48 protein-coding genes (1 of these 48 running past the window's edge) are annotated in these 57,671 nt (G+C 51.2%); 26 read left to right on the top strand and 22 right to left on the bottom strand.

Annotated elements, in window-relative coordinates:
• Window positions 1-609: the end of a group II intron reverse transcriptase/maturase gene (gene ltrA / locus ACJJIM_RS18240; RefSeq protein WP_413663583.1), read on the top strand. 663 nt of this gene lie to the left of the window's left edge; 609 of the gene's 1,272 nt are visible here — the last part of the coding sequence; its start codon lies beyond the left edge, outside the window; the stop codon is at window positions 607-609.
• A 56-nt stretch (window positions 610-665) separates the two neighbouring features.
• Here ltrA and ACJJIM_RS18235 read toward each other — a convergent pair whose 3' ends face one another.
• From ACJJIM_RS18235 to ACJJIM_RS18220, 4 genes are all read right to left on the bottom strand, one after another.
• Complete coding sequence (locus tag ACJJIM_RS18235) at window positions 666-1,136, bottom strand: thioredoxin family protein (RefSeq protein ID WP_413663582.1); 471 nt, start codon at window positions 1,134-1,136, stop codon at window positions 666-668.
• A 1,357-nt stretch (window positions 1,137-2,493) separates the two neighbouring features.
• A complete protein-coding gene (locus ACJJIM_RS18230; protein WP_413663581.1) occupies window positions 2,494-3,318 on the bottom strand; it encodes a hypothetical protein in 825 nt (274 codons plus the stop codon).
• A 665-nt stretch (window positions 3,319-3,983) separates the two neighbouring features.
• Window positions 3,984-6,236, bottom strand: a complete 2,253-nt coding sequence (gene ptsP, locus ACJJIM_RS18225; RefSeq protein WP_282930971.1) for a phosphoenolpyruvate--protein phosphotransferase — start codon at window positions 6,234-6,236, stop codon at window positions 3,984-3,986.
• Window positions 6,237-6,344: 108 nt separating this feature from the next.
• The gene (locus ACJJIM_RS18220; protein WP_413665896.1) at window positions 6,345-6,851 is read right to left on the bottom strand and encodes an RNA pyrophosphohydrolase; all 507 of its coding nucleotides are present in this window, start codon (window positions 6,849-6,851) and stop codon (window positions 6,345-6,347) included.
• Between the two features lie 338 nt (window positions 6,852-7,189).
• Between ACJJIM_RS18220 and ACJJIM_RS18215 the strand changes: the two genes are divergently transcribed.
• Both ACJJIM_RS18215 and ACJJIM_RS18210 read left to right on the top strand, forming a co-directional pair.
• Window positions 7,190-7,858, top strand: coding sequence for an HAD family hydrolase (locus ACJJIM_RS18215; RefSeq protein WP_413665895.1), 669 nt, complete (start codon window positions 7,190-7,192; stop codon window positions 7,856-7,858).
• Window positions 7,859-7,900: 42 nt separating this feature from the next.
• Window positions 7,901-9,085: an imelysin family protein gene (locus ACJJIM_RS18210; RefSeq protein ID WP_413663580.1), complete on the top strand. Its 1,185-nt coding sequence runs from the start codon at window positions 7,901-7,903 to the stop codon at window positions 9,083-9,085.
• 68 nt (window positions 9,086-9,153) lie between these two features.
• Here the strand turns inward: ACJJIM_RS18210 and ACJJIM_RS18205 are convergent, their stop codons facing one another.
• The 5 genes from ACJJIM_RS18205 to ACJJIM_RS18185 form a co-directional block, all read right to left on the bottom strand.
• A complete protein-coding gene (locus ACJJIM_RS18205) occupies window positions 9,154-9,687 on the bottom strand; it encodes a DUF882 domain-containing protein (protein WP_282930973.1) in 534 nt (177 codons plus the stop codon).
• An 861-nt stretch (window positions 9,688-10,548) separates the two neighbouring features.
• Window positions 10,549-11,727, bottom strand: a complete 1,179-nt coding sequence (locus tag ACJJIM_RS18200; protein WP_444911660.1) for a L,D-transpeptidase family protein — start codon at window positions 11,725-11,727, stop codon at window positions 10,549-10,551.
• A gap of 56 nt (window positions 11,728-11,783) precedes the next feature.
• Entirely contained in the window at window positions 11,784-13,007 is a 1,224-nt protein-coding gene (locus ACJJIM_RS18195; RefSeq protein ID WP_413663578.1) for a L,D-transpeptidase family protein, read from the bottom strand.
• A gap of 187 nt (window positions 13,008-13,194) precedes the next feature.
• Window positions 13,195-15,147: a L,D-transpeptidase family protein gene (locus ACJJIM_RS18190; RefSeq protein ID WP_413663577.1), complete on the bottom strand. Its 1,953-nt coding sequence runs from the start codon at window positions 15,145-15,147 to the stop codon at window positions 13,195-13,197.
• 414 nt (window positions 15,148-15,561) lie between these two features.
• Window positions 15,562-16,383 carry an NRDE family protein gene (locus ACJJIM_RS18185; RefSeq protein ID WP_444911659.1) on the bottom strand — a complete coding sequence of 274 codons (822 nt, stop codon included), beginning with the start codon at window positions 16,381-16,383 and terminating at the stop codon, window positions 15,562-15,564.
• A gap of 88 nt (window positions 16,384-16,471) precedes the next feature.
• Here ACJJIM_RS18185 and lgt point away from each other — a divergent pair, with 88 nt between their 5' ends.
• The 10 genes from lgt to ACJJIM_RS18135 all read left to right on the top strand — a co-directional run bounded on the left by lgt (window position 16,472) and on the right by ACJJIM_RS18135 (window position 25,032).
• Window positions 16,472-17,323 carry a prolipoprotein diacylglyceryl transferase gene (gene lgt, locus ACJJIM_RS18180; RefSeq protein ID WP_413665894.1) on the top strand — a complete coding sequence of 284 codons (852 nt, stop codon included), beginning with the start codon at window positions 16,472-16,474 and terminating at the stop codon, window positions 17,321-17,323.
• 6 nt (window positions 17,324-17,329) lie between these two features.
• The gene (locus ACJJIM_RS18175) at window positions 17,330-18,163 is read left to right on the top strand and encodes a thymidylate synthase (protein ID WP_413663575.1); all 834 of its coding nucleotides are present in this window, start codon (window positions 17,330-17,332) and stop codon (window positions 18,161-18,163) included.
• A gap of 9 nt (window positions 18,164-18,172) precedes the next feature.
• Entirely contained in the window at window positions 18,173-18,682 is a 510-nt protein-coding gene (locus ACJJIM_RS18170) for a dihydrofolate reductase (RefSeq protein ID WP_413663574.1), read from the top strand.
• A gap of 287 nt (window positions 18,683-18,969) precedes the next feature.
• On the top strand, window positions 18,970-19,752 hold the full coding sequence (locus ACJJIM_RS18165; protein WP_413663573.1) for a DUF3450 domain-containing protein: 783 nt from the start codon (window positions 18,970-18,972) through the stop codon (window positions 19,750-19,752).
• Window positions 19,749-21,119: a MotA/TolQ/ExbB proton channel family protein gene (locus ACJJIM_RS18160; protein ID WP_444911658.1), complete on the top strand. Its 1,371-nt coding sequence runs from the start codon at window positions 19,749-19,751 to the stop codon at window positions 21,117-21,119. Before ACJJIM_RS18165 ends, ACJJIM_RS18160 begins: the two co-directional genes overlap by 4 nt.
• A gap of 14 nt (window positions 21,120-21,133) precedes the next feature.
• Window positions 21,134-21,661, top strand: coding sequence for a MotA/TolQ/ExbB proton channel family protein (locus ACJJIM_RS18155; protein ID WP_108734755.1), 528 nt, complete (start codon window positions 21,134-21,136; stop codon window positions 21,659-21,661).
• 112 nt (window positions 21,662-21,773) lie between these two features.
• Window positions 21,774-22,175 carry an ExbD/TolR family protein gene (locus tag ACJJIM_RS18150; RefSeq protein ID WP_413663571.1) on the top strand — a complete coding sequence of 134 codons (402 nt, stop codon included), beginning with the start codon at window positions 21,774-21,776 and terminating at the stop codon, window positions 22,173-22,175.
• A gap of 5 nt (window positions 22,176-22,180) precedes the next feature.
• A complete protein-coding gene (locus ACJJIM_RS18145) occupies window positions 22,181-22,798 on the top strand; it encodes an energy transducer TonB (RefSeq protein ID WP_444911657.1) in 618 nt (205 codons plus the stop codon).
• Window positions 22,799-22,810: 12 nt separating this feature from the next.
• Window positions 22,811-24,163 carry a tetratricopeptide repeat protein gene (locus ACJJIM_RS18140; RefSeq protein WP_444911656.1) on the top strand — a complete coding sequence of 451 codons (1,353 nt, stop codon included), beginning with the start codon at window positions 22,811-22,813 and terminating at the stop codon, window positions 24,161-24,163.
• A 224-nt stretch (window positions 24,164-24,387) separates the two neighbouring features.
• Window positions 24,388-25,032, top strand: a complete 645-nt coding sequence (locus ACJJIM_RS18135; protein ID WP_444911655.1) for an energy transducer TonB — start codon at window positions 24,388-24,390, stop codon at window positions 25,030-25,032.
• Window positions 25,033-25,074: 42 nt separating this feature from the next.
• Here ACJJIM_RS18135 and ilvD read toward each other — a convergent pair whose 3' ends face one another.
• From ilvD to ACJJIM_RS18105, 6 genes are all read right to left on the bottom strand, one after another.
• Entirely contained in the window at window positions 25,075-26,907 is a 1,833-nt protein-coding gene (gene ilvD / locus ACJJIM_RS18130; RefSeq protein ID WP_444911654.1) for a dihydroxy-acid dehydratase, read from the bottom strand.
• A 127-nt stretch (window positions 26,908-27,034) separates the two neighbouring features.
• Window positions 27,035-28,357 (bottom strand): amino-acid N-acetyltransferase, encoded by a 1,323-nt coding sequence (argA, locus tag ACJJIM_RS18125; RefSeq protein WP_413663566.1) that lies wholly within the window; start codon window positions 28,355-28,357, stop codon window positions 27,035-27,037.
• A gap of 59 nt (window positions 28,358-28,416) precedes the next feature.
• The gene (argE, locus tag ACJJIM_RS18120) at window positions 28,417-29,580 is read right to left on the bottom strand and encodes an acetylornithine deacetylase (RefSeq protein WP_444911653.1); all 1,164 of its coding nucleotides are present in this window, start codon (window positions 29,578-29,580) and stop codon (window positions 28,417-28,419) included.
• Window positions 29,558-30,436, bottom strand: coding sequence for a carboxylate/amino acid/amine transporter (locus tag ACJJIM_RS18115; RefSeq protein WP_444911652.1), 879 nt, complete (start codon window positions 30,434-30,436; stop codon window positions 29,558-29,560). Before ACJJIM_RS18115 ends, argE begins: the two co-directional genes overlap by 23 nt.
• A gap of 182 nt (window positions 30,437-30,618) precedes the next feature.
• Window positions 30,619-31,893, bottom strand: coding sequence for an inorganic phosphate transporter (locus tag ACJJIM_RS18110; protein WP_444911651.1), 1,275 nt, complete (start codon window positions 31,891-31,893; stop codon window positions 30,619-30,621).
• A gap of 10 nt (window positions 31,894-31,903) precedes the next feature.
• The gene (locus ACJJIM_RS18105) at window positions 31,904-32,581 is read right to left on the bottom strand and encodes a TIGR00153 family protein (protein WP_413663563.1); all 678 of its coding nucleotides are present in this window, start codon (window positions 32,579-32,581) and stop codon (window positions 31,904-31,906) included.
• Between the two features lie 146 nt (window positions 32,582-32,727).
• On the opposite strand from ACJJIM_RS18105, the gene ACJJIM_RS18100 reads away from it, so the two are divergent.
• The 3 genes from ACJJIM_RS18100 to ACJJIM_RS18090 all read left to right on the top strand — a co-directional run bounded on the left by ACJJIM_RS18100 (window position 32,728) and on the right by ACJJIM_RS18090 (window position 38,528).
• A complete protein-coding gene (locus ACJJIM_RS18100) occupies window positions 32,728-34,503 on the top strand; it encodes a GspE/PulE family protein (RefSeq protein ID WP_444911650.1) in 1,776 nt (591 codons plus the stop codon).
• Between the two features lie 168 nt (window positions 34,504-34,671).
• Window positions 34,672-37,515, top strand: coding sequence for a bifunctional [glutamate--ammonia ligase]-adenylyl-L-tyrosine phosphorylase/[glutamate--ammonia-ligase] adenylyltransferase (gene glnE, locus ACJJIM_RS18095; protein WP_444911649.1), 2,844 nt, complete (start codon window positions 34,672-34,674; stop codon window positions 37,513-37,515).
• 59 nt (window positions 37,516-37,574) lie between these two features.
• Entirely contained in the window at window positions 37,575-38,528 is a 954-nt protein-coding gene (locus tag ACJJIM_RS18090) for a branched-chain amino acid transaminase (protein WP_444895899.1), read from the top strand.
• A 52-nt stretch (window positions 38,529-38,580) separates the two neighbouring features.
• Here ACJJIM_RS18090 and ACJJIM_RS18085 read toward each other — a convergent pair whose 3' ends face one another.
• On the bottom strand, window positions 38,581-39,924 hold the full coding sequence (locus ACJJIM_RS18085; RefSeq protein ID WP_413663559.1) for a UDP-glucose dehydrogenase family protein: 1,344 nt from the start codon (window positions 39,922-39,924) through the stop codon (window positions 38,581-38,583).
• A gap of 24 nt (window positions 39,925-39,948) precedes the next feature.
• A complete protein-coding gene (locus tag ACJJIM_RS18080) occupies window positions 39,949-41,226 on the bottom strand; it encodes an O-antigen ligase family protein (protein ID WP_413663558.1) in 1,278 nt (425 codons plus the stop codon).
• A gap of 343 nt (window positions 41,227-41,569) precedes the next feature.
• Here ACJJIM_RS18080 and ACJJIM_RS18075 point away from each other — a divergent pair, with 343 nt between their 5' ends.
• Window positions 41,570-42,457 carry an ELM1/GtrOC1 family putative glycosyltransferase gene (locus ACJJIM_RS18075; protein ID WP_413663557.1) on the top strand — a complete coding sequence of 296 codons (888 nt, stop codon included), beginning with the start codon at window positions 41,570-41,572 and terminating at the stop codon, window positions 42,455-42,457.
• Here ACJJIM_RS18075 and ACJJIM_RS18070 read toward each other — a convergent pair.
• Together ACJJIM_RS18070 and ACJJIM_RS18065 are read right to left on the bottom strand one after the other, a co-directional pair.
• Window positions 42,454-43,119 (bottom strand): YrbL family protein, encoded by a 666-nt coding sequence (locus ACJJIM_RS18070; protein ID WP_413663556.1) that lies wholly within the window; start codon window positions 43,117-43,119, stop codon window positions 42,454-42,456. The genes ACJJIM_RS18075 and ACJJIM_RS18070 overlap by 4 nt on opposite strands.
• On the bottom strand, window positions 43,112-44,242 hold the full coding sequence (locus ACJJIM_RS18065; RefSeq protein WP_413663555.1) for a glycosyltransferase family 4 protein: 1,131 nt from the start codon (window positions 44,240-44,242) through the stop codon (window positions 43,112-43,114). The genes ACJJIM_RS18070 and ACJJIM_RS18065 overlap by 8 nt, the downstream gene beginning before the upstream one ends.
• A 238-nt stretch (window positions 44,243-44,480) precedes the next feature.
• Between ACJJIM_RS18065 and ACJJIM_RS18060 the strand changes: the two genes are divergently transcribed.
• Together ACJJIM_RS18060 and waaA are read left to right on the top strand one after the other, a co-directional pair.
• Window positions 44,481-45,401 carry a glycosyltransferase family 2 protein gene (locus ACJJIM_RS18060; protein WP_413663554.1) on the top strand — a complete coding sequence of 307 codons (921 nt, stop codon included), beginning with the start codon at window positions 44,481-44,483 and terminating at the stop codon, window positions 45,399-45,401.
• Window positions 45,402-45,504: 103 nt separating this feature from the next.
• Window positions 45,505-46,830: a lipid IV(A) 3-deoxy-D-manno-octulosonic acid transferase gene (gene waaA / locus ACJJIM_RS18055; protein WP_413663553.1), complete on the top strand. Its 1,326-nt coding sequence runs from the start codon at window positions 45,505-45,507 to the stop codon at window positions 46,828-46,830.
• A 14-nt stretch (window positions 46,831-46,844) separates the two neighbouring features.
• Here waaA and ACJJIM_RS18050 read toward each other — a convergent pair whose 3' ends face one another.
• Complete coding sequence (locus tag ACJJIM_RS18050; protein ID WP_413663552.1) at window positions 46,845-48,368, bottom strand: TolC family outer membrane protein; 1,524 nt, start codon at window positions 48,366-48,368, stop codon at window positions 46,845-46,847.
• A 350-nt stretch (window positions 48,369-48,718) separates the two neighbouring features.
• On the opposite strand from ACJJIM_RS18050, the gene ACJJIM_RS18045 reads away from it, so the two are divergent.
• The 4 genes from ACJJIM_RS18045 (at window position 48,719) to ACJJIM_RS18030 (ending at window position 52,996) form a co-directional block, all read left to right on the top strand.
• Window positions 48,719-49,372: a paraquat-inducible protein A gene (locus tag ACJJIM_RS18045; protein WP_413663551.1), complete on the top strand. Its 654-nt coding sequence runs from the start codon at window positions 48,719-48,721 to the stop codon at window positions 49,370-49,372.
• A 136-nt stretch (window positions 49,373-49,508) separates the two neighbouring features.
• Window positions 49,509-50,045, top strand: coding sequence for a paraquat-inducible protein A (locus tag ACJJIM_RS18040; RefSeq protein ID WP_413663550.1), 537 nt, complete (start codon window positions 49,509-49,511; stop codon window positions 50,043-50,045).
• Window positions 50,038-52,422 carry an MlaD family protein gene (locus tag ACJJIM_RS18035; protein WP_444911648.1) on the top strand — a complete coding sequence of 795 codons (2,385 nt, stop codon included), beginning with the start codon at window positions 50,038-50,040 and terminating at the stop codon, window positions 52,420-52,422. The genes ACJJIM_RS18040 and ACJJIM_RS18035 overlap by 8 nt, the downstream gene beginning before the upstream one ends.
• Window positions 52,423-52,444: 22 nt before the next feature.
• Complete coding sequence (locus ACJJIM_RS18030; protein ID WP_444911647.1) at window positions 52,445-52,996, top strand: DUF4136 domain-containing protein; 552 nt, start codon at window positions 52,445-52,447, stop codon at window positions 52,994-52,996.
• Between the two features lie 69 nt (window positions 52,997-53,065).
• Here ACJJIM_RS18030 and ACJJIM_RS18025 read toward each other — a convergent pair whose 3' ends face one another.
• Window positions 53,066-54,118, bottom strand: coding sequence for a glycosyltransferase (locus ACJJIM_RS18025; protein WP_444911646.1), 1,053 nt, complete (start codon window positions 54,116-54,118; stop codon window positions 53,066-53,068).
• A 37-nt stretch (window positions 54,119-54,155) separates the two neighbouring features.
• The gene (locus ACJJIM_RS18020) at window positions 54,156-55,196 is read right to left on the bottom strand and encodes a glycosyltransferase family protein (protein WP_444911645.1); all 1,041 of its coding nucleotides are present in this window, start codon (window positions 55,194-55,196) and stop codon (window positions 54,156-54,158) included.
• A 146-nt stretch (window positions 55,197-55,342) separates the two neighbouring features.
• Here ACJJIM_RS18020 and ACJJIM_RS18015 point away from each other — a divergent pair, with 146 nt between their 5' ends.
• The 3 genes from ACJJIM_RS18015 to cpdA all read left to right on the top strand — a co-directional run bounded on the left by ACJJIM_RS18015 (window position 55,343) and on the right by cpdA (window position 57,480).
• A complete protein-coding gene (locus ACJJIM_RS18015; RefSeq protein ID WP_444911644.1) occupies window positions 55,343-56,005 on the top strand; it encodes an NUDIX domain-containing protein in 663 nt (220 codons plus the stop codon).
• 87 nt (window positions 56,006-56,092) lie between these two features.
• Complete coding sequence (locus tag ACJJIM_RS18010; RefSeq protein ID WP_444907085.1) at window positions 56,093-56,614, top strand: DUF1249 domain-containing protein; 522 nt, start codon at window positions 56,093-56,095, stop codon at window positions 56,612-56,614.
• Between the two features lie 41 nt (window positions 56,615-56,655).
• Complete coding sequence (gene cpdA, locus ACJJIM_RS18005; RefSeq protein ID WP_444892187.1) at window positions 56,656-57,480, top strand: 3',5'-cyclic-AMP phosphodiesterase; 825 nt, start codon at window positions 56,656-56,658, stop codon at window positions 57,478-57,480.
• The last annotated feature ends 191 nt before the right edge of the window (window positions 57,481-57,671 follow it).

The raw sequence follows: 57,671 nt of genomic DNA, 5'->3' as shown, positions 1-57,671 counted from the left end.
CACCTTTTTGTCCGCTATGCGGATGATTTTGTGATTGTTGTTTCCTCTAAGCGTTCCGGCGAACGGGTTATGGCTAGCATCAAACGCTTTGTTGAGCGCAAGCTTAAACTCAAAGTTAACGATGCAAAAAGCCAAGTAGTCCCGGTTAGTCGTTGTAAGTTTCTGGGTTTTTCTTTCCGTGGAGCAAAGCTTGTCTGGCATGATAAGTCACTGCGCCAATTTAAATACTGCGTCCGCCAGATTACAGGGCGATCTCGTGGTATTTCGATGGAAAAGAAACTGAAAGAACTTACCGTATACCTCCGTGGTTGGATCAACTATTTTAGGATAGCGCAAGGCTATCAAAAATGTATCGATCTTGACTGCTGGATACGACGGCGATTAAGAATGAGCTATTGGAAGAATTGGCGCAGAGTGAGAACGAAAGTTCGAAATTTACTGCGTATGGGTGTGAGTGAGTCGCTGGCAGTTACCTGCGGCTCGTCCGGTAAAAGTTACTGGCGAAGCGCAAAAACTGAGGGTATTCATATTGCGCTCAATAATGAGTTCTTCGAAGAGATGGGTTTGATTTCATTACGAGATCGTTGGGTAGAGATTCATTACGGATAGGGAACCGCCCATTGCGGACCCGCACGATGGGTGGTGTGGGGGCCGGTAGCTAGAAACTACCGGCTACCCGATTTAGATTTGTGCTCTTCAATAAGATTAATAAACTTAGTAAATACTTCATCGTCGTAGCTATTTCGACCTTTTTCAAAAACACTAGTATTTTGTGATAGCAATACTTCCTTATTGGCATTTAATACCCAAAAGTGAGGTGCTCCTTTAGACTCTGGTAACTGAGAAAAAAATTCATCATTGTAATTTTTATCTCCCAGATATACCTTCATTAGAACAAAGCTATTTTTCAAGTCATTGTATATTTTTTTATTTGAGCTTAAGTAATCGTCAAGCACATGGCACCAACGACACCAATCTCCACCTGAAATAACCAAAATATATTTATTTTCCTTTTTTGCTTGTATTGCAGACTCATCTATCTGTTGGAAGGGATCTGCTAGTGGATCATACCCAATATCTTTCGCTATGCATGAGCATGAAAATAATAAAAAACAAAAAAACGCTAACTTCTTCATAAATCACTCTAATTAATCTAACGTTTAAAGCACCTGCGACAAAACCAAAGCGAAGCGGCGGTTTTGACGTCGGGTGCCTTTACTTGGTACGCCCAGCATGGGCGTGAACTAATGGGGTGAAAGTCCCCTGTAGGAAGATCACCGTTTAATGGACTTCATTAAATGCTAACTACTAGCGAATGGCAACTGCAATACCGTGAGGTCTTGTGGGGAGGAAGCCGCTAGCAAAGCTACGAGCTGACGAACAGAAACATAATATAAGGCTTAGCCTGGAGGCGAGGTAGCCAAGGATACCAAAGCCATGTGATCTAACGGGTAGAGTAAATGATGCAGTTGTGTAGTGAAAGTTCACGTTCTTATCTGGGGAGATCAGTTTAACTTGCTACTGTGAAGCTGTCAGCGTGGCCGCTGACTCATAAGTAGGCCCAGCCCGCTAGCCACCATCGCGGGGATAGAAAAAAAATGGTGGAACACAGCAGCGCTCCGCTCAGTAATGAGTAGGGTGATTAAACAGAAGTCAGCAGACGGCATAGTAGCCAAATGCCAAGATTAATACCTTGGACAGGGTGTGGGCGTGAACTAATGGGGTGAAAGTCCCCTGTAGGGAGATCACCATTTAATGGGTTCCATTAAATGCTAACTACTAGCGAATGGCAACTGCAATACCGTGAGGTCTGGTGGGGAGGAAGCCGCTAGCAAAATTACGAGCTGACGGACAGAAACATCATATAAGGCTTAGCCTGGAGGCGAGGCGGCCAAGGACACCGAAGCCATGTGATCTAACGGGTAGAGTAAATGATGCAGTTGTGTAGTGAAAGTTCACGTTCTTATCTGGGGAGATCTGTTTAACTTGCTACTGTGAAGCTCTCAGCATGGCCGCTGACTCATAAATAGGCCCAGCCCGCTAGCCACCATCGCAGGGATCGACAAAACGGTGGGAAATAGCAGCGCCTCGGTCAGTAATGGCCAAGGTGATTAAACAGAAGTCAGCAGACGGCATAGTAGCCAAATGCCAAGATTATTACCTTGGACAGGGTGAAGGCCTGAACCTAAATCCACGAGTTGAAGGACAGGTCTAGCCTACTGATATGTTTCCAGTCGGTTAAAGTTGATGTAGCGCACTGCCATGACACTCCACTCAAATGAAGATCTGCTCGACACTATCGTTGGGTAGAGATTCATTACGGATAGGAACCGCCCATTGCGGACCCGCATGATGGGTGGTGTGGGGGCCGGTAGCTAAAAACTACCGGCTACCCAGTTTATGCATTTATGGTAACTTTTTCAATGCGAAGTGACTATTGCTTGGATATTTAGAAAATAGAGTTTCAAGCCTGGTGGTTCGTTAAACACATTTTTATGAGAAATGTACACCGATTCTATTTTTTCCTTTATTAGAAATATCTACTCCATTTATGCGAATTTCACAATTACATTTATAAAAAGATTCCAAACACATTTTTATAGCTGAATTATGAACTTCATGAATATATTCTTGTAGTAATTTTCTACCATCCCTGTCAAGGAATTCCAGCTTTTCTATTAACTTATCACGTATTCTATTTGCTAAATATTGATCAGTTTCTAGCTCATGAATCGGGGTGCTATCAAATAGTATAGGTGGGCCTTGTTTTTTTATAATTTCAACTAGCTTTTCGTAATAGTGTTCTTCGGGATTTTTTGGAATAGATTCGAGGTTAATATTATGCTTACGAATATTTTCAAATGTTTCTTCTAGACTGTTGGCCCCCTCATCTAGAATTTTATTGTCAGTATTTTGATCTTCTCCAAAGCTATAGACCAAACTAAACTCCCCTCCAAAATAATTATAAAATTCTGGAGTAAAATCAGCACCTGAGTAATAGTAAGCCAGGATTCCTTTCTCTGCACCAAAGGATGATAAGAACCTTCCTAAATTATTGAGTTCTTCCTCTTCCGTCAGCTCAAAAGTTGCATTAATCGCTATTTTTACAAGATTTCCTTCGTTAACACACATCTCGAATTGACAATATTCAGGGTGGCCTTCTTCAAAAATTGATGGAATTGAAGAGTGTCGTCGTTTTTCAGGAGGTACATTTTTGTATAATTTTGATATGTTTTCGTAATCTACAATGTCACAGAGTTTTTGAGCTCTTTCTTGGCTTTCAAGATGTATTTCCCCATAGAAATAATGACTAGACATAACTCCGTCCTTTCTTTGTTGTGTGTATCTGCATAACATTTATATAGTATTCATTCTGACCACTTTTATCATGATTACTATTTCGGAATCAATTTTCCCGCTGTAATGGAAATTTTAAATTAAAATCATAGGGTTAGATGTAATTGCTACTAAAGTGCAAACTACAAAAATGATCACTTTGACTACTATCCCGGTTTTTAACTCAACTTATAACTTGCTGATTTGTAAAGTATTTTTATACATTCTATGTAAAGCTCAAAAATAACGGTCAAAATGACCATAATTACCAGAGCTGGCACTCACTAACTTGTCAGAATTATCGGAAATTTGGAAGTGTGATGAGGCCAAGGCTTCAGGGGTGAGTGTACTAATTGAGTATCACGCGTATTTAGTAGTTATTTGTTTTTTCTTTGGGTGGGGGACATTCTGCTATTCCATTGACACGCTTAAAAATATAATGAGCTTGCCATTTCTGAAAAAGCAGCTTAAGGATTAGGAAACATTGAGAAGCTATTTGGTGGGTCAGAATAATGTTGAGCGATGTAGCTCTTAATTAGTCGCTTGGGCAAATATCTTGCTGTTGCGAGGGGCTAACGGTTTGGTTGTTAGATATTGAACTCAGGCTTTATAAAATTGGGTAAATTTAGATTTAAATACCTCATCATTTACGGCTGCAAAGAGACCTTCAACCCTGCCTCATTAAGAAACCCCTTCACGGTACTTTCAATTTGCTCGGGGCTATTCATCTGCAAAACCTGTTGCAAGAGCTGCTCAATATCGGCTCGGCTAACGGCGCGCAGCGTAGCTTTTATTCGCGGTAAGTTAGTGGCGTTCATCGATAGCATATCGTAGCCCATGGCTACTAATAACAATGCACCACTAGGTTCTCCTGCTAGTTCTCCACAGATCCCTACTTTGGTACCAACGGCATGGGCTGCCGTTACGATTTCCTGCAAAGCGCGCAGTACCGCTGGGTGCAGGGCGTGGTAAATATTGGCTACGCGGCTGTTATTGCGATCCACCGCCAGGAGATATTGAGTGAGGTCATTACTACCCACCGATATAAAATCTGCATGTACGGCGAGTTCCCGCACTTGGTAGACGGCGGAGGGTACCTCTACCATTACCCCGAGTGGGGGCATAACAATTTCGTAACCTTCTTCAAGCAGCTCCCGGTAGGCTCTTTCCACCAGTTTGCGCGCGGCTTCGAGCTCGTTTAGGCCGCTGATCATGGGGAGCATAATCCGCAGGTTATTTAGCCCCAGGCTGGCTTTCATCATGGCGCGCACTTGCGCCAGGAATATTTCCGGGTGATCGAGAGTTACGCGAATGCCGCGCCACCCCAGGAAGGGATTGGTTTCCTCGATCGGGAAATAGGCCAATGCTTTATCGCCGCCAATATCCAAGGTGCGCATCGTGACGGGCAGGGGGGCAAAGGCTTCCAGTTGCTCCCGGTAAATTTCCCGCTGCTCTTCCTCGGAGGGGAAGCGGTCTCGCAATAAGAAAGGTACTTCGGTGCGGAAAAGTCCTACTCCTTCTGCGCCGCGCTCCAGGGAGCGAACGACATCGGCCATCAGCCCGGTATTTACCATCAGGCGAATGCGATGGCCATCGGAAGTGATTGCCGGGAGTTGAGCCAGGTGGTCCAGATTGCGGGCCAGTTGCTGCTCTTCTGCAACAATATCGTCGTAGCGGCGCTTGAGTTCTGCGCCGGGGTGAATATGCAAATCGCCTCGGTAGCCATCCACCACCATATCGACACCGTCGATGGTTTCGTAGGGCAGGTCCTGGACTCCCATTACAGCGGGCAGTCCCATGGCTCGGGCAATAATAGCCACATGGCTGTTGGAGGAGCCTTTAACTGATACGGCTCCGATCAACTTTTCCCTGGGCACTTCTGCCAATACTGCTGCGGTTAGCTCTTCGCCGATCAGGATGGTGTTATCGGGAAAGTCCCGGTCGCTCTGCTGCTGTTGCCGCAGGTGCATCAGCACTCGGGCGCCCAGGTCGCGAACATCGGCGGCCCTATCGCGAAAGTAGGAGTCGGACATGGCTTCAAAGCGCCGCACATGTTCCAACATAACTTCGGCCCAGGCCCGCTGGGCACTGAGTTGTTGTTGGATGCGATCGCACACTTCGACGGCGAGGGAGCTGTCATCCAACATGCTGATGTAGGCATCGAATAGCGCCCGTTCCTCGGGGCTGAGGTCGCTCTTCAGGCGCTCACCGACTTCGCGAATTTCTTCTTGGGCGGCTGTCAGGGCCTGTTGAAACAGGGCCAGTTCAGTGTCCACATCCTCGCATTCGGAGTAGGGCACTGTGCCGAGATTCGCATGCGGGGTGACAATATGTACCCGCCCGATAGCCACACCGGGGGACGCGGCAATGCCAGAGAAGTGAGTTTCCCGTTGTTGCTTACCAATACAGGCCAGAAGACCGGTGGCCTCGGCGTGGGCGATAACGCCGGCGAGCTGCGCCGAAAGTGTGACCAGGAAAGCTTCCTCCCACTCGTCGAAGCGGCGCTTCTCTTCTTGCTGCACAACCAGGACACCCAGTACGGCGCGGTGGTGAATGATCGGTGTGCCGAGAAAGGCGCTGAAGCGCTCTTCTCCTGTAGAGGGGAAATATTGGAAGGCGGGGTGGGCTTCGGCCCTTTCCAGGTTAATCGGCTCTTCGCGGGTAACTACATTGCCCACCAGCCCCTCGCCGGGGGCCAGGTGGACCTGGCCAACCGCTTTGGGGTTGAGGCCATCGGTGGCCATCAGGACATAGTTACCGTGTTGCTTGTCGCGCAGATATACGGAGCAGACGCGGGTGTGCATGATTTCCCGCACGCGATGCACAATGATTTCGAGCACCGCGGTGAGGTTCCGGGCGGCATTTACTTCCTGAACGATACTGCGCAGAGATCCGAGCAATGGCCTGTCCTCGCCAATCAACGGAGAAATTCGATGGCCCCGGAAAGTAGAATTTCGATGCTGATCGGGGCCATTTTGTGAAGATTCGCTGCTAACTACCCTATGCGGTCAGCTTTCCTGTCCGCGCAGCCAGCGTCTCTCCAGCTGTATTTGTTGTGGGGCCAGCTCGGTTAGTGCGCGCCGGTATACTTCACGCTTAAAGGTCACCACCTTACTCAGTGGATGCCAGTAGCTTACCCAGCGCCAGTGGTCGAATTCAGGTTTGTAACCATTGTCGAAGCTGATAGAGGCCTCTTCTGCCTCGAGCCTCAGCAGGTACCACTTTTGCTTTTGCCCGATGCACAGTGGTTCGGAGCGACGTCGAATCAGCCTTTGAGGCAGGCGATAACGCAGCCAGCCTCGAGTACAGGCAATCATACTGACTTGATCGCGAGTAAGGCCTACTTCCTCGTATAGTTCCCTATATAGCGCCTGTTCAGGGGTTTCGCCCGGATTAATACCACCCTGGGGAAATTGCCAGGCGTCCTTGCCACCTACCCGCCGCGCCCACAGTGCCTGACCGCGGGCGTTGAGCACGATAATACCGACATTGGGGCGGAACCCCTCGGCATCGATATTGCTGCTGCTCTCGCCACTCGTGCCCCGGTTCTTGTTACCGGCCGGGGCTTTATCATTGCGATTCGAATGCTTGGCGGGCTTACGGCGGTTCTTTCGTCCGGCCTGTGCCGGCTTGCCGTCGCCCAAAATACCATCCTCAATACTGTTGTGTGCGGCCGTGCGCTGCACTTACTTGTTCTGCATTGTTCCACAGCGGGGGGTTTACAGCAATTCAGTGACGCAGTCCGTGTGCTGTCGTGCGGCGCAAGGTAAAATTAGCGGCCGCGCAGGGGACGTTTCCGGCTTCCTGGCGGTCAAATGCTTATGGGGAACCTATAGTTATGGGAGAGTCGACGGTGCACTTGGCAATCTTTGATCTGGATAACACGCTGATAGGTGGTGATAGCGATCATGCCTGGGGCGAATTTCTGGTGGAGCGTGAACATGTCGACGGGACCCGTTACCGCTCGGCTAACGATCGCTTTTATCAAGATTACCAGCGCGGTGAATTGGATATTTTTGCCTACCTGGAATTTGCCTTGGAGCCCCTGGCTCAGCTTTCCCGTGGTCAATTGGATAACTTGCAAAGCGAGTTTATGCAGGAAGTTATCAGTGAATTGTGGCTGCCTCGGGCCCAGGAGCTGATCGGCGAGCACCGCCGCAAAGGCCACCACATCATGATTATCACTGCGACCAATCGCTTTGTGGTTGAGCCTATTGCCTCGCGCCTCGGTGTCGATACCCTGCTGGCCACTGAGCCAGAGGAGGATGAGGGGCGGTTCACCGGAAAGGTCGTTGGTGAACCCTGTTACCAGGGGGGAAAAGTTGTCCGGTTGCGCCAATGGCTGGCCCACAACCCGGAATACGCCAACAGTGAAAAGTGGTTCTACAGTGACTCCATCAATGATCTGCCCTTACTGGGCGAAGTTGAGCACCCAATTGCGGTGGACCCGGATGATCGCCTGCGCGCAGAAGCTGAGGCTCGCGGCTGGCCGGTGATCAGTTTGCGGGAAGAGAGTGAGTAGGTGCTTGCCAGTATTTGTGAAATGCACAAGATGGGGAATTGAGTGAACGGATCTATTATCCAGTACCGGGCCCTGGCTGTTTTAATCGGGGCCCTGGCCGGACTTTCTGCCTGTGAACAAAAAGCGGTAGAAAAACCGCAGCAGGTATCGCAACAAAGTATTGCGCCGCAACCTGTGAATGAAAAGGCTGCGACCGAATTATCCCTTGCAATTTGGCAGGCGGGTGAGGCCCAGGTTATCCACGCCCATGCCGCTGTTGAAACGTTGCAGCGTGAAGTGGATGGTCTCCTGGCTCAGCCGAATGAAAATAAGCTGGAAAATGCCAGGCTTGCCTGGCTGGATGCCCACAGGGAATTTGCTGCTGCACTGCCTTATATCCAGTTGGCTTTTTCTTCGGGAGAGTTGCGCAGCCAGGGTAGAAAATTACTGTTATCAGTAGATAGTTGGCCGGCCCAGGCGGGCTACCTGGATACAGTGCCGGGTTATTCTGAGAGCGGTATCGTTAACGATACGGCCATTGATCTGACCTTAACGAACCTGCGCAAGCAGCACCGCCTGACGGCACATGAAGAGGCCAGCACCGGTTTTCACGCCCTGGAAATTATGCTCTGGGGGCCCACCAGCGAGCGGGTTGCGGAGCAGTTTTTGGCTAAGTCCGATGGGGAAAAACCCGAGGCCCTGGCCGTCAATCGGCGCCGTGAACTAACCCGCTTGATCGTTAAAGGTGTGGAAGAGGATATGGCAGGCTTGGCCCGCCGTTGGCCGACGGCAGCCAACAGCCTGTCGCGGCCCTATCTATCCCTTGGACCGGTTGCCCGATTGCAGCAAATCCGTGCATCGCACACCCGGGTGATTGATGAGCAGCTGTTGCGCAGGTTGCCGGAGAGTTCCGAGAGCGATGTGGAAAGTAGCCGTGCTGCCGATTCAAAGCAGGCGATATTGGCAATTATGGCAACTCTCCAGTCAAACTGGATTCCCACTGGTGGGGGCGGCTTGGCAGAGCTGTTGCTGGATCGACATCAGGTGACGGCTTTAGAGCAAGCTTTTGTGGATTTCGAGAGCTTGTTGTTGCAAATGGAAGACCCGATTGAACTGGCGGAGCTGACCCAATTGGCGCAGGCACGCAAACTTCTCGAGCGTATCGCCGGGTTGATGGCAGGTACTACCCAAGTGCCAGTATCCGATCAGGATGTGATGCCGGTTAGCTTACCGGTTGATGGCGAATAAATCTTGCTCTCACAGGCATAACAAAAAACCCGGCGACTGCCGGGTTTTTTGTATCTGTTGGGTGGGGATTACCAGCGACGTACAGGGCCAGTATCCACGTGTACGAAGTTACTTTTCGGGTAGTATCCGACACCGCCCGCTTTCAGGTTGAGTGCTGCCTGGCGCAACTTTGACAGGGACACTCCCGGCATACGGATATCCAAGGCCATACCACGTGTGTGGTAACTGCGTTTCGCTACGCCTCGGCCAGCTGCACGAAGCTTGGCATTGGTTTTAGGTGAACGGTATCCAGAGATAATCTCAATGGTGCCGTTGTAATTGAACTTCTCCTTCAGCTTGTAGACGATATCTAGAAGCTTGGGGTCCATTCGGGTCACTTCGTTGGCGCGGTGGTCACGAAGCAATTTGTTGAACTGCTTCAGGCCTCCGCTGCTGTAATCTCCGTTGGTCCAGTAGGCGGCCTCCAGCTTCTCCCCAGTGTGCAGGTTGCGCATTTTCAGGGTGCGGGAGCTACCTACTTTTGCGAAAGTCGGTCCGGCGCTGACGGCCGCCGCAGTTGCGCAGGTCACTGCCAGGAATCGACGTCTGGATGGATTCTTCATAATTCCGCCTCGTCGTTAAATCTCTCGTCGGTTTGCCTTAGTTGGCGCAACCGGGTACGGCGGAAAATGTACAAAAAATAACCAGTTGTTACAAACCTGAAGCTGCTAATTCAGAAATAATTAGATAGCCTGGGTGGTATATTTTTTCTTTTCTGCTACTTGAAGCCGGAATTTTTATTGCTGATTAGTCGATAGTGCTGAATAGGGTGGAGACAGCGTTGTCATTGCACGCTAATCGCTAAAAAATTATTTTTCTGCGACTTATAAGTTTTATCGGGCGGTTTCGTCAGTGTACTTGGGAGCTATCCGATCACCTCTTCGGTCATGAGCTCGATAGCCTTCTTTATTAGTGGCTGGTTTACCCATTTATATACAGAGGACAACCTAGATATATAGAAGATAAGAATTTGTATGTACATGTATATACATGCAGATTGGGCTCTGCCAGCGTAGTATTTCTCCGGACATACAGCTGTTTAGGTTATCCGGCATCCAGGACCGCCCTATATATGGGGGGCGTATTGATCTCAACTTCCTGGAGTCTGCCATTAGCAGCGGACGATAAAAAGAAACCTGGAAAAATAAGATCCGGCCAGTATTGCTACCACAGTTGTGAATATGGCAAAGCTCTAATTTTGTGATGACAAGGATGTAGTCTCCAAACCAAAGCCTGGGTTTAAAGAGGAATGTGAGTAGTGCTTTGAAAAATTAAATAAAACTTGCTTAGGAGGTTATTTTGACCGGTGTCTTTCAAGTTCTATTTCCTGGGGAGCTTTAGCGTTACAGTCCGATTTCAGCGAAAATGAGAGCAGACAAAATCATTTAGCGATACTTAATATTTTTTACTTGCCGATAAGCTCCCTAATTTGGATAAGGCAGCTCTTTGTCACGATGATAAATATCAGGGCGGAATTGGGGGCGCCCATCCCTATCTATCCAGGCGGTCATATAAACGATGTAAATACGGGGTGATCCCTTAACCTTTACATTCAGAGCATCGTGCCCATTGGCTGCCTGCGCTACCCGGGTTCTGTCCCACCCCTGGTCACGGAGAAGAAAATAAGCTAATTCTTCTGGTGCTTGTAGCCTTACGCATCCGTGACTTAATGCTCGCTGGCGAAGTTTAAACAGGCTTTGAGCCTGGGTGTCATGGAGAAAAATAGCCTGCTTATTGGGGATAACAAATTTCACTTTTCCCAGAGTATTCTCAGGGCCACTCAATTGCCTCAAAGTAGCGTGCCCACCGGCTGCCTTGGCAATAGTCTCCTCTGTAATAGGGGACGATTTACCGCTGCGATATTGCACCACTCGATAACCTCGCTTGTGCATGGCTGTTGGGTTGTGTCGTGCCTTGGGCAAAAGCTCGGTGACAAGAATACTTCGGGGGACAGTCCAAGTTGGGCTGAAAACAATATTGGTTATTCGTGTGCGCATATCCGGTGTGCGCGTGCTGCTTTTTCCCACGACGGTTTTCATATCGAGAGCAACTGAACCATCTTCGATAAGCTGTAAGCGATAGTCAGGCACATTAACGATTACGTAGCGATCATCCTCAGGGAGCTTTAGTTTCTCCCATCGGGATGCATTCAATTCCATTTGCTGAGCGCGCTCTATTGGAGATACGGCCAAGGCTGCAAGTGTGTCTTCATCGGCGATGCCTGTAACGTTCAGTCCGTGACGCTCCTGAAAGCGCTCCACTGCAGCTTGGAGCGCACTGTCAAATCTTCGGGGGTCTTTTTGTGGGGCGGAAAGCGGCCCGGGTTGACCGTGATAATCCTTATAAATTGCCAGCAAGTTACGTAGTTGCAGGACACGAGGGCCTTTGTCTCCGGGCTGTAAAGTTTTCCCCTGGGCAATCGGTCGCCAGTTTTTCGCTAACACTCGGTAGGCCTGAGCGGTATCGCGCAATTGCTGGGTTGAACTGATTGGCTCAATAATGACATCGGTCTGCCCAGTGAATGAAGCATTCAAAGGGCTGGCCGAGGCAATTACGAGGCTTATCAGTGCGGCGATGCCGAGCTGGAATGGGCCATTTGCCATACTGATAACTCAGTAGTCCCTATAGCTCTTTATCCGCTTCACTCCGCTACCTCCTATTACTGATCCCGGTTATAGATATCCGGCCGAAACTGAAGCTGCCCATTTTCATCGATCCAGGCAGTCCAGTAAGCGATATAAACCGGTAGGGGATTTTTAAGGGCAACACCATGGGTGCGACCACTTCCCAGCGCGCGATTGATACGGGCATCACTCCACTTGTTTTGCTGAGCTAACATCATGCGAGCAAACTGCAGTGGTTTTTCCAGGCGAATACAACCGTGGCTAAAGGCCCTTTGGGATTTTTTAAATAAGTGCTTGCTATTTGTGTCGTGGAGAAAAATGGCCTGCCGATTGGGGATAACAAATTTCACTCTTCCCAAAGCATTTCCCGGCCCGCCTTTTTGTTGCAGTGAAACTTGTCCTCGACGCACTGCGGCTACATTTCCACGTGTAAATGGTACTGATCTACCCCGATGATTCATCAGGCGATAACCTTTTGCCCTGAGGGCGGAACTGCCCTTGGGTAAAAGTTCCCGCAGCGCAATACTGGGCGGGACACGCCATACAGGATTAAATTCCAGTCGCGTCATACGGGTAGCGATTTGCGGTGTTTTGTGTTTTGGTTTTCCCACAACCACACGCATACGGAATTGCTCTTTATCGCCTTCAATTAGGCGCAAATTAAATTCCGGAACATTCACGATGATATAGCGAGGCCCTAAATCCTTGGGGAGTTGTTTCCAGCGTTCAATATTTGCTGCCAGAATTTTGGCAACTTTAGCTGGCGGGGTATTGAGTCGACTCCGGGTTCCCTCATCAACCAGTGCCGTTTGCTTTAATCCGTGACGTTTCTGAAACCGTTTAACGGCCTGCTGCAATTTTTTGTCGTAGACATCTGCTTTAGAAGTATCTGCTCCGTACTCTTCGGGATGGTGATCACCATAGAGCATTAACAGGCTTCTCAATTGCGCAACCCGGGGACTGCGGCTGCCCGGTGCGATAGGTTGTCCAGCACTGAGCGGTTTCCAGTAATTACCTTGTGCCAGGGTTTGATAGCGTGCTAACGCTTCGCTGAGCAGGGAAAATTGCCTGCCCTGAGGTAAAAAAGGATCGCGACTGCCGATCAGGTCAGGTTCGACGGTATCTTTAGCTTCGGCGAGTATTTGTGGTGAGTGAATGCCCAGCGATATTGCTACGGCAATCGCAGCAGCACTCGCCCTGAGGGAGGTTAGTTGGTTGCGTGGCAAAAAAGCGCAAAGTGAATTGTTGGCAGCACCCATAAGTCACCCCTGCAAGCACTGAGAAATCAGTGAGATTTATCACTGTGCTCACATTGATAACTTGTGACTGATAGTCTTTAAATAATTTTCAGGAATGGCGCTGCTTAAGAAAGGCTAATTAATGGAATAACACGCTCAATAATTCCCTGGTTATAACCGGGGCGACGTATAGCCGCCCCGGTTTCTTTTAAAATTGATTATCGGTCAGTCCATCTTTGCCATAAATATCCGGGCGGAAGTTCAGGTTGCCCTGGCCATCGACCCAGGCAGTCCAGTAGGTGATATAAACCTTCACCAGTTGGGACATATCCACTTCCGTGGTTTCCTCTCCTGTGGTCAATTGATCGATACGCCACTGATCCCAATCTCCTTGGGGACGAAGCAGCGCTTCGGCCAAGTGGCGGGGTTTTTCCAGGCGGATACAGCCATGGCTATAGCCCCGTGAGGTCAGGGAAAAAAGTTTGCGCGCGCGCGTATCGTGCAGGTACACGTCATGAATATTGGGGATTTCAAATTTGACTCGTCCCAATATATTTTCCTCACCGCCCATTTGGCGCATAAGGTAGGAACCCGCACCTGCAGCAGATAGGTTTTGCGGAGTCAGGGGCAGTTTTTCACCCCTACCGCTAATCACCCGGTATCCCATTTTTTCCATACCCGCTGGGTTTTTACGAGCTTTGGGGAGTATCTCATTCACCAGGATGCTGCGCGGTACTGTCCAAGTGGGGTTAAAGACTACCTTGCTGACACGGGTGGTTATTTCAGGCGTTGCGTGTTTTTTCTTACCGACGACGACATTCATCGCCAGTTTGACCTGGTCGTTTTCCACGTACTTGAGACGGTACGCGGGAATATTGACCTGGATAAAGCGGCTACCCAATTGTTCCGGCAACTCTTCGCGGCGCTTGATATTCATTTCCACAATGCGGGCGCGCGCAGCTGGGGATAAGTTCAGGCGTTTGCGAGTTGAGCGACCGACAATACCATCTGCCCTCAGGCCGTGACGCTTCTGGAAGCGCACCACCGCTTGGTGAAGACCCCGATCGAAGCGATTGCGATCAGTGCCGCCGTAGCTGTAGTAAGACTGGTAATCACCGTATAGGGAGAGCAGATTGCGCAGGAGGCCCACATGTGGGTGGCGTGCACCCATGGTCATGGCAGGACCCGCGGGGATCGGACGCCAGCGACCGCTGGAAGAAATCTTGCGCAGTCGTTGCAGCTCACCGCGCAGCGCTCTTACATCGTTGCCATAGGGCCGGTTTTCCTCGTAGTAAGGCCCCTCACTGTTTTCAGATCTCACCGGTGGGGCGGCAGTATTTGACCGCCCCTGGTTGTAATAAACACGACTGCCAGAACCCGAGCCACTATTGTTGTCCCGGTAGGAACGGTATCGACTGCGCTCATAGGTGCGAGTGCTACCGGAATAATTGCGTCCTGAGTAATTGCCGGAAGTATCCGCATTGTATTCCCGCGAGTAATAGCGGCTGCGTACATTGCTGCCGAGATTGGCTGCGCGATCATATCCGCGGAAGTACTTGCGCCCGCTGGGTTCACTGGAAGCCTGCTGTTGAGCTGTGCTGGTCGCAACCAAGCGGAAACCTTCACTATCCCGCAGAACCGGTGTGACACCCCGGCGCGGGCGGGTTTTGGGCTTTAGCCTGTCCAGCTGGGTATCTTGCGCATAGGACACAAAGGCATCGGTCAGTAAGATATCCAATACCGCAGCCATCTGCAGACGTTGAGGCGTATCGCGCAGGGTGCGATCGAAGTATCCCAGGTGGTAGCGGTAGTCGACCATGCTGCTCGGATTGCCGGAGCTGGCAGCTGTGAGTTGTTTCAGCAGGTCATTGGCACTATCACTTAGGCTGTAGTTATCGAACCAAAGCAAGCGGTAATCCGTACGCTGGTAGATCTTGCGCACAGCGGCGGGGTTGAAAATGGGGTCCTGGGCTGGCCAGGCATCGGGGTTTTCCTCAAGCCAGTGTACTAAATGAGGGCGAACAGCGTTCTCCGGTAAAACGGGCACGGTTTTCTGGTTTGCTGCGAAAGCATAATAAAGAATGAAGACACAGAGGCTACCCAGTGTCAGCAGTGGAAGTACAGATTTGCGTCTACGATGCTCGGGGTTGAAATACGACATGGTACCTCAGCGATTCTGCGGGGGCCCGGTGCGATATTTTGGAAAATGCCGGGCGCCAGATCGTTCATACCTTCCCAACCTGTGGCGAGCCCATCCAGATACTCAGGGATATTATCGGTGACTCGCACGTGTCATGCGTCCCGCGCGACTTCCTTTTATTAAGACTGATGTCGGTGTCCTGCTTGCGCGAAACTCAACCAACTTCAGTCTGTGAAAGTAAGTATGGCAATAAATGCAAAATTTGCTTGGCGCTTCATTCTTTTTAGAGTAAGGATTTGCGAATGATGAGTTTTGCGTCAAATTTTTCGCTCGTGGGTGAAAAAGGGGCGTGTTTACTGGGGCTTATTTGAATATGGTGCAGAGGCTTGCACAAAAAGTTATGCACAATTTCTCTGCCATTAGCATTGAGCCCGCTTAATTGGGCGACTGGGTAGTGAAGTAGCGCAGGGGTCCATTTTCATTGCCCTGTATAAAAGTCTGCTCCCAAAGTTGGCCACACCCACTCTGGTCGATGGTGATCACGGTACTCGCGCGGGTGCCGTAACCTCCATTGCGAAGCATTGGTTCTGTCGCCGAGCTATCGGCATCAATTTGAATGAATATAGGAGAGAGCGCCCGCTCAATCTCCAGTGGTAGCCCGGTATGGGGGAGTTGTTGGTCCGGCGCGGGGGTGCGATCTTTGAGTAGTGCCAGGGCTGGCTCCACAAAGCTCTCGATTGTTACCAGCTGGTCGGCCGCAGGTATTATTTCTGCCAGCCCCGCTTTGCCCCTCTCCACCTTTGGCCAGGGTTCGTCCGGTGCGCCGTTGGAGATACCGTGAATACCCGGTTCAAACGTAAATGGCTTGTGCCGGTTTCCGGCACAGAAGAGAGTGTTTTGATTCTGAATATCAAATAGCAGGGCGTTAAAGCCCCGGTACTGCTGGGATTCCAGGTAGTGGATGAAATGCTCAGGGCTAATTTGTTGGCTGAGGAATTTCTGCGGTATTTCCCCGCGGGATAGCGCTCCTTCAGGTTCAGGTGTTCCAGGTTCCCGGATATTGGTTACAGCCGCGACCCGACCGGGGGAAACGCCGGCCCAGGTTCCCTGAGCTTCAAGGTCTCTACCCGCAATTAGCTCGGTCCCGGGCCAGCGCGCCGCTGCAGCGGTTGGCCGTTGATAGAACTCATCCCGATTGGCGATCAACAGCAGAGGGTATTTCGGGTGGCATTGATAGGCGAATAGCAGTAGACACATGGGGATCTTCCCTAGGGGCAAGCTGCCCTTCCACAGCGGGGGGCTTTACGACCATAATACGCCCTTTATTAGCAATCGCGATTCCCCCATGCTGACCTATCCCGAAATTGACCCGGTAGCCTTTGCAATAGGCCCCTTAAAAGTGCACTGGTATGGGCTGATGTACTTGGCTGGCTTTGTCGCGGCCTGGTGGTTGGCATTGCGCCGAAGTGCCAAACCCTGGTCACCGGTCATTAAATCCGAAGTTGAGGACTTGATTCTCTACTGTGCCATTGGTGTCGTTATCGGTGGCCGCTTGGGGTATATGTTCTTTTACAACTTCCCCCAGTTGCTCGAAGACCCGATATCACTGATCCGGCTGTGGGAAGGGGGAATGAGCTTCCACGGCGGGCTGATAGGGGTAATGTTGGCCACGGCACTCTATGCGCGCAAAATTGGTACAACCTTCCCGGCTCTAATTGATTTCGTTGCTCCTCTGGTGCCCATCGGTCTTGGGCTTGGGCGGATCGGTAATTTTATTGGCCAGGAGCTTTGGGGGCGTGAAACTGAAGGCCCTTGGGGCATGGTCTTTCCAAAGGACCCGGACCTTCTGGTCCGGCACCCATCCCAGCTGTATCAAGCCTTCCTTGAGGGGCTGGTTCTCTTTGCGCTGCTCTGGTGGTTCTCCAGTAAGCCGCGCCCTCGACTCGCGGTGGGCGGTATGTTCGTGACGCTCTACGGTGTATTCCGCTTCCTGGTGGAGTTTGTCAGGGAGCCCGATGGGCATATTGGTTTTGATTTATTTGGATGGATGACTCGTGGGCAGCTTTTGAGCCTGCCAATGATTATTGCCGGCATCGCATTGCTGGTGTGGAGTTATAAAACTCAGCCGCTTCCCGAGGGGAGAACTGAGCAGAAAGGTAAGAAAGCAGGGTCTTCCCGAGTTAAAGGCGGAGCATAGCAGTAGATGAAGCAGTATCTCGATCTAATGCGCCATGTGCGCGATAACGGCACCGTTAAAGGTGACCGCACCGGCACTGGTACTCTCAGTGTGTTTGGCTATCAAATGCGCTTTAATTTGGCGGAGGGTTTTCCGCTGATCACCACCAAAAAGTGCCATTTGCGCTCGATTATTCACGAACTTCTGTGGTTTTTGCAGGGGGATACCAATATCCGCTACCTCCAGGACAATAAGGTGCGGATTTGGGATGAGTGGGCGACAGAGGACGGTGATCTGGGCCCTGTATATGGCCATCAATGGCGCTCCTGGCCCACTTCGGATGGCCGCCAGATCGACCAGATTGAGCAGTTGGTACACCAGTTGAAAACCCGCCCGGACTCCCGGCGCCTGATGGTTAGCGCCTGGAACCCTGCGGATCTGCCAGATGAAGGTGTTTCACCTGCTGATAATGCCCGTGAAGGACGCATGGCCCTGGCTCCCTGCCACGCCCTGTTCCAGTTTTATGTCGCTGACGGCAAGTTGTCCTGTCAGCTGTACCAGCGAAGCGCAGATATTTTCCTGGGGGTGCCTTTTAATATCGCCTCATACAGCCTGTTGACCCTTATGCTGGCACAGGTATGCGGTTTGAAGCCCGGCGATTTTATCCACACCTTTGGTGATGCTCACCTCTACTCCAACCATAAGGAGCAGGTCGAACTGCAATTGCAACGCGACCCTCTGCCTCTGCCACAAATGCACTTGAATCCAGATGTGAAAGATCTGTTTTCTTTCCGCTTCGAGGACTTTGAACTCAAAGGTTACGAGGCCTATCCACATATTCCGGCACCTGTAGCGGTTTAAGGAGCGGTAATGACGGTTTCAATTGCTTTGATTGCGGCGGTTGCCCGCAATGGTGCTATCGGCAAGGACAATGAACTCCCCTGGCGAATCTCCGGCGATCTGCAGTTTTTTAAGCGGACCACTATGGGAAAGCCAGTAGTAATGGGACGAAAGACCTTTGAGTCTATTGGTCGCCCACTTCCGGGGCGTGTCAATATTGTCATTACGCGTAATGCTGACTGGGTTGCGGAAGGGGTAAAGGTGGTCCAGTCTCTGGATAAAGCCCTGAGCCTGGCCCAAAGCTGCGCTAAAGACAGCGGCGCCACTGAAGTGATGGTCATTGGTGGGGCACAAATTTACCGCCAGGCACTGCCGCTGGCTGCCCGCTTATATGTCACCGAAGTTGACGCAAATATCGACGGGGATGCATACTTTCCCGACATGGATGACTCGTGGGTCGAATCAGCACGAGAGTGTTACCCGGCCTCGGACAGGAATGAGTACAACTACTCATTAGTCCAATATGACAGATTTAAATAAAAACAATTTGATCAAAAGTTGATCGATCTGTTAAATTCTCCAACAGCTTACACAAGGAACGTCGCCGCTAATGTGTGCAAGTAACCCGGGGATGTTACCCAAGTGTTACCTTGCTACCCAAGCGGGCCGATGCTGGCAATCGGCATTTGAATAATCAAATCGGCTGTTTACAATGTGCGGCTCTTAGCTGTCTTCTAACCAATGTTTTTAAAACAAAAGGACACCGCGTTGTGGCAGCTAACTCATCGCGACCATGTTGTGAAATATTGAACCCACTGGGGGGTCTAATGAAAACCAAGCGATTCATGGCTGTGGCGCTGACCACTGCGCTGTCTGCCGGCGCGCTCTACGGCAGCGTAGCCACTGCGGATACTCTCGATAACGTACTCGCCGTCGGCCAGCAGAAAACCACTGCGGCCCAGGCATCGCAAAAACGCATCGACAAGATTGCCGACGAAACCAGCAGCCTGCTGCAGGACTTCAAGGTGGTTAATAAAGAAATCGATGGTCTGCGCGTATACAACCGTCAGCTGGAAAAGCAGCTGGCCAATCAGCTCGAAGTTATCAATGAGCTGGATGAGTCTATTGCCAACGTTACTGTCATTGAACGTCAGATTCAGCCGCTGATCCTGCGTATGCTGGAAGGTCTGGAGCAGTTCATTGAGCTGGACGCACCGTTCAAGCTCGAAGAGCGTATGGCGAACCTCAACGGTGTTAAGAGCACCATGGACCGTTCCGATGTAAGTGTTGCGGAGAAATTCCGCCAGGTACTGGAACTTTACAACTTCGAAGCGGAATACGCCCGTAAGATCGACTCTTACCGCGATACTCTGACCGTTGCTGGTCAGGAGCGCGAGGTGAGCGTTCTGCAAATCGGCCGTATTGCCTTGTTAGCTCAGACTACAGATGCAGAAATTGCCCTCGCATATGACAAAGCGCAAAAAGCGTGGGTTGAGATCGACGCTGGTGAATACCGCCGCGCTCTCATGAACGGTCTGAAAATTGCTAAGAAGCAGGCCACTATCGACATCATGACCATGCCGATTCCGGCTCCGGAGGCAGCGCAATGAAAACCTCTTTCGCCAAACGCGTTTTAGTAGCGGCAGCAGCTGGTCTGATCAGCTTCTCCGCGGTTGCTCAAGAGAAGGCTGCTTCCCTGGATGACCTGCTGAAAATGGTTCAGCAATCCAAAGTTGCCGAGTCCAAAGAACACAAGCAGCGTGAAGCTGAGTTCCGCCGTCAGAAGGCGAACCAGAATGCTCTGCTGAACCAAGCTAAGAATACTCGCACCGCTGAAGAAAAACGCTCTGCTGAACTGGAAAAGAAATACCAGGAGCAGGAAGTCGCTGTTGATCAGAAGCGTCAGCAACTGGACCAGCGCCTGGGTTCCTTGAAGGAACTGTTTGGCCATATGTCCTCTACTGCTGCTGACCTGCGTGCCAATATCGGTTCCTCTCTGGTTTCCGCTCAATACCCTAACCGTACTGAGTTCATCGATGGTCTTCTGGCCAAAATGAATAGTGCTACCCAGCTGCCGACTATCGAAGAGATCGAGCGTCTGTGGTTTGAAATTCAGCGTGAGACTGTTGAATCCGGCAAAATCGTTAAATTTAACGCGACCGTGATCAAGCCCAACGGTGAGCAGGCTGAGCAGGAAGTTGTTCGTGTAGGTAACTTCAACCTGGTTTCCAATGGTAAATACCTGGAAATGAACAATGCCTACAAAATGGCTGAACTGATCCGTCAGCCGGACGCCAAGTTCCAAGGCATGGCTGAAACTCTGCAGGCTTCTACCAGTGGTTTCAGTGCCTTCGGTGTAGACCCAACTGGTCCTACCGGTGGCTCCTACCTGAAAGCCATGATCAACAGCCCGGACATCGTAGAGCGTTGGCACCAGGGTGACATTGTTGGTTACATCATCACTGCTGTTGGTGTATTCGCGATGCTGCTGGCTATCTTCCGCCTGATCGTTCTGACGGGTGTTGGTGCCAAAGTGAATGCTCAGCTGCGTTCCTCTACTCCGAACACCAATAACCCGCTGGGTCGTGTACTGGCTGTTGCGGAAGAGAACAAAGGTGTAGACGGCGAAACTCTCGAGTTGAAGATGGAAGAAGCGGTACTGAAAGAGCGTCCGGCAATCGAATCCGGCCTCAATCTGCTGAAGATCATCGCCATGGTTGCTCCGCTGCTGGGTCTGCTGGGTACCGTTACCGGTATGATCGTAACCTTCCAGGCGATCACCATCTTTGGTGCGGGCGATCCCAAGGCAATGGCCGGCGGTATTTCCTCGGCCCTGATCACTACCGTTCTCGGTCTGTGTGTTGCTATCCCGACTGTACTGATGCACACCATCGTGAATGCCCGTGCCAAGCGTGTTCTGCATATTCTTGAAGAACAGAGCGCTGGTATCGTGGCAGAAAACGCCGAGCGCAAATAAGAGGAGGCGGCAACATGCACGCATTAATCGACGCATGGGCCGCCGTCAACGCCTTTATGGCGTCGGGCGGGCCAGTACTGTTCCTGATCGCCGGCCTGACCTTCTTTATGTGGACGCTGATTTTTGAACGTGTTTTCTACTTCAACAAAGGATTGAAAAGTGACGTTCAAGGTGCGGTAGACCAATGGGAGGGGCGCGGTGAGCGCAAATCCTGGGCTTCGCACCAGATCCGTTATGCGATGATTTCCCGGGTATCCGAGAAAATTCAGGACAATATGGACATGATCCAAGCCTGTGTCGCCCTGGCCCCTCTGTTTGGGCTGTTGGGTACGGTTTGGGGCATGATCAACGTGTTCGACGTTCTCGCGATTACAGGTGGTGGTGACGCCAAGCAGATGGCCAGTGGTGTATCCATGGCAACTATCCCGACAATGGCGGGTATGGTTGCGGCTCTGTCAGGCGTATTTGCCAACACTTATCTCGCCCGTAAAGCTGAGCGTGAAACCCAGCTGCTCGAAGATCATCTGACGATGGATCACTAAGCACACACCGGCGAATAACCCAACTTATTTGCTGTGAAGGTTTAGCCAAGCCAGATACTTTCGCCGGGGGCTCCCTGAGCTCCCGCTGAAAAAGTTCGCTAAGAGAGTTGCTATGAGCAAAAGACAAAATACGGCAGAAGAAGAAGCCGGCGCAATTGACCTCACGCCCATGCTGGACGTGGTGTTTATCATGCTGATCTTCTTTATCGTCACCGCGACCTTTATTAAGGAGCCGGGTGCTGATGTTGAGAAGCCGCAAGCGACAACCGCTGAACTCAAGGCCGCCTCTATCCTGGTAGCGATCAACGACAGTGACGAGGTTTGGATTGCCAAAGAGAAGGTTGATGAGCGTCAGGTACGAATTGTCCTGGAGCGTCTCTACTCGGAAAACCCGAAAGGGTGGTTGGTAATTCAGCCCGATAAGGGAGCGAGTATTGAGAAGATTGCCCTGATTGCAGAAGCAGCCAGGAAGATTGGTATCAAGAAAGTTTCGGTCGCTACAGAGAAGAGTTAACAGCTATGAATCCGGTAAGACTTCTTGGGGCAGGTACATTGGCGGTAGCCACAACCTTTGGCCTCATCTTCACCATGCATCAGCTGATTGCGGCAAACATGAAAGCTCCTGAGGATAAGGAAACTTTCAAAGTTGCCGATGTGGTGATGCCTGATACGAAGATTGAAACACAGTACGACACCGCTAAGCCGGTAAAACCTGACGAGCCGGAAACTCCGCCACCGGAGATGCCTGAGCCCGATTTTGAAGAGCCGGATCTTGATGGCAACATCAACATTTCCGCTCCGAAGGCGGGAGGCGGCGTTAAGCTGTCAGGTTTCAGTTTTGGCGAAGGTGACTACCTGCCGATCGTTAAAGTACAGCCACAATACCCACGTCGCGCTCAGCAGCGAGGGATAGAAGGCTACGTAATCGTTGAGTACACCGTAACGACTAACGGTTCAGTACGTGATCCGATCGTAATTGAAGCCTTCACTTTGGACGGCAAGCCCACAACGGTTTTCAATCGCGCAGCCCTGAAGTCCGCGTTGAAGTACAAGTACAAGCCGCGGGTAGTCGATGGCAAGCCGATCGAAGTTCCTAATGTTAAGACTAAGATTAGCTTTAACATGGCTAAGGACTAAAGGGGAAGCACTATGAAGTTGACGACCATCAAGAAAGGTTTGTCCAAGTTCGCTCTGCGCGCATCAGTGGCGCTACCCTTGGTTTTGGCACCGACGGTCAGCGTTACCGTGCTGGATGCGGTAGGTGTGTCAGCACCTTTCGCTTCTGCACAGGCGCAGGAACAGAAAAAGCCGAGTAAGCAAAAAACTCGTAAAGTGCCGGCGATGCGCGAAGCTGCGTATAAGAAGCTGGAAAAAGCTCAAGAGGCAGCTGATGCAGAGGATTGGTCAGCCGCGCTTGTAGCGCTGAAAGAAATGGACGCGGCTAAGAAGCGCTTCAATGGCTATGAAATTGCCCAGATGTACAACTTCTTCGGTGTTGTTTACTACAGCACTGAGCGTTACAAAGAGGCGATTCCTTACTTTAAAAAGGTGCTGGACCAGGGTGAAAAAAACCTGCCGGTAGCTTTAGAAGTAGGCACTTTGTTTACGCTGGCTCAGCTGTATTTCGTTACTGAGGATTACAAGCAGGCGATTAACTACCTGAACCAGTGGTTTAAGGTTTCCGATCGTATCACTGCTGACTCCTACGCTTTGCGTGCCACAGCTTATAATCAGCTTGGCAACCAGGATAAGGCTCTTGCGGATATCAATATAGCGGTATCCATGTACGAAAAAGAGGGCAAAGTACCAAAAGAAAATTGGTACGGTATACAGCAGTTCATTTATTTTGAGCGCACCGATTACAAGAAAGTGGCCGGTGTTCTCGAAAATCTGGTTAAGTACTATCCGAAGCCCGTTTATTACACCACCCTGGCGGCGATGTATGGCGAGTTAAAGCGCGAAAAGGACCAGCTGCACATGATGGAAGCAGCTTACCTTGCCGGAGCTTTGGAAAAGGATAGGGACCTGTTGAATATGGGGTATCTCTTTATGGGGCATGAAATGCCTTATAAAGGGGCCAAGGTGATTGCCAAGGGTATTCAAGAGAAGAAGATCCCGCGTACGGCTAAAAACCTGGAAACCCTGGCTCAGGCCTACCAGATGGCACAGGAGCTGCAGAAAGCTATTCCCCAGCTGGAAGCGGCAGCCAAGCTTTCTGACAAAGGTGAAATCTATTCTCGTTTGGCCGGTATTTATCTCGACCTGGATCAGAATGAGAAAGCCATTTCCATGGGTAAAAAAGCCCTGGCAAAAGGCGGGATCAAGCGTGTTGATCAGCTGCATATCGTGATGGGTATGGCTAATGCCAACTTGAAGCGTTATGACGCAGCACTAAAGAGCCTCAAGCTTGCACGGAAAGATGAGCGCTCTGAGAAGTTCGCTAGTCAGTGGATCTCTTTTGTTGAGGGTGAACAGGAGCGTGAAAAACAATTGGCAATTTAATACCAGTTAATTGTTAAGCTCCCTGAAAGCCGCGCAGTAATGCGCGGCTTTTTTTATGCTTTTTTCTCTTCTCGCGGCAATACAAAATTTTGAGACAACCTGTATAAACAGACTATTTGCATTTTTTTGTAAATTGGCTAATGATTAATGGTAGCTGATCAGCTTTTCCATTTTCGGCATATGAATGCCGCTTATCGCACCCTAACAATAATAGGAGAGGTGTTATGGACAGAGCTTGCCAGTCGATTTCCAACCCCTTATTTTTCCCCCCACATTTACTCGCGGGCTACACAAAGAGCCTGGGTTTTGCCGCTGCAATCACAGTTGGATTGATCTTTTTGATGAGTCAACTAGTAGCTACTGATATCGAGGAGCCCAAACTCAGCCTGTTGCCTACGATAAAACCGGTACATATGCCAAAAAAAGAGATTGTTACCCAAACTTATGAGGAGCCTACACCGCCACAAGCTGTGCTGGAGCAGCCAACGATGCGGGTTGAGGAAACTGAGGTAACACCCGTTACGATGAATGTAGTGATTGGTACGCCCACTCCTGTTACTTCTACCGGGGTGCAAATAACGCGCGACCCTTTACCAGTTTATAAAGCTAAACCGCGATACCCCAATGCGGCACTGCGCAGGGGGGTAGAGGGGTATGCCGTTGTAGAATTCACGGTAACCAAAACTGGGGCGGTACGTGATGCTCGTGTGGTTGGGGGCTATGATTCTAATGGTAATCCCACGAGCGTATTTGATCGCTCCGCTGTAGCCGCGGCAGAGCGGTTTAAGTATCGCCCCCAAATGGAGAATGGCCAGCCAGTGGAGCGCTACGGGGTACGCAATCGAATCAGTTACAAAATAGCGGAATAAAAAAACGGCCCTTTGGGGCCGTTTTGTTTAGAACAGTTTTAATCAGTCAATTTCCCTCACCGCCCCGCGGTCTGCACTGGTGGCAAGCATGGCATAGGCTTTCAGTGCTTTGCTGACTTTACGAGGGCGCTTTTCGATTGGCGTCCAGCCATTAGGATTTTCTTCCATTTCTCGGCGTCGCTTATCGAGTTCACTTTCCTTAATAGCGATTTCAATTTTCCTCGCTGGAATATCAATACGTATTAAATCGCCATTGCGCACGAGAGCGATGTTACCTCCAGACGCCGCCTCCGGTGAAACATGTCCGATAGAGAGGCCTGAAGTACCGCCTGAGAAGCGGCCATCGGTAATCAATGCGCAGTGCTCACCGAGTCCTTTGGACTTTAAATAACTAGTGGGGTAAAGCATCTCTTGCATTCCAGGTCCACCTTTAGGGCCTTCATAGCGGACGATAACAGCCTCCCCTTTACTGACCTTCCCTTCGAGGATATTGGAAACAGCCTCTTCCTGGCTTTCTACTACATGGGCGGGGCCTTCGAACTTCCACAGCGACTCATCGACGCCGGAAGTCTTCACTACACAGCCATTGGGGGCCAGGTTGCCAAAGAGAACGGCGAGCCCTCCCTCAGAGGAGTAGGCGTATTCAGCAGAACGGATACAGCCACGCTGGCGGTCTGCATCTAAAGTGGACCAGCGGCATTCCTGGCTGAAAGCTGTTTGGGTGGGAATGCCTGCGGGGCCCGCGCGATAGAATTCCAGTACAGATTGGTCGTCCGTGCGGCAAATATCCCAGCGCGCAAGGGCATCGGCGAGCGAACCACTGTAGGCGGTTGGCAGCGAGGAGTCGATAAGACCTGCGGCCTCCAACTCCCCAAGGATAGCCATTACACCACCAGCGCGGTGTACATCTTCTATATGGTATTTCTCGGTATTGGGGGCAACTTTGCACAGCTGTGGAACCTCACGGGAGAGGCTGTCGATATCTTCCAGGGTGAAGTCAATCTCACCTTCCTGAGCGGTTGCCAGCAGGTGCAGGATGGTATTAGTGGAGCCTCCCATGGCGATATCGAGTGCCATGGCATTGCGGAAGGCTGTACGGTTGGCGATGTTGCGCGGCAGGGCAGTTTCGTCATCCTGCTCATAGTAGCGTTTGGTCAGGGTTACGATCTCGCGGCCAGCGCGGAGGAATAGCTCCTTGCGGTCGGCGTGAGTCGCTAGCATGGTGCCGTTACCAGGGAGTGAAAGCCCCAGGGCCTCGGTCAGGCAGTTCATGGAGTTCGCTGTAAACATACCTGAGCAGGAGCCACAGGTCGGGCAGGCAGAGCGCTCATACTCAGCAACTTCCTCGTCGGAGGCCGTATCTGTAGCGGCGATCACCATAGCATCTACTAAGTCGAGCTTGTGGTCAGCCAGTTTGGTTTTGCCGGCCTCCATCGGGCCACCGGAGACAAAGATAACTGGAATGTTCAGGCGCATGGCTGCCATCATCATTCCCGGTGTGATCTTGTCACAGTTGGAGATACAAACCAGGGCGTCGGCACAGTGGGCATTGACCATGTACTCCACTGAGTCAGCGATAATTTCGCGGCTGGGCAGGCTATAGAGCATGCCGTCGTGACCCATTGCGATACCGTCATCCACAGCGATCGTATTGAACTCCTTGGCCACGCCGCCGGCGCGTTCAATCTCCCTTGCGACAAGCTGACCCATATCCTTTAGGTGTACGTGTCCGGGGACAAACTGGGTAAAGGAGTTTGCGATGGCAATGATTGGCTTATGGAAGTCCTCGTCCGTCATACCGGTGGCACGCCACAAGGCGCGGGCTCCGGCCATATTGCGACCGGCGGTAGAGGTGCGGGAGCGGTATTGGGGCATAGTCACAGATTCCAGCTGGCAACAATGAATGCGCCAGCTTAGCAAAAAACGGACTTTCCTGGGATGTTTTTGCGCCCAAACTACCCATCAAAGGAGTAATAAGGATAGATATTTCAAATTTCTATGACTAAGTGGACTGACTTTTCCCCAGGCGTTTACGCAGGATTCTCGAATTGCGCTGAATGTTGTACAGGGACTTTCGCGCGGTAGGCAGCTCACTGATACCGACTTGCTCAAAACCCTGCTCGATAAACCAGTGCTCTGTCTGGGTGGTGAGGACGTAGAGCTCATCAACCTGGACTGTTTGCGCCTGTCTCTCAAGGTGGCGCATCAGCTTGGCTCCACGCCCGCCACCGCGAAATTCCGGGTGGCTGGCAAGGCAGGCAACTTCGGCTGCTGTGGTAGTGCCCTTATCATCCTTAATAGGATACAGAGCTGCACAGGCAACTGGAGTGCCATCCACTTCCACAAGCGTGAAGTGTTCAATTTCCGCCTCGAGCTTCTCGCGGGAGCGCCGTACCAAAACGCCATCTTTCTCTAACGGACGGATCAGTCCAAGAATGCCGCCCACATCGGTAATTCGCGCTCTGCGCACAACTTCGTAGCTGTCCCGGTAAATCATGGTGCCGGCGCCTTCACGGCGGAATAGCTCCTGAATTAAGGCGCCGTTTTTACAAAAGCTAAGTAGATGTGTACGGGCGATCCCTGCATTACAGGCTCGAATGGCGCAGCGCAAGGTTGCGCTTTGCACCTTGGGTGAAACTTGCTCTGCCTGCAAAATACTCAATTCGTGTACCGGATTTCCGTCCACTTGAAGTTGCTCAGGTTCGCGGAATAGCACTAGTTTCTCGGCGCGCAATACTCTGGAAGCCTCAGCGGCCAGGTCCAGGTAATTGATATTGAAAAGCTCCCCGGTTAGGGATGTGCCCAGGGGAGAAAGGAGTACCAGGGAACCCTGATCTAGGTTTTGCTCCAGAGTGTTGGTGTCCATGCGTCGCACGGTGCCGGTCCAGCCCAGGTCCACGCCATCTAGCACGCCACTGGGACGGGCGGTAACAAAATTGCCCGAGACTACCTTGAGGGCCGAACGTGCCATGGGCGAGTCTGGCAATCCCTGGGAAAATGCGGCTTCAATATCGAAGCGCAGTTTACCCACGACAGACTTAACAATCTCCAATGTCTCTCGATTGGTAATACGCTGGTTCTCGTGAAATCGATTTTCAATGCCGCGCTCATCCAGGGCTCGATTAATTTGTTCCCGCGCGCCGTGCACAACAACCAAGCGAACCCCAAGGCTGGCAAGCAGCGCCATATCGTGCACTAGGTTGCGGAAATTGGCGTGCTCTAAAGCGTCGCCGGGGATACCAATTACTAAAGTGCGACCGCGCAGGTCGTTGATGTAAGGTGCCGCGTGGCGAAACCAGTTCAGGGAGGCGTTATCGTCGCTCACTAATTCTTACCGTGTGCAAGTCTTGTGGTGTTAAAGCCCCGGAGGCTGTCGCAGGCAGATTAAAGGCAAAAGCGGCCAATCAAGTCGCGCAGAATGTTGACCATAGGGTTGATACGATCCAGGGCGAGAAATTCATCCGGCTGATGAGCTTGGTCAATATCGCCGGGGCCGAGCACGATAGTGTCAATATTCAAACTCTTCAAGTAGGGCGCTTCAGTACCAAAGGCAACACTTTCAGCGGGATGGCCACAAAGTTGTTCTGCAACTTTTACTAACTCTGAATGGGCATCCTGTTCAAAGGGCGCAGTGCCAGGGAATAAAGAGGCCACTTCCACCTGAATTTTATTGTCTTGTGGAATGGTAAGGATACGTTTGTTTAGTTCTTCCCGCAGGTCCGTAAGCTGCATTCCTGGCAACGGGCGAATATCAAACTGGAGTTCTGTGTGGCCGCAGATCCGATTGGGGTTGTCACCCCCATGGATACAGCCTAAGTTCATCGTGGGTACTGGAACGGCGAATCCGGGGTTGTTGTATTTTTGTTGCCACTCTTTTCGCAGTGTTAATAGTTCACCAATAACTTTATGCATGGCCTCGAGCGCGTTGGCCCCCAAACTGGGATCTGATGAGTGGCCGGATTGCCCAGTAATACGCACTGCTTCCATCATAACCCCCTTGTGCATACGTATCGGGCGAAGCCCGGTGGGCTCACCAATTACCGCGTAGCGCGCTTGGGGTTTGCCAGCCTGCACCAGGGCGCGGGCACCACTCATACTTGTTTCTTCATCGGCTGTTGCCAAAACAATCAATGGTTTTTGTAAAGGCTTGTCGAGAAAAGTCTGCACAGCCTCGATGACCAGAGGGAAAAAACCCTTCATATCACTGGTGCCGAGACCGTATAAGCGGTTGTCGCGCTCTAAAACCTTAAAGGGGTCCGATTGCCAGCGCCCCGCGTCAAAGGGGACTGTATCAGTATGTCCGGATAGAACGAGCCCGCCTTTATCACCACTTTTACCGCCGAGAGTAGCAATCATATTGGCTTTGTTGGGAGAGCCCTTTAAAGGCATTATCTCTACATTGAAACCAAGTCCTTCTAACCATCCACCCAGTAGCTCCACCACCGGGCGGTTACCCATATCCAGGGAAGGGTCGGTTGCACTGACACTGGGGCAGGCGATCAGTTGATGTAATTGGGTCTTCAGGTCAGGTACTGCGATACTCGCCATGGTGACTTTCCCTACTCTTGTTGCGCCATTCATTCAAGATAACAGCGGCTCCGATCAGTCCTCCCCCGAGGGCGAGACGGGTTAGATCGGCATCCCGATTCCAGATTAACAGATTTACCAATAAGCCAGCGGGAATCAGTGCATTATTCATTGCGGCCAGGGTACCAGTAGAGACCTGCGTAGCACCTTTGTTCCACAAAAAGTATCCCAGACCTGATGCCACCAATCCCAACCAGAGTAGGACCCCCCATTGCTGTGAGCCCTGTGGGTACTGCGGTTCTCCAAATAGGAGCCAGGCAATAACAGTGATCAAGCTGGCGCCGACAAAAAACCAAGCGAAGGTTTGTCTCGGGAGGGGGCCTTGCTCTTTGGACATCAGGCGCTTGTATGCCACCTGCCCCACGGCAAAACATAGGTTGGCACCCTGGACGACTGCAAACCCAATCCAAAAGTCGTTACTGGGAGAGCCCCAGCGAATAGTGGCGGCTCCCAATACGGCTACGGCTGCGATAGTGAGGTTCCAGACAGAAAAGTGCTTGTTAAGGAAGTCCTCAAGGGCGGTGATATACAGGGGAGTGAAAATAGTAAATAGAAGTACTTCGGGGACACTGAGCAGTAAGAATGACTGGTAGTAAAACAAGTACATCAGCCCCAGTTGTACAGCACCGATCACAATTAAATGTATCGCGGTACGGGGAGGGCAACCCTTCCTTTTCAGCATGGGTAGAAATAGCGCTGTGGCAAGGAGCACCCGTGTCATTGCGGAAAAATAGCTATCCACCTGTCCGGCCAGGTAGGCGCCTATCAAACTGAAGGAAAAGGCCCACAGAAGAGTGACAAACAACAGTAATGGCATCAGGGTGGATTCGCAGGCATAGATTGGTCGGCGGGCTCGGCCCAGTTTATTTCCCTAAATATTAATGCCAGAGGAGCGAAATAGATATCGACAGGGAGCCTTACTAAAGTGGTGGATATGAGAGGCATAAAAAAGGGGGCTTTAGCCCCCTTTGCTGATCTGCTCTGTGTGCTGCTTCGGTTTTAGCCGAACAAGCCTTTGAAGAAGTAGAAGAACAGGATCGCAATACCTGCACCCGCTGGCAGGGTGACTACCCAGGATGCGGCGATAGTGGTGATCATACGCAGGTTCAGGGCGCCAATACCCCGCGCCAGGCCAACACCCAATACCGCGCCCACCAGAGTGTGAGTTGTGGAGATTGGCAGGCCTGTACCAGAAGCCAGTACGACGGTGGAGGCCGCACCCAGCTCGGCAGCGAAGCCACGGCTCGGTGTCAGCTCGGTGATTTTCTTACCGATAGTGGCCATTACCTTAAAGCCGTATGTCGCCAGGCCCACCACGATACCGATACCGCCGAGCAGTAATATCCAGGAAGGCATAGTGGATTTAACGGTGATAGCGCCGCTCTGGATGGTGTTAACTACGGCAGCCAGAGGACCAACGGCGTTGGCGACATCGTTGGAGCCGTGAGCGAAGGCCATGGCACAGGCGGTGAAGACCATCAGGATCGCAAATACGCGCTCGACGTTGGCGAAACGGTTTTCAGCTTCAGCTGCCGGGTCGCGCTGGACGCGCTTGAGCATGGTGACTCCGACACCGGCGACAGCAAGGCCCACCAGGGCGGCGATACCGGCATCCTGGATAAAGCTGAGCTGGATATTGGCATCTTTAAGAACGTGCTTGAGGCCCTTGGTAAGGGTCACCATGGCAATCATCCAGCCTACTGCAAACATGTAGAAGGGGATGTAGCGCTTGGCATTGTTGAAGGGGTCTTCCGTGTCTAGGATCAGGCGCTGGACACTGCGGAATAACAGGAAAGAAAGGGTGCCCGCGAGAACCGGGGAGACCACCCAGCTAGCTACGATGCTGCCCACTTTCCCCCAGGCCACTGCATCTGGGGATATACCTACCGCAGAGAAGCCGACAATTGCGCCGACAATAGAGTGGGTGGTGGATACCGGCCAGCCGAGAATACTGGCTACCAGCAGCCAGGTGCCCGCCGCCAGCAGTGCCGAAAGCATACCGTATACCAACAGCTGCGGTTGGGCGGCGAAGACTTCAGAATCGATAATGCCTTTGCGGATGGTTGCGGTAACCTCTCCGCCTGCCAAATAGGCGCCGGCAAATTCAAAGATCATGGCGATAACAATCGCCTGCTTGATAGTCAGTGCACGGGAACCTACGGAGGTACCCATGGCGTTGGCTACGTCGTTGGCACCGACGCCCCAGGCCATAAAGAAGCCTGCCACACAGGCCAAAATCAATAATATATGGCCGTATTGACTAATAATTTCCACGCCAAACCCCCTAACGTGCTAACAACAACTGCAATCGGTTGCCCACGCTGTGGGCGCGATCGGCGAGTTCACCGATCCATTCAATAACCCGGTAGAGGAACATAACGTCCACCGGAGGTAAGTCTTTCTCAATAGCAAACAGCGACGCGCGAATTTCGACTTCAAGCTTGTCTGACTTGCGCTCCAGTTCATCCAGCTCTTCGGTCATGCGTTTGGCGATATCCACCTCGCGCCCTGCAAAGCCACTTTCCAGCAACTCGTCCAGTTCGTTGATCGCGCGCAGTGCCTGTGCAGAGGTGGCGACGGCGCTCTCCACAAAGGTGGTCATCAAGGATTGGAGAGGTGCGGGAATCTGCATCTTCCTGCCTACAGCCAGACCAGCGATATCCTGGGCAGTGTTGGCTACCTCATCCTGGGCATGCAGCAATTCCAGCAAGTCAGTCCTGGACACTGGCATAAACAGGCTGTCCGGCAGATGCAGGCGCAGGTCTCTCTTGATATCGTCAGCGCGGTTCTCCGAGGCGGAGATGCGCAGTTGAATCTGTTCTGCCTCTTTGAGGTCACCTTTGATCAGTGCTTCAAAGAAGGGGATCAGGTCAGCCGATGCCTCGTGGGCCGTAGCCATATGCTTCTCGATTGGCTTAATCGGAGAGCGGCCAAATAAGTTGGCAATATTCGACAGGGCCATGGTTAGCTCCATTGCTCAGAATGCGAAAACGGCGGCATGGTACCCCAATCGGGGCAACTTCGTAACAGTGCGTTAACAGCGCACTTTCACAGCTTGATGATAGGGCTACAATGCAACGTCGCCATATGAGAATAAAGGGGTTGCCAATGGCAGAAAGCAGAGTTGCAGACCGCATACTGGAACTGCGCGGATTACTAGAGGATTTGGTGGGGCAGGGCTTTGTTAGCCGAGAGGATGCCAACCGCATCGTAGGTACTCCGCGGACTGCAGAACAGGCCCAGATGCACCCGCTCAGCTATATAGCCAGTTGTGACCTGGCCAACCGCAAGCAACCTGGGAGCTTGCTGAGTAGGGAAGTCCTCAGTGCCTGGTTGGCTGAGAGCTCCTCTCACCCCTTGTATCATATAGACCCGCTTAAGGTTAATGTAAGCGCTGTCACCGAGGTGATGAGCTTTCAGTTTGCCAAGCGACACCAAATTCTCTGTGTTGAGGCGAGCGCTGAAGAGCTGGTGGTGGCAACAGCTCAACCGTTTACACATGGCTGGGAAGAGCAGCTGGAACATACCACCGGCCGCAAGGTCTGCCGTGTGGTAGCTGATCCGGCCGATATTAAGCGACATTGCGTCGAATTTTACTCCCTTTCCAATTCAATCTCTGGCGCAAGCGGCCTTCAGGGAACCTCAGCAGCAAATAATTTTGAACAGTTGCTGGAGTTGGGCACCTTAAAGGACCCTGAAGCCAACGATCAACACATCGTCAATATCGTCGATTGGTTGTTGCAGCACGCCTTTGACCAGCGAGCCAGTGATATCCATATTGAACCGCGCCGGGAAGTGGGGCGAATACGCTTTCGTATTGATGGTGTTTTGCATCCAATTCATGAGTTACCAGATCAAGTGAATGCTGCGGTTACCAGTCGCCTGAAGATTCTAGGGCGCATGAATGTAGCAGAGAAGCGCAAACCCCAGGATGGCCGTATCAAGACAAAAAGGCCTGATGGCAGTGAGGTGGAGTTGCGCCTCTCTACTTTGCCCACCGCGTTTGGGGAGAAGTTGGTAATGCGTATCTTCGACCCGGAAGTTCTCGCGCGATCTTATTCAGACCTGGGGCTGGGTGGCGATGACTTGGCTCGTTGGCAGACGATGCTGTCACGGCCCAATGGAATCGTACTGGTCACCGGCCCTACCGGCTCGGGGAAAACTACCACTTTGTATACAGGCCTCAAGCAGCTGGCGACTAGTGCGGTGAATGTCTCTACCGTTGAAGACCCTATTGAAATGGTAGAAGAGAGCTTTAACCAAACCCAGGTTCACCATGCTATTGGCTTTGATTTTGCTGCGGGTATCAGAACCCTGATGCGCCAGGATCCAGATATTATCATGGTGGGCGAGATTCGAGATCTGGAAACCGCTCAGATGGCGGTTCAAGCGGCACTGACAGGCCACCTGGTTATCTCAACTCTGCATACCAATGATGCTCCAACAGCAGTCACCCGCTTATTGGATCTGGGCTTGCCCCACTATTTGTTGAAATCCACCATCCTCGGGGTGATGGCCCAGCGCTTGGTGCGCACACTATGTCCCAGTTGCAAGCAGGAGGACAAAATTGAAGAGGCCGATTGGCAGTCTCTGGTCAAACCCTGGAGAGCGCCGCTGCCAGAGAAAGTCTACCGGCCGGAAGGTTGCTTGGAGTGTCGTAATACGGGCTATCGTGGGCGTCAGGGAATTTATGAAATCCTGCCATTTAGCGAGTCGGTACAAACTATTGTCACTTCCGATTGTGATCTACAGCAACTGCGGCGCCAGGCGATGCGCGAAGGTATGAATAGTCTCAGGCTTTCCGGTGCGAAAAAAGTAGCGGCGGGTTTGACCACTGTGGCAGAGGTATTGAGGGTGGCCCCACCGCCGGATATCGCTTTCTAGCTTGAGAGGCTTCTCTGATATAACTGTTTGAAGATGTCGAGGCCAATGAAGTGACCGGAAGGCGGGCTTGCTCGGCCACTCATCATTATCCGATACCACCGCTAGCTATCGGAATGTCGATAGCTAGGCAGAATTGCCCGCTGATATTCGCACCAAGGACTGCCCCTCATGTTTGACAACATTCCGTGCCCAAAACCCATCCGCGCTCAACTTCAGTCACTATGGCATGACTGGTGTGAACTGGCGGAGGCCGCGCTTGTTGTTGAGGTGGAGAGCTTGCTGGCAGAGCCATTGCTTGCGCAGGGAGTGGCTCGGAGCTTAATTGGTTCAGAATTTTTTTATCAACAGTGCTGTCGCCGCCCAGAGTTTTTACGGGATTTGTTACTTAAACAAGATCTCGGGCTCTCCCTGCCGACCATAGAAAGCGATGAGGAGTTAGACCTTCAATTGCGCTTATTGCGTAACCGGGCAACAGCTGAGGTCATATTTCGCGATTTTACCGGCCAATGGGATATTCCTCAGGCATGTCTGCGCCTCAGTGAATTGGCAGAGCTATCTATTCGCACGGCGATGCGATGGCACCATGAAAAGTTAGTTGAGCGCTATGGAGAGCCTCGTAATAAAGCCGGCGATAGTCAGTCGATGGTGGTGTTGGGGATGGGCAAATTGGGGGCCCGGGAGCTCAATCTCTCATCGGATATTGACCTGATCTTTGCCTACCCAGAGCCCGGTTATACCGATGGCGAAAAGAGTGTAGAAAATCAGCAGTTTTTCCAAAAACTCGGCCAGCGCTTGATTAAATCACTGGATGGAATCAATGCGGATGGTTTTGTTTTTCGTGTAGATATGCGTTTGCGCCCCTACGGTGATAGTGGCCCCCTGGTAAGCCATTTCGCCGCTCTGGAGGACTATTACCAGACTCAAGGGCGTGAGTGGGAGCGCTACGCCATGGTCAAAGCTCGCCCTGTTGCTGGCAGGGAAGAGTTTGCTGAAGAGTTGATGGAGCTGTTGCGCCCATTTACTTATCGCCGCTATATCGACTTCAGTGCTATTGATGCTTTGCGTGAAATGAAAGCCCTGATACAGCGGCAAGTGCGCGCTCGCGGTTTAACGGACAATATCAAACTTGGGCGGGGCGGCATACGCGAGTTGGAATTTATCGCCCAGGCATTCCAGTTAATTCGCGGAGGGCGCGAACCCGCCCTGCGCGAGCGCAGCTTGCTCAAGCTGCTGCCCCTTTTGGAAAGTGATGGCCATGTTGAACCGGGAGTGGCCAGTGAACTGACCAGTTGTTATTTGCTGCTGCGGAGAGTCGAACACGCACTGCAAGCTTACCGGGATCAACAGACACAGGCACTCCCAGCTGAGGAGGAAGAAAGGGAAAAATTGGCATTTGCCCTGGGTCGCGATAATTGGGAGCAATTGGAGAGTGAGCTGGTCGATGTTCGTTCCTTGGTTGAGCGGGAGTTCGATACTGTAATCGCTCCACCAGAGGAGCTGGCCGCCCCCAGTGTGGCTGAAGAGTGGCAGGGACTCTGGGCAAGTTGCGCCGATGAAACCGCGAATGAAGAGAATTTGCAGCTTTTGGAAAGTGCAGGGTTTCTTCCGCCACCGCAGGCACTCGAGCACTTAAAAGAGCTGTGCCAGTCAACAATGGTTGCAGCCCTTCCCGCCTCTTCCCGCGCGCGCCTGGATCAATTTATGCCTACGTTACTCGCCGCAGCTGGGTTACAGGCTGATCCCTTGTTAGTGCTAACCCGTGTTTTACCTTTAGTGCGCTCAGTACTGCGTCGCAGTGCCTATCTCGTCCTGATTAATGAAAATCCCCCCGTGCTCAACCAGCTGGTGCGCCTCTGTAGTGCCAGTCCGTGGATTGCTGAGCAACTTGCGCGCCATCCAATTCTGCTGGATGAGTTACTGGATTCCCGCAGGTTACTAGCACCCTCTACGGCGGCAGATATTGCCAATGAGCTGCGTCTCGAATTGTTGCGGATCGATCCTGAAGATCTGGAATTGCAAATGGAGGCGCTTCGATATTTTAAACAGAGTCAAAGCCTGCGCATTGCGGCACAAGAGGTGAATGGTGCCCTGCCTTTGATGAAAGTCAGTGATTCCCTTACTTGGTTGGCAGAGGCGATATTGCAGCAGTCATTGCAACTCGCCTGGGCACAGATGGTGGATAAATACGGTGTGCCTGCGGGGGCCTCGGCAGAGGATATGCACTTTGCCATTATCGCCTATGGAAAGCTGGGGGGATTGGAGCTTGGCCACGGTTCTGACCTGGATATTGTTTTTGTGCACGATGCAGATGCGATGCAGGTTACCGACGGTAAAACCAGTATTGATAACCTGAGCTTTTTTACCCGACTAGCACAGCGACTTATCCACATATTGCAAACCCGTACATTGAGCGGGCCTCTTTATGAGGTAGACACAAGACTGCGCCCTTCGGGTAATTCAGGACTCTTGGTGACTTCATTGGCTGCCTTTGAAAAGTACCAGAGGGAGAGTGCCTGGACCTGGGAGCATCAGGCACTGGTGAGAGCTCGATCTGTCGCCGGTAGTCTCCGCCTGAGTGAGTCGTTTCAACAGTTGCGTACGAAATTGCTTTGCCAGTCGCGAAAGAGCGATAAATTGCGTGATGAGGTGGTGGAAATGCGCAATAAAATGCGTGCGCACCTCGATAAGAGCAACGATAAAAAGTTTGATCTAAAGCACGGTGAGGGCGGTATTGTCGATATTGAATTTATGGTTCAATATGCTGCTCTGGCCTGGGCAAAAACTTCGCCCTCGATCGTGCGGTATACCGATAATATTCGCATTCTCGAAAGTCTGATTGACGCAGGCCTGATGCCGGCCCAACAAGCCGGACATCTGATCGACGCCTACAAAGCCTACCGATCTGAAGGTCATCGCCTGGCACTACAACAACTGCCAGGGATTGTGAGCGATGACCAATTCACAGCGGAAAGAAAGACCGTTCAAACAAACTGGCAGCAATTACTCGGTTAACACCGGGTTTCTACCTGCTGCCCGATTAAACTGTTTTTCAGGATTTGTAGGAGTTACCCATGTCTTTTGCCGACCGCGACGGCGTTATCTGGTTTGATGGTGAATTGGTTCCCTGGCGCGATGCCCGGGTGCATGTCCTCACTCATACCCTGCATTATGGAATGGGGGTGTTTGAAGGCGTACGGGCTTATGAAACCGGTAACGGCACCAGTATCTTTCGTTTGCAAGAGCACACCCGTCGGTTGTTTCGCTCTGCAAAAATAATGAATATCCCAATGCCCTATAGCACTGATGAGCTGAATGAAGCTCAGCGGCTTGTAGTGCGCGAAAATAACCTGCGCCAAGCGTATCTAAGGCCAATGGTATTTTACGGGTCAGAGGGAATGGGGTTGCGCGCGGAAAATCTTTCAACCCATGTGATCGTCGCTTCCTGGGAGTGGCCCAGCTATATGAGCCCCGAGGCGCTGGAGCAGGGGATTAAGGTGAATACCTCCTCATACACCCGACACCATGTGAATATCAGCATGTGTAAGGCGAAAGCCAATGGCAACTATATAAACTCGATGTTGGCGTTACAGGAGGCGGTGCGCAATGGGTGCGAGGAGGCGTTATTACTGGACCCCGAGGGTTATGTTGCTGAGGGTAGTGGAGAAAATGTCTTCATTGTTCGCGATGGGACTATATATACCCCGGAGCTGACTTCGTGCCTGGATGGAATTACCCGCGATACAGTTATTGAGCTGGCGCGGGAGTGCGGCTATAGGGTACTAGAGAAGCGTATCACTCGGGACGAAGTCTATATCGCTGACGAAGCGTTTTTTACTGGCACAGCGGCGGAAGTATTGCCCATTAGTGAATTGGATGGGCGTTCTATCGGCAGTGGTCGTCGCGGCCCTATTACCGGGCGTTTGCAAAACCTTTATTTTGATGTGGTACATGGGCGTAGTGCCGCGCATCGGGGCTGGCTCAGTGATGTGGCGGGCCAGGCGGAAGTTAAGATGCGAATAGCATGATGGAAAATAAAAACCCGGCAGATGCCGGGTTTTTATTTTAAGTAAGGCTTACTTAGTAAGAGCTGGTGGTGTCCGGGCGTCCTACGCAGTAATAATCAAAGCCTGCCTCACGCATTTCCTCTGGTTCGTACTGGTTGCGTCCGTCAAACACAACCGGGGCACTGAGAGCGCTGCTTACTTCATCGATATCAAGAGATTTGAACTGTTGCCATTCGGTCGCGACAATCAGGGCGTCGGCACCCTGTAAAGCCTCTGTCTTGGAGTCGCAAAGGGTCAGGTCTTCGCGATCGCCAAAAATTCGCTGACACTCCTCCATGGCCTCAGGGTCAAATGCCCGCACCTTCGCACCCTGCTCCCACAATCGAGCTAACAGCACACGGCTTGGGGCTTCGCGCATATCATCTGTATTGGGTTTGAATGACAGGCCCCAGAGCGCAAAAGTTTTGCCCTGAATATCTCCGTTAAAATGACGTTGTATTTTTTCGGCGAGATAGTGTTTCTGGCGCTCGTTGCGGGATTCCACGGCGGCAAGAATATCTGCAGCAATGCCCAGCTGTTGAGCCGAGGAAATCAGGGCTTTCACATCTTTAGGGAAACATGAGCCACCGTAGCCGATACCTGCGTAGATAAACTGGTAACCAACTCGAGGGTCTGAGCCGATTCCGGCCCGAACTGCTTCAATATCAGCGCCCACTTTATCGGCAATATTTGCCATTTCATTCATAAAGCTGATCTTGGTTGCCAGCATGCAGTTGGCGGCATACTTGGTCAGCTCCGCACTTTTTACGTCCATCACCAGGATTTTTTCGTGATTTCGGTTAAATGGTGCGTACAGGTGGCGAAGCTTCTGTTCTGATTCTGTTTCGGAGGTGCCGATAATAATCCGGTCTGGCCGCATACAGTCATTGAGCGCCGACCCCTCCTTGAGGAATTCAGGGTTGGAAATAACATCGAAGGGCAGATCGGACTTATCCCGCTCAGCCAGTTCTTCTTCAACAGCAGCCCGCACTTTGTCGGCTGTACCCACAGGTACTGTGGACTTGTTGATGATGTATTTTTTGCACTCCATGTGGCTTGCAATAGTCCTTGCAACAGTTAACACATGGCGAAGGTCTGCTGAGCCGTCCTCATCTGGAGGGGTGCCCACAGCGATAAAGATCAGTTCACCGTGTTCTACGCCAAAGGCGGCATCGGTTGAAAAAGATAGATTGCCTGTGGTGATACTGTTCTTCACCATAGGTTCGAGGCCGGGCTCATAAATGGGGATAATGCCCTGTTTGAGGCGGTTGATCTTGTCCGCGTCTATATCGATACAAACTACTTTATTGCCAGCTTCGGCTAAGACTGCTGCTTGCACCAGGCCCACATAGCCGGTGCCAAATACGGTTACATTCATCAGTGTGACTCTATCTCTCAGCGGTTACTGTTTTTGAGGGTTACTTTCCTGGATAGTTTTACAATGGCTCAAGCCCCGGTCTTCAATGCTGCTTCGTGCCAGCAGGATAGCTAGGGGAATCCAGTAAAAGAACCAAATATAATTGGGCTTGGCCAAAGGTTGCTGGGCGTATGTCAGCATTGCCAATACACCGAATAGGAACCAGGTGAAGTACAAACCGGGAATCCAGCTCAGAAGCCTCTCTTTGGATCTCACTGTCCACAGGGCTGCGAGTCCTTGCCAGGCACAAGCGGCCACCCCCAATATTCCACTGAAGCGTGCGATATCCAGGAGGAAATTATGTGGATGGGGCACCATTCTGTTTAGCTCGATAAACTTCTTGTGCACTAGGCCTTGACCAAACAGTGGGGATTGCAGGAACTCTTCAAGTGTCTTTTGCCAGAGCGTCATGCGAACGGAATAGGCACTACCCCGGTGTAGAAGAGGCAGATCACCATATAACGTAAAATAGGCTAGGGGCAGTACGCAAACTATGGCAACAACAACGAGTATCTTCAGCAGTCGTGAAAGGTTGCCGAATACAACCAAAAAGATTGAGAAGCCGGCCATAACAATCGGGACTTTGGTTTGTGACAAAACTATATAGATACAGGAGGTGAGTAAGCCCGCTCCTGATAACCAGCGCCAAATGCGGGGGTTTTGGTAGAGGCCGTAGCAGCAAAAAAGAGCGTGGAAGCCAAATAGCATTCCTGTTTTATCAATATTGCCCTCAAGAGATATACCGCCAATTCGGTGCAGATTCTGTAGTCCGCCGTCAAGGGAGTAAGAAACTAATGAGGCAATACCGGACAGCAGTCCAATCGCAATAAGTGAGAGTAATAGCTTATGGAGGATGTTGTCGCCGTATTGTTCCAGTAGGAAGAAAACAGCGCAATAGAATAGAGCTAGGTATAAAACCAATTTCCAGTAGTAATCGGATTGCCTATAAACATCTGCGGTGTCCGGTGAGGCCCACAGTGTTGATAGCGCTAGAATGATTGGCAGGCTACAAAAGGTTAGGAATTGCCAGGAAATTAAGAAGTGATAGCTCTTCCTCCATACCAGCAGTAAAAAGGCTGTGGGTAGTAAAGTTAGATAAAAGCTGGTTTGTACCCCTGAAACTTTGGGGGAAACATAGTAACCACATACCAGCAGAAATAATCCAAGAAAGGCCCATTTGAGCAGACCTGAAATCCACAGTGAGCTTTGCTGGCGATAAATGGGCTGGGAAAGCTTGTTTAGAGTACTTCCAAGTTCAGGCATAGGTGCAACTGTCGGCCATTCAGAAAATTTTGTATTTAGGTGCGCGAAAATAGGCTGTATGGGTGGGTACTATATAAAAGTCTGTTGTCCATGAACGCTCAAATTTTGCTTTTTGGTGATAATTGTGGGGCTTTACACAAAGTAGTAGCGGATGTCTGTTTGGCTGAGCGCTTTAACGGGGTCTCCTGAGAGGCATGGATTCACTGGGGACGCCCTTTGGAAATCCCTGGAAGGAGTATACTGGATGTTTTGGGGCTCCCATAGCCTTGTTACAGTAGCTCCACTGGCATGCGCTAGGTACACTGCCTTATATTCCGGTGTTTCAGTAGTTTAGGGTCCTATCTTGCAACTTACTATTTGGCGTTTTTTAGATGGCAACCGGGCCCATGAAAAGCAGAGCGCAGCTCTGATTGAAGGGGTGCGCAGGAGCTATATCGGGGAGGTGCAGGTTTTTGATATATCACCAGAATATACAGCCAGCCGTATTCTCCTAAAAGCCGGAGAGGAGCTGGAAGAGTTGCCAGCCCCAGACTTTCTAATTGGCACAGGTCGCCGCAGCCGGCTTCCTATGTTGTCTGCCCGTTGCCGGTTTGGTGGTCGCGCGGTGGCAATTAACCGCCCTTTGTTACCCTACAGCTGGTTTGATTTTGCGGTCGTACCCGAACACGACCGTCCGCCCCCTCTACCTAATGTGATTGTGAGCCAGGGCGCACTGACTGAACCGCTTGAGAGCGATGTACTGCAGCCTGGAAGGGGGCTTATTTTATTGGGTGGACCCAGTAAGCATTACAGTTGGGATACCCTCTCAATCCGGGAGCAAGTTGAGAAATTATTGGCCCAACCCTTGAGTTGGTGTATCTCTGACAGTCGGAGAACACCGGCGGGTACCATGGAGCAGCTGGAGAAAAGCAGTGTTGAGTTGGTTGACTGGCGCTCTTGTCCGGCGGGCTGGCTTCAGAAGCAGTTGTCGGAAGCGGAGACAATCTGGGTCACTGAGGACAGTATCTCTATGCTATTCGAGTCGTTACAAAGTCGGGCCCAAGTCGGTGTAATTCGGGTTCCGAGTCGCAGCAAGTCTAATAAGGTGCGTTCAGCGGTATTACGACTTTTGGATCAAGGTTTGGTTAGTGAAAAGCTTGAGGTGAAGGCAGGAGGCCAGCGTGACCCCCTGGATCAATACCTATTGTGTGCTCAAGCATTGTTGCGTCGATCAGGGTTGCCAAGCCGTTAGCGCTTGAGTCCCTCAGCTTCATATTTTCGCCAGGGGGTTTCCTTATCGGAAATTTCCCACTCGACTCTCAGCCACATGCGCTCGATACGGCGATGGATATAGCGTTTCGCAAAGTAGCTAGAAATTTTTGGCAGAGGCAGGAAAGAGGAACAACCCAGCCCATCAATCAGGTAAGTTTGTAGTTTCCCCTGCTCTTTTCGCAGGACCAGATTGTGGGCAATCAGATTTTTGGTGAGTACTTCATACTCAAGTAGCCACTCAGAAAAGTGCTGTAAAGATTCGCGCACCTCGGCATTGAGTCCATATTTGTTTAGGTATTGGCGAAGAGTAGGTGCCGGATTGCCATCAGCGTCAAGAATCATATCAGTGACGGCAGCGGGGCCTAAGCTGGTCTCCTGTATCCCAAACCATCGAGGCAGATGTTGCCAAAGCCCATCTCGATTAGTTGCAATGGCCCGCTGGCTATAACCTTCCTGTTCGCGAAGATTGTCATCAAAATATGATTCCCCTCGCCAGGTTTTGTACCAGGGAGCTCGTCCCAATAGCTCCGCTGTTCGGCCGGGTCGCATCACCTTGACACAGAGTTCAGACCGCTCCGGGTGTCGGTAGCAAAAGCGATTGCCTCCGCTGGCAAACGGCTCGCTCTGGCTCAAATTAATCACGCGGGTTCGCTCCGGTACGCTCTGTGAGTAGGCTCTTGTAGATTTCAATAGTGTGTTCGGCCTGCCTTCCCAATGTGAAATCGGTAGATAAATGAGGCTTTTGCCCAGGGCTGTCGAGCAATTCCTGAGTACGCGTGAATAAGGCTTCTGGATCATTGATATCAACTAGCCCTTGAGGGAAACAGGCGTTCAGCGACTCTGCCGGGCCCCCAATGTTATAACCGATGACAGGTGTGCCAATTGCTGCGGACTCTATAACGGTTCTGCCAAATGGCTCAGGTCGACGTGATAGGTTATACACCAAACTGGAGGCACTATACCAGTGGCGTATATCACTACGATGACCAACTAGAGTAAGGTGGTTCTCAAGCTTCATTGAGCAAATTTTTTGTTCCAATTCATCGGCGTAGTGCTGCTTGTTCTTCTCCGCTCCGCCGAGAATGATGCCGTGAACATCAGAACGGTTTTTGACTAGTTGATGGATTAGATCGATAAAGTCTTCTTGCCCCTTCCAGCGGGTCAGCCGGCCGGGTAAGAGGAGCCAGCGCTTGCCGGCAAGCTGGGGGAAATCCTGGTGTACTTTTTGGTACCAGGACACCGGTGGCTGGATATCGGGATTGAACTCATCTGTATCTACACCCCGGTAAACGATCTGTGGGGGGCGCTTTAGATCGTTTGCATAGTTCTCCAGTAAGTAGTTATTCACACATTCTGAAATAGCGATTACCTGTTCGGTTTTCGCCATAATCGCACTGTATCGATTTATCGAGTAAAGGCCATGAGCCGTGCTTACAAGGCGGGGGCGCTTAGCGGGGTCAAGATTTCGCCAGGCAAGATAGGCTAGCCAAGCTGGAACTCTGGAACGCACATGGATGATATCGGGCTTCTCACGAGAGATAACCTTTCGAAGTGATCTGACCTGTAACAGGCTTAAAAGAGACTTTTTGTGGATTGGCAGTTCTATGTGGACTGAGCCCTCAGCTTGTAGCTGCTCGACCATGCTCCCCCCACTGGAAACAACGATTGACTGATGACCACCTGCTACCAGGTAGCGGGCAAGATCAACGGTCCCCCTCTCAACCCCCCCAGAGTTCAGGGCGGGTAAAAGCTGCATAATTTTCATGGGGAGATATACCAGGGCTTATAAGAATAGTTTTTTGAATTAATTTGACTAATGGGTTGCGTTTTAGCAAGGAAGGTCGGGCACAAGCATATAATATGGAGCATAGATGCCCTGATAAAGCGTTTGGCAAAAGTGGTATTATAGACAGGTCATTCTTAAGGGTATAGGCTGATTCTTTTTTAACCCAGCTCAGATAGCTTATATCCGATTTGTCCTTGGCCGTAATCTGGAGTTTACATTGCACCCCTTGTTAGTGATCTGTATTTGTACTTATCAGCGACCGGAGCGGCTTCGCAGTTCTCTGCAAAGCCTGGCCAAGCTACAGCTACCCACGGGCTTAAATGTGGCTGCACTGGTTGTCGATAACGATTCGGATACTCAGGCTGGTAGGGAAGTTGTGGGGGAGTTGTCGGGAAGTTTTCCCTTTCCTCTCAACTGTGCTGTTGAAGAGCGGCGGGGAATCCCTTGTGCACGTAATCGCTGTATCGATGAACTGGATAATATGGGAGCTGACTACCTAGTTTTCATTGATGATGATGAGTGGGTAGAGCCCGATTGGTTGATCCAGCTATATGATTACTCACAAAAGCTGGGGGGCAGTAGCGTGGTTTGTGGCAGTGTTGTTCGGCGTTGGCCGGATTCTGTGCCTGCCTATTACTCACGTATTTTTTATCGGCAGAAACGAAAGACTGGAGAACAGCTCAACTACTGTGCGACCAGCAATGTATTAATACCGATGAGCAGTATCCGATCGCTAGGCCTGAGGTTTAATGAGCAGGACCCTCTAGGTGCCGGTACAGATGTGATTTTTTTCACAGAGTTTAAGGCCAAGGGCGGAAAGATTGTTTACTGCCTGGAGGCGAGGGTTTACGAGGCTGTACCGGAGAGTCGCGCCAATATGCGTTGGTTGTCGCGTAGAAAATTCTCCGCTGGTATCACTCTGGCAAAGCATAAACTTGCCAAAGGTCGCGGTCATACCAGCATCTTTGTATCGGCTCTGGGGCAACTGTTGATCTCCAGCATAGGCTGTATTTTAGGATTGATTTTCGGTGGAAAGCGCTTGGGCTCTGGGCCTTGGCTCCGCGCCTGCCGTTCAGCCGGCATGGCTTGTGGTGTTTTTGGGGTGCGCTCTGAGTTTTACCGGGTGGTCGATCACTAATGGCCTGAGGCCTTTCTTACGGGGGTGTTTTACCTGGAAGAGATAACCGTCATCATTGCATTTTCTTTGGTGGCAATATTGATCTTTAGGTGATCCCTGCTTCATGCAAATATTTTATTCCTGGCTCTTCCGCCTGTTTTTACCTGTTGTCCTTCTACGTCTCTGGTGGAGAGGGCGTAGCCAGCCGGCCTATCGGTTGCGTTTAAGAGAGCGTCTGGGTCAGGTTCCCAAAAGGCACAGCCGGGCACCGTTAATCTGGGTCCATTCTGTATCTGTAGGGGAGACCCTAGCCGCCGTGCCAGTTATCTCTAAATTGGCTGCGCGACATACAGACTGGCAGTGGTTGGTTACGACTACAACTCCAACCGGATCCGAGCGCGTACAAGAAGCCTTGCAGCCAATTCTTGGTGGCCGCTTACTTCACTACTACCTTCCCTATGACCTCCCTGAATGCCTGGTGCCATTTCTTAATGCACTTAGCCCTAGTGCATTGGTGATTATAGAGACTGAGCTTTGGCCCAACCTACTCAAGCTCTGCTCGAGCAGGAAGATCCCAATTTTATTGGCCAATGCACGGCTCAGTGAAAAATCTGCACGAGGTTACGGGCGTTTTCCCTCTTTGACTCGAACGATGTTGAGCAACCTGGATCGTGTTGTTGCGCAATACCCTGCTGATATGCAGCGGTTTATCGATCTGGGCTTACCTGCGGAGAGAGCAGTAGCCAACGGCAATATCAAGTTTGACCTCAGTATTGATATGGGACTGGCCAGTGAAGCGCAGGCGCTGGCGCACCAGTGGCGGGGGGAGTCTTCCAGGCCTATATGGCTGGCGGCTAGTACCCATGTGGGTGAGGATGAGGTGATCTTGGATGCCTTCTCTATTTTGAAGAGAGAAATTAAAGATCTTTTACTCGTGTTGGTGCCCAGGCATCCACAGCGTTTTGATGGTGTTGCCCGCCTGTGTCGGGAGCGTGGCTTTGCCCTGGTTCGAAGGAGTGAAGGCACAGCCATTAAAGCTAGTGATGAGGTTATTCTGGGAGACACCATGGGGGAGTTGCTGCGCTTCTATGGGGCCAGTGATATTGCTTTTGTGGGAGGTAGCTTGGTTTCTGTTGGTGGCCACAACATGATTGAACCCGCTGCCTGGGGGGTACCAGTTATTTCCGGTCCCCACCTGCATAACTTTGCCACTGTATCTAGTTTGTTGCAGGAGGCTGGAGCCATGATTGTAGTCGAAGACAGTGAATCGATGGCTTCACAGGTTCAGGCTTGGCTGGATGATGTGGGGCAAAGAAAAGCCGCCGGTCAGAGAGCGAAAAAAGTAGCTTCAGAAAATAGTGGTGCTTTGCAGCGCTTACTGGGCGAAGTGGAGCGGCTGGCTACACAAAATGAAGACCAGAGAGAGAATAAAAATCCTGCTCTCTGGTAGATACGTATACGCAGTTACTTCGAAGGTGCTGGAAGGCTGGTGCCTCCAGTTTCCTCCACGCGAGAGACGTTACTTGCAGGATTCAGCATCATATCCAGATCCTGAAGGTCTTTAGGGGATAAGAGTCCTGCAGCTTGCTTCAAGCTCAGTGAGTTTAGAATGTAGTCGTACAGCGAGTTGGCGTAGTCAGTTTGTGAGTCAAACAGGGTCCGCTGAGCCAGGAGCACATCTACAATATTTCGGGTGCCTACTTCGTATCCTGCCTGAGTGGCATCCAATGCACTCTTGGCAGAGACGACGGCTTGCTCTCGGGCCGCTACTCTCGATACATCGGTGACAACAGCGCGGTGCAGGGTGCGCGTGGTTTGTATGGTATCTCTCTCTGCAAGGACGCTAAGGTCCTGGGCCTGGAAGGCTTGGTTTCTAGCCTGGCGACGGTTGGCACTGAGAAGGCCACCAGTAAAGATGGGCACATTTACAGTTACCCCTGCACTTGTTCCCCATTGGTCAATATCTTGCGGGTAACGTACAAATTGGCTGCCCGTTATGTCGCTGAATCGATTTTTCTCGTTACCATCTTGAGTGAGTTTATTATAAGAAAGCGAGCCAGTGACAGTGGGTAGGTGTTCACTGGCTTCTGCCCGAGCGTTATAGCGGGCGGCATCGGCGCCAAGTCGTGCAGCTTTAAGGACAAAGTTGTTGGCGAGGGCAAACTCAACCCAATCGGCGCGATCTGAAGGCACCGGCGGAGCTACCTGGAAGTCATCTACCAGAGGAGCTACTTGATCATGGTAGCCTCCAGTCAATACTGATAGGGCATCAAAGTTACTGAGGAGGTTGTCTTGAGCTGTTAAGCGCCGGGCAACGGAACTGTCATAGGCAGCCTGGGAGTCGTAGACATCAGTAATTGCTGTTAGACCGACTTCAAAGCGCTGTTGCGTCTGTTCCAGCTGTTTAGCCAGGGCTTGTTCTTCGGCAGCAGCTGCCTCGAGGACGTCATAAGCACGCAATACATCAAAGTAGGCGGTGGCGACACGAATCATCATTTCTTGCTGGTTAGCACTGAATTCTGCTGTCGCCTGCTCTGTTAATCTCTTGCCCTGTTGATAATCGAACCAGGCTGGAGCGTCAAAAATAGCCTGGGTCAGGTTGGCACTATAGGTTCTTTCCTGTAAGGAATTGCTAGTTTGGCTTCTAAAATCCACTAGTTCGACATCATTGTCGTCGTCATTATCAGTCAAATCCAGTAACTGAGCAGAATTCCGGCTGCTATCAGAGTGAGTTCTAGCGGCTTCGAAAGTAGCATTAACCTGAGGAAGCAGGAATGCGCGGAACTGATATTTGGCCTCGATACCCGCATGGTAAGCGGCGCGATCAGCTGCTAATTGAGGATCATTCTCCAGGGCCTGTGTATAGATATCCCACAGGGTGTCGGCTTGCGCCTGCATGGCGCCCAGGCCCAGCAGCGTAGCGGCGATTAGTTTTTTCAGCGGACGCAACTTGCGGCCTTGCGGCTCTGTGCGGTTACTTCTTTTCATCTGTTTCGACTTCCTGTGGAGGGTACGGTCTTCAAGCTTTTGCAAGTTATTTGGAGCTGGTGTCACGTAGTGGGGATATAGAGGGCTCCAGCTTGCGATTATTACTAATATTGCCAGTCTCCCCAATAGCAGTCGCGAGAGTTTACCCGGGGTCAAACCGACCGTCGAGACGGCTTTCGGCTTTTTGCTATATCTTCGTTAAACCGACACCTACGTGCGGTTATCGGTAATTTTTTGGCAATAACACTGGCCCATTGAATAAGGTTGAGGGCCTATATTTCAATAGACGCGCCTCATAAGCATTTGGATGCGGCAAAAATTGTGCAGAATAAGGCAAGGACTGACTGTCCATGAATGAGGGGCGTAACGCGATGCTGGCTGATTGGCAGAGGGTCTGTCACGAATGCGATCTACTTTTAACCGGCGGCTTGGCGCCTCCGGGACAAAAGCTAATTTGCCCACGATGTCGCTGTACTTTGCATCGCAATGGCAATCATAGTATTTACTACACTCTGGCTCTCAGCCTAACCGGCCTATTACTGTTTATTCCCTCTGTTAGCTTGCCGTTGCTCGACTTTTCTCTGTTCTCATTTGGTGCAGAAAGTACCTTGCTTAATGGCGTTTACTCTCTTTTCAAGGCTGGGTTTATTTGGCTCTCGGCGCTGGTGCTTTTCTGTAGCGTTTTGGCTCCGGTAGGTAAATTTGCCCTGTTGTTATTTATTTGTTGGGGCAGTGCTTGGGCCTGGCTTGACCGACCGGTATCCAATGCTGTTCGTTTTTACCAGCACTTGAAAGAGTGGGGCATGCTCGATGTCTATATGCTCGGAATTTTGGTGGCCCTGATTAAATTACGGGATTTGGGCAAGATGGAGGTAGAACCGGGGCTGTACTGTTTTGGTGCCATGATGCTACTGGCAAATCTCTCTTCCCTGAGTTTTGACCAAACAGCAATTTGGCACCGCTTAGCACAGCGTCGTGCGCTTAAGGGACAAGCTTGTGAATAGCGTACCAAATAAAGGTTTAAAAAAAGGCTTAACTAGCTGCCTGTGCTGTCATCAATTAATTATTCTTCCCCAAAATGGTCGTTGCCGATGTCCGCGCTGTGGAGCGAGAGTACACAGCAGAATCGAAGGAAGCTTGATGTTAACTTGGGCTCTGACGATTACTGGCACTTTATTGCTTTTACCTGCCAATGTGTTACCGATAATGACAGTAGTTTATTTAGGTGCCGGTGATCCCAGCACCATCATTAGCGGGGTCATGCAACTCTATAACTCGGGAATGTGGGGAATAGCTTTAATTGTCTTTGTTGCCAGTATTGCAGTTCCTGTGATGAAGCTACTGGGATTGGGATTGCTCCTGATCCAAATTCAGTTGCGCCTGTCCTTCGACCCCATTCAGTCCATGAAAATATATCGAGTAGTTTCCGGCATCGGGCGCTGGTCACTCTTAGACTTATTTATGATTTCAATTTTGGTGTCGCTAGTGGATATGGGATTTATTTCCCAAGTAACTGCTGGAGCTGGTGCTACGGCTTTTGCCTCTGTGGTAGTGGTGACCATGTTGGCGGCACGAACTTTCGATTCCCGTTTAATTTGGGATGCCTATGACGGAGATTTATATGAGTCTGCAGTAGAGCCAGAAACGGCTCATAGGAGCGCCGCAGAAAATGGCTGATGAGCTGCCCCCGCAGGATACGAGTGATGCGTCTCGCTTGGATGGAGGTGCTCAGCGGGGAGTAGTGCGCGCAAGCAGGGGATTACCCCTAGTGTGGATTTTACCTTTGATCGCGGGGCTGATTGCTCTCTGGTTGCTCTATCAGGATTTGTCAGAGGGAGACGTTAAAGCCACTATTTTATTTCATTCTGGCGACGGCCTGGTAAAAGGAAAAACGGTGGTCAAATATTCCGGGGTCGATATTGGTATGGTCCAGGATGTGCGCCTTGTACCTAATGCGAAAGAGCTGAATGGAGCCGATGGCGTTCTGGCCGAAGTTAGTTTAAATCGCAGTGCAGAATATTTATTGGTAGAGGGCACTGAGTTTTGGGTAGTAAAACCCGAGTTATCTATTACCGGTATTAGTGGCTTGGAAACACTACTTTCTGGCAATTATATTGCCGTTGAATCAGGTAGTGGAAAGCGCAAACGCAATTTTGTGGCCCTGGATCAGCCTCCTGCATTTATCCGTGGGGATGGCTTGCGTGTTGTTTTGCAGTCCCGTCGTTTGGGCTCTTTAAGTCGAGGATCGCCAGTATATTATCGTCAGTTGCGAGTTGGTCAGGTAGCGGATTACCGTTTGGATCGAAACGGAACTGAAGTCAGTATCGAATTATTTATTCGCCGTGAATATGCCTATCTGGTTCATCGGGGCAGCCGCTTTTGGAATAGTTCAGGGATCTCTATTGAAGGCGGTATTAGCGGTATCAGTGTCAATTTAGAATCCCTGGCAGCACTTTTTGCCGGGGGCGTAAGTTTTTACACCCCGGAAAATCAACGTCAGTCTCCACTCGCTGTAAATGGTAGTGAGTTTGAGTTATATAAAAATTTTGCCGCAGCAGATGCGGGAATTCCAGTGACATTAAATTTCGATCAGGGGGTGAATGTTACTCCGGATTCTACGAAGGTTTACTATCAGGGCATCCAGGTAGGGGAAGTCAGTGGGGCCAAGGCAAACCGCCGTTTGAATGGTATGGAAGTCAAAGTTCTGATGGATCCGACAACAGATGAATTGCTCACCGAAAATACCCGTTTTTGGCTGGCCCCCCCGACCTTCGACTTTACTGGCGGACTAAACGATTTAATCCAAGGTAATCGCATAGAAGTAGATTTGCGCAAAGGACAGCGCTCCCAGCGCAATTTCACTGCGCGAACCTCTGCGCCACCGATGGACCCCCGTGTGCCGGGGCTGCATTTACGCCTCACTTCACGCAATCCCGGGTCTTTACAGCGAGGAGCGCCGGTTTATTTTCGCCGCATAGAGGTGGGAAAGGTTCAGGGCATGGAGTTGCGTAGGGATGGCGAGGGGGTAGAGGTTTATGTGGTGATAGAGCCCCGCTATGCCCACTTTGTGCAGGAAGGCGTTCGGTTCTGGAATGTGAGCGGATTGCGGGCTACAGCAAGCTTGACCGAGGGGGTGGAAGTAGAGGCCGACTCGCTGATGTCGCTTCTGCGCGGAGGCGTCGCTTTTGGTATACGCCGGGAGCACCTTGGGAAAGGCGGGCAGGCAAAAAATGGAGACCAGTTCCCTCTTTTCAGCAGTCGGGAAGCGGCTATGGAGGGGGGAATACAAATTCAAGTCAGCCTTGTCAGTGCCGAGGGGCTGAGAGTTGGAGCACCGTTGCGCTACCGCGGGGTACAAGTTGGAGAGATTACTCGCCTGAGACTCGATCGCTCTTTGGGCGAGGTGTGGGCCAGGGCCAAGCTTTACCACCGCGGAGAGCAGTTTGCTCGGGAGGGCACACGTATATGGGTGGTTTCCCCGCAAATTAGCATCGATAAGATTGCCCATCTGGATACCCTGATTACAGGGCGCTACCTGGCGCTTGAGCCTGGCTTAGGAGATCCACAGACAAAGTTTTACGCTTTGGAACAGGCACCGGAAGAGGATCTTGCAGAAACTTTTACCCGCCCTGGACTGGGAATTATCCTGGATGCTGCGAGGCGAGGATCTCTGGTAGCAGGGAGTCCGGTTTATTATCGCCAGGTAAAAGTGGGAGAGGTTACAGGTTTTTCCCTGGGGGAGTATGCTGATCGAGTGTATATCTATGTTCATATCGAACCCCAATACCAGCCCCTGGTGCGAGAGCACACGGTGTTTTGGAATGCCAGTGGCGTCGATGTGAATTTCGGTCTGAAAAGTGGGCTTAATATCAACACAGAATCGGCTCAGGCCCTGTTGCAGGGGGGGATCGCATTTGCCACGCCAGAAGCCCCTTTTATGGGATTTGAAGTGGAGTCGGGCAGCCATTTCCCTCTCTACCCAAAAGCTGAACCCAAATGGTATACCTGGAGTCCTAAGATAGAACTTTATGGCACGGTCGAACCAGTAAAATAAGTACGGGAATGTAGGAGTTTTTATGCGCTATTTATTAACAGGCTTGCTGAGTATCTTGCTATTGGCGGGTTGCCAGGAGGTACAGGTTGAAAAAGCCGCTACCGGGGAGCCACCGGTTGCCTTTGCCACGTATAAATGGGGGGTAGCGCCGCTGAGTGGCACAGAGGATGCCACTGCCCAGCTGGTGGAGTTGGATGAAGAAATGCGCGATACCGTTGCCGCAGAGTTACAGCAACGAGGCTATCGCCAAGTGTCCCAGGACCAGGATGCGGATATGGTGGTGGATTACCAGGTTGCGGTAGTCGATGAGTTTTTCTCCGGCGACACCCGCGATCCCAGCTGGGACAAGCAGTTTGATAGCAATGCGCCACAGGATGTGGTGGAACTTCCGCCCCTGACAGATGCACCCTTGGTGATTATGAGCGTGGGTATTGGGCGCCCGGGCGGGGCTGTGATATGGGGGGGGAGAGCCAGTGAATTGTTAACACGCCCCGATAGTATTGAGCAGCGTCAACGACTGATCGCCAATGGGGTTAGCGCTCTTTTGCGGGATTTGCCCCCGGCCTATCAATAAGTACGATTTGGCACGAAACGAAAAAATAAGTTTTGCAGCCACCGGGTATTCGGTGGCTGCCATTCACCGCTAGCGCCCTTTCTTCATCAGGTTTTCGTATAGATCGATATAGGAGTCGACGATAACCTGTTTCGCATAAGTCGTTGCGTACTCCTCAGCCGCATTTTCGATCAGGCTTTGGCGCAATTCCGGCGATTCGATAACGGACTTCATGGCTTTGGTCAATTCATCGGCATTATCGATAGGGGTAATCAGTCCGGTTTTGCCATTGGTAATTACTTCTCCAGGGCCCTGAGAGTCTGTCGCTACTATAGGGCAGCGATGGGCCCAGGATTCCATAACAATAGAGCCCAGGCCTTCGTGGCGTGATGGGCACACGAACATATCCGCAGTGCGCATCAGGGTGGTGACATCATTGCGCCAACCGAGGAAGCGAACCCGCTCTTCCAAGCCGAGTTGATGGCACAGGGATTTCAACTTGCTCTCCTCAGGGCCACTACCAGCGAGCCACAGAGTGGCATTGGGAACCTGGGTGAGTGAATGCAGGAGGGTGTCGAACCCTTTATTGATATGCAGGCGGCCTGCAGCCAGGATCAGGGGCCGGTCTTCCGGAGTATTGAAGCTGTTTCTAGGCAGCGGATTAACTGGTGTCTCATCGGCAAAATTGGGGATATGGAAAATTTTATCCTTGGGGATGCCTCCGTCCCTTAAATGCTGGCAGATACCTTTGCTGATGCCGATCCAATAATCTGCGTGACGGTAATACTTCAGGTTGTAATAGTGCCCTAGGCGGCTTACCAACCGGTATTTTTCAGAGTTGGGGGTGATTGAAGTGGCACGTCCCATCCAAGTCATCACGATATCCGGTTGCCATTGGTTCAGGGCATCGCGGTATTTTTTTCGGCCGAGAAAATCCAGCTTGCCACCAAATTTAAAACCTTCGGTTTCAACATTGTTGCTACGCAGTGCCTGTACCCGGTGATCGTGGTTGCGAATAAACGCTTTTTCTGTAATTTCGCTGCGGGGATTTAATCCACTGACGAGACGCACAAAGAAATTCTCAGCACCACCGTGCTCAGCACCGGCGAGTATTTGTGCGACTCGAATTGGGTTATTACTCATAATCTATTGCATCTGATCGAATAGGATGGGTACAACACTACCTGAGAGTGCCATCCAGATTGATATCTTGAGCCCAAGCATAGTCGTGGCTAAAAGGCTGTAGGCTTGTGGCTTCGACAATGTACTGAGCGTAGAGCTTCGAGTTCATTTCATTGTGGAAAAAATCCCTGGCCCGTGCGGCCCAGGCGCGTCGCTTGGCATCGTCACCGTTAAATTCGCGGATTTTTTCTAATAGGTCCTGCTCATCGGAGAAATAAACGACGCTCTCAGCAGGCAACAAGTCGTCAAAATGTAATTTATCACTGGTGAACTGCAAAATACCGTTGCCCGCCAACTGCGCCATGCGTGCTGAGGAATACCAGTAATGGGTATCCTGGCGATTGAAATTCAATCCCATTTTGGTTTGAGATAGAGCGTGGTCGTAGTCGCGGCCCCAAACGGGTGCCTCGCCGAAGCTGCCATAGGTTTTAAAGTTCAGCGAATCCCCCAAGGCATCTTTCAGGTTTTTAACCATTTGCAGACGCTTGGTGAAATTATTGCTGTTACTGCAGAAAAGCAGGTCGATGGCTAAATCTGTGCGTTCAGCGTTATTGAGGTTTTCAATCGAGGGTTCAACCGGGTTCGGCATGTGATAAACACGAGCACCAAAGCCCTCAAAAATTTTCAGTTCTCTTCGCCCGGTGGATACAAAAACTGCATCGGCGACTTCCGCGCGGTATTTGATTCGCTCGACATTGCTGGGAACAAAGAGGGGATCATTATTGCAGTGAGCGATAAAGCAATTGGGCAGGCGTTGCTTAATGGCCTTCAGGGTGTCGTTAGTGATCATATCGCAGTGGCCTGCGATGATCAGGTCTGGCTCAAAGGCCTCGACAGTTTCCATCAAGCGTCGGTTCGCCTTTTTTACACCCAGGTCGCGAATACCAAAGGGTGCCTCAAACGCGGCGATATCGCGGTCGCTGAACACTTGGGTGTAGTGGTCATTTTTAATCAGGCCGAAGGTGAGCTTTTGTGCCCAGCTAACCCTTGTCTTGCCATAGCGCCGTAGCTGCTGATAGGCGATATTCAGCACTCTCATGTTGTGTACTCTCGAAATTCAACACGGAAACCCGGATAGCCTCTGCAGTCAGCGGCTGGTACGGTGGGCGCAGAGTATAACAGCTGGTACCCCGGTCTTGTCGCGGAAGCAGCGCAGCAAAACCGAAACCTAGGGAAAGACGAACCATGCCACAAGATAACAGTCGAACTGATTTAAACCCGGAGTTCACCGCTGATTCGGTAGACATAATTTCCAGGGAAACCGTGTTTAAGGGATTTTTCACTATGGTGCGCCTGCGATTGCGCCACCGCTTGTTTCGCGGGGGTTGGAGCAATGAAATAGAGCGGGAACTGTTTCAGCGCGGAGAGGCCGTTGGAGTCCTACTTTACGATCCTGTCAGGGACCTGTTGGCACTTACCGAGCAATTCCGCACTGGTGCCCTGGGGCGCCCAGCAGGGCCTTGGTGTCTTGAAGTGGTAGCCGGTATGGTGGAGAAAGGGGAGAGTCTGGAGGATGTAGCGCGCAGAGAGGTGTTGGAAGAGTCTGGATGTACTGTGGACGACCTGCATTTTATCCACAGTTATATCCCCAGCCCAGGGGGCAGCTCGGAGCGGATACATCTGTATTGTGCTCTGGTAGATTTGGAGCAGGCTGAGGGCGTATTCGGCTTGGCTGAGGAAAATGAGGATATCCGTTTGCGGGTATTCCCGAGGCAGAACGTCGTAGATGCGATGCGGGGGAATTACGGCCCGGGAGAAAACCCGATAGACAATGCCACCACACTGATTTCGGTGCAGTGGCTAGAGTTAAATCGGAAGCAGTTTACTCATATGACGCCACCCGCCTGAGCGGTCACAGCTCTTTGCGCTACTTTACCCGCACAAAAGGTAAACTGAGATGTAAGTCACGGCGGCAAATGAATTGGAGTGTTGATAATGGCTCTAGTACGTGAGGTAGGTGCGCACCAGCGCAGGCAGATGAAAATGTCGCCAAATGGCAACGGTAAAGCAGTATATCGCGTCGATTTACCGTCTTATCATGCCGACTGCGACGCTAACTACCTACGTCTACTGAGGCTGCTACCTGAGCTTTCAGAGAGAGAGCAATGGTGCTATCAAATCCCTGGTGGCAGCTTAAAGCTGAGAGTGGTAGCGAGATCCAGGTACACCACAGAAGTGTCACTGGACGCAGAGGTAAATCTCAGTGAAAGCCACTGGCTGGCATCTCCCAACCTGACCGCTCGTCTCTATCACGATGCGCGGATGGCAGAGGTGATAGCAGTTAATGGCTGTGGACCGGTAGGTGGTAAAGGAGTGGATATCGCTTACCCAAATTCCCGTATGCAGCGCGCAGATGAGAGGCCTCAGGCCAACCGTTTTCTCGGTGAGTGGCTTGAGTACTGTCTTGCAAATGGTCGCGCAGAATTTCAATTAGTGCTGGATGGCCGAAAAATTTAATTCTGCGGTAGAACACATGGATGTGATTACAAGGTGAGCAAGTGATTCGCGAGCACAATGAGCCTAGCAGGTCCGATAAGACCAATTCATATCGTCTGATCCAAATAACAGACCCACACATCGGCAGCCGGCCGGATTATCAATTACTGGGTTTGGATACCGGTCATACTTTGGATGAGGTACTGTCCGCAATCGTTTCCAGGCAGCAGGCAGCGCAGCTGCTGGTGGCGACAGGAGATATTAGCGCGAATGGGGCCGAGGCCTCTTACCGCCGGTTTCTTCAGAAAATGCGCAGGGTGCAGAAACCTTGGTACTGGCTACCAGGGAATCACGACTTAAGCTCTCGTATGAAACAGCTGGCCCCACAACGCTGTACAGAAGTGGTTGCCCTAGGAAATTGGCGCCTCTTGCTTCTCGATACCAGTGTTGAAAACCAGATATGTGGCGGTCTCAGCGAAGCTCAGCTTGAGCGTTTGCAGCTGCTGCTTTGGGAAACCCGGGAACACCCGGTAATGATCATGATGCACCACCAGCCGGTACAGGTGGGTAGTAAGTGGATTGATGGCCATATGCTGCGCGATGGACGTGAGCAACTCTTGCAAATGGTATCCAAAGCGCCCCAAGTCAAAGCGCTCGTGTGGGGCCATGTACATCAGCAGTTTGATAACCATGAGGGTCGGGTCGGCTTACATGCGACACCTTCCACATCTGTACAATTTACTCCGGGTAGTGGGCCTTTTGCTGTAGACGACGAGATGCCGGGATATCGTTGGTTCGATTTATATGATGACGGTAGCTATAAAACCGGGGTCGAACGGGTTGAGGTTTCAAAATACTCTGTTGATTTTGCATCTTCCGGCTACTGAGTCACTTCTCCTTGAGATGTGCCTGCTTTTTTGAAGTCCCACTTTGTGGGATTTCTATCGTGTTATTTAAGAGTTTCTAGCTCGCCTTTATTTGTAAAGCCTCCCTTTACGAACTTACCATTATCTTTTTTGTCTTCTGACCGTACAATGAAATTTCCCCAGACTTATGATCATTGATGATATTTGTTTAA

Source organism: Microbulbifer maximicatervae (SeqCode) (assembly GCF_052467615.1).
The sequence above is the reverse complement of the archived record's forward strand: the minus strand, read 5'-3'. Positions and strand labels throughout refer to the sequence as shown.

Coding starts and splice junctions, on each gene's coding strand:
- ACJJIM_RS18090 (WP_444895899.1), top strand. CDS start 37,575: ATGTCTTTTGCCGACCGCGACGGCGTTATCTGGTTTGATGGTGAATTG.
- ACJJIM_RS18135 (WP_444911655.1), top strand. CDS start 24,388: ATGGACAGAGCTTGCCAGTCGATTTCCAACCCCTTATTTTTCCCCCCA.
- ACJJIM_RS18030 (WP_444911647.1), top strand. CDS start 52,445: ATGCGCTATTTATTAACAGGCTTGCTGAGTATCTTGCTATTGGCGGGT.
- ACJJIM_RS18050 (WP_413663552.1), bottom strand. CDS start 48,368: ATGAAAAGAAGTAACCGCACAGAGCCGCAAGGCCGCAAGTTGCGTCCG.
- waaA (WP_413663553.1), top strand. CDS start 45,505: ATGCAAATATTTTATTCCTGGCTCTTCCGCCTGTTTTTACCTGTTGTC.
- ACJJIM_RS18140 (WP_444911656.1), top strand. CDS start 22,811: ATGAAGTTGACGACCATCAAGAAAGGTTTGTCCAAGTTCGCTCTGCGC.
- ACJJIM_RS18065 (WP_413663555.1), bottom strand. CDS start 44,242: ATGAAAATTATGCAGCTTTTACCCGCCCTGAACTCTGGGGGGGTTGAG.
- ilvD (WP_444911654.1), bottom strand. CDS start 26,907: ATGCCCCAATACCGCTCCCGCACCTCTACCGCCGGTCGCAATATGGCC.
- lgt (WP_413665894.1), top strand. CDS start 16,472: ATGCTGACCTATCCCGAAATTGACCCGGTAGCCTTTGCAATAGGCCCC.
- ACJJIM_RS18085 (WP_413663559.1), bottom strand. CDS start 39,924: ATGAATGTAACCGTATTTGGCACCGGCTATGTGGGCCTGGTGCAAGCA.
- ACJJIM_RS18155 (WP_108734755.1), top strand. CDS start 21,134: ATGCACGCATTAATCGACGCATGGGCCGCCGTCAACGCCTTTATGGCG.
- ACJJIM_RS18025 (WP_444911646.1), bottom strand. CDS start 54,118: ATGAGTAATAACCCAATTCGAGTCGCACAAATACTCGCCGGTGCTGAG.
- ACJJIM_RS18200 (WP_444911660.1), bottom strand. CDS start 11,727: ATGGCAAATGGCCCATTCCAGCTCGGCATCGCCGCACTGATAAGCCTC.
- ACJJIM_RS18145 (WP_444911657.1), top strand. CDS start 22,181: ATGAATCCGGTAAGACTTCTTGGGGCAGGTACATTGGCGGTAGCCACA.
- ACJJIM_RS18015 (WP_444911644.1), top strand. CDS start 55,343: ATGCCACAAGATAACAGTCGAACTGATTTAAACCCGGAGTTCACCGCT.
- ACJJIM_RS18100 (WP_444911650.1), top strand. CDS start 32,728: ATGGCAGAAAGCAGAGTTGCAGACCGCATACTGGAACTGCGCGGATTA.
- ACJJIM_RS18160 (WP_444911658.1), top strand. CDS start 19,749: ATGAAAACCTCTTTCGCCAAACGCGTTTTAGTAGCGGCAGCAGCTGGT.
- ACJJIM_RS18010 (WP_444907085.1), top strand. CDS start 56,093: ATGGCTCTAGTACGTGAGGTAGGTGCGCACCAGCGCAGGCAGATGAAA.
- ACJJIM_RS18115 (WP_444911652.1), bottom strand. CDS start 30,436: ATGCCATTACTGTTGTTTGTCACTCTTCTGTGGGCCTTTTCCTTCAGT.
- ACJJIM_RS18190 (WP_413663577.1), bottom strand. CDS start 15,147: ATGTCGTATTTCAACCCCGAGCATCGTAGACGCAAATCTGTACTTCCA.
- ACJJIM_RS18035 (WP_444911648.1), top strand. CDS start 50,038: ATGGCTGATGAGCTGCCCCCGCAGGATACGAGTGATGCGTCTCGCTTG.
- ACJJIM_RS18150 (WP_413663571.1), top strand. CDS start 21,774: ATGAGCAAAAGACAAAATACGGCAGAAGAAGAAGCCGGCGCAATTGAC.
- ACJJIM_RS18045 (WP_413663551.1), top strand. CDS start 48,719: ATGAATGAGGGGCGTAACGCGATGCTGGCTGATTGGCAGAGGGTCTGT.
- ACJJIM_RS18195 (WP_413663578.1), bottom strand. CDS start 13,007: ATGGGTGCTGCCAACAATTCACTTTGCGCTTTTTTGCCACGCAACCAA.
- ACJJIM_RS18185 (WP_444911659.1), bottom strand. CDS start 16,383: ATGTGTCTACTGCTATTCGCCTATCAATGCCACCCGAAATACCCTCTG.
- ACJJIM_RS18020 (WP_444911645.1), bottom strand. CDS start 55,196: ATGAGAGTGCTGAATATCGCCTATCAGCAGCTACGGCGCTATGGCAAG.
- ACJJIM_RS18170 (WP_413663574.1), top strand. CDS start 18,173: ATGACGGTTTCAATTGCTTTGATTGCGGCGGTTGCCCGCAATGGTGCT.
- ACJJIM_RS18235 (WP_413663582.1), bottom strand. CDS start 1,136: ATGAAGAAGTTAGCGTTTTTTTGTTTTTTATTATTTTCATGCTCATGC.
- ACJJIM_RS18205 (WP_282930973.1), bottom strand. CDS start 9,687: ATGAAGAATCCATCCAGACGTCGATTCCTGGCAGTGACCTGCGCAACT.
- argE (WP_444911653.1), bottom strand. CDS start 29,580: ATGGCGAGTATCGCAGTACCTGACCTGAAGACCCAATTACATCAACTG.
- glnE (WP_444911649.1), top strand. CDS start 34,672: ATGTTTGACAACATTCCGTGCCCAAAACCCATCCGCGCTCAACTTCAG.
- ACJJIM_RS18230 (WP_413663581.1), bottom strand. CDS start 3,318: ATGTCTAGTCATTATTTCTATGGGGAAATACATCTTGAAAGCCAAGAA.
- ACJJIM_RS18080 (WP_413663558.1), bottom strand. CDS start 41,226: ATGCCTGAACTTGGAAGTACTCTAAACAAGCTTTCCCAGCCCATTTAT.
- ACJJIM_RS18040 (WP_413663550.1), top strand. CDS start 49,509: ATGTTAACTTGGGCTCTGACGATTACTGGCACTTTATTGCTTTTACCT.
- ACJJIM_RS18165 (WP_413663573.1), top strand. CDS start 18,970: ATGAAAACCAAGCGATTCATGGCTGTGGCGCTGACCACTGCGCTGTCT.
- ACJJIM_RS18105 (WP_413663563.1), bottom strand. CDS start 32,581: ATGGCCCTGTCGAATATTGCCAACTTATTTGGCCGCTCTCCGATTAAG.
- ACJJIM_RS18175 (WP_413663575.1), top strand. CDS start 17,330: ATGAAGCAGTATCTCGATCTAATGCGCCATGTGCGCGATAACGGCACC.